The organism is Pseudodesulfovibrio pelocollis (genome assembly GCF_030282845.1).
In the GTDB taxonomy this organism is placed as follows: domain Bacteria; phylum Desulfobacterota; class Desulfovibrionia; order Desulfovibrionales; family Desulfovibrionaceae; genus Pseudodesulfovibrio; species Pseudodesulfovibrio pelocollis.
This window is the reverse complement of the sequence record NZ_JASTWE010000019.1, coordinates 1-57,671: the sequence shown is the minus strand read 5'-3', so window position 1 is coordinate 57,671 and position 57,671 is coordinate 1. Positions and strand designations below refer to the sequence as shown.

The 57,671-nt window shown below is 65.2% G+C and carries 45 protein-coding genes and 1 riboswitch (1 of these 46 running past the window's edge); of the genes, 22 read left to right on the top strand and 23 right to left on the bottom strand.

From position 1 onward, the window contains the following. From QQS14_RS08510 to aprB, 14 genes are all read right to left on the bottom strand, one after another. A protein-coding gene (locus tag QQS14_RS08510; protein ID WP_285906556.1) for an ABC transporter ATP-binding protein crosses the window boundary here: on the bottom strand, positions 1-142 show its start. 587 nt of this gene lie to the left of the window's left edge; the window shows 142 of its 729 coding nt (coding positions 1-142); the start codon lies at positions 140-142; its stop codon lies beyond the left edge, outside the window. 200 nt (positions 143-342) lie between these two features. After that, positions 343-1,533 (bottom strand): ABC transporter permease subunit, encoded by a 1,191-nt coding sequence (locus QQS14_RS08505; RefSeq protein WP_285906555.1) that lies wholly within the window; start codon positions 1,531-1,533, stop codon positions 343-345. Next, a complete protein-coding gene (locus tag QQS14_RS08500; RefSeq protein ID WP_285906554.1) occupies positions 1,514-2,416 on the bottom strand; it encodes a branched-chain amino acid ABC transporter permease in 903 nt (300 codons plus the stop codon). The genes QQS14_RS08505 and QQS14_RS08500 overlap by 20 nt, the downstream gene beginning before the upstream one ends. 85 nt (positions 2,417-2,501) lie before the next feature. Further along, on the bottom strand, positions 2,502-3,659 hold the full coding sequence (locus QQS14_RS08495; protein ID WP_285906553.1) for a branched-chain amino acid ABC transporter substrate-binding protein: 1,158 nt from the start codon (positions 3,657-3,659) through the stop codon (positions 2,502-2,504). Between the two features lie 40 nt (positions 3,660-3,699). Beyond that, positions 3,700-4,455, bottom strand: coding sequence for an ABC transporter ATP-binding protein (locus tag QQS14_RS08490; RefSeq protein ID WP_285906552.1), 756 nt, complete (start codon positions 4,453-4,455; stop codon positions 3,700-3,702). A gap of 387 nt (positions 4,456-4,842) precedes the next feature. Continuing rightward, positions 4,843-5,871 (bottom strand): glycine betaine/L-proline ABC transporter substrate-binding protein ProX, encoded by a 1,029-nt coding sequence (gene proX, locus QQS14_RS08485; protein WP_285906551.1) that lies wholly within the window; start codon positions 5,869-5,871, stop codon positions 4,843-4,845. Positions 5,872-5,919: 48 nt separating this feature from the next. Further along, a complete protein-coding gene (locus tag QQS14_RS08480) occupies positions 5,920-6,747 on the bottom strand; it encodes an ABC transporter permease (protein ID WP_285906550.1) in 828 nt (275 codons plus the stop codon). A 92-nt stretch (positions 6,748-6,839) separates the two neighbouring features. Continuing rightward, positions 6,840-8,054, bottom strand: coding sequence for a glycine betaine/L-proline ABC transporter ATP-binding protein ProV (proV, locus tag QQS14_RS08475; RefSeq protein ID WP_285906549.1), 1,215 nt, complete (start codon positions 8,052-8,054; stop codon positions 6,840-6,842). A gap of 650 nt (positions 8,055-8,704) precedes the next feature. Beyond that, positions 8,705-9,361 (bottom strand): hypothetical protein, encoded by a 657-nt coding sequence (locus QQS14_RS08470; RefSeq protein WP_285906548.1) that lies wholly within the window; start codon positions 9,359-9,361, stop codon positions 8,705-8,707. Between the two features lie 50 nt (positions 9,362-9,411). After that, entirely contained in the window at positions 9,412-10,683 is a 1,272-nt protein-coding gene (gene qmoC, locus QQS14_RS08465; RefSeq protein ID WP_285906547.1) for a quinone-interacting membrane-bound oxidoreductase complex subunit QmoC, read from the bottom strand. Positions 10,684-10,693: 10 nt separating this feature from the next. Further along, positions 10,694-12,976 (bottom strand): hydrogenase iron-sulfur subunit, encoded by a 2,283-nt coding sequence (locus QQS14_RS08460; protein ID WP_285906546.1) that lies wholly within the window; start codon positions 12,974-12,976, stop codon positions 10,694-10,696. A gap of 3 nt (positions 12,977-12,979) precedes the next feature. Then, a complete protein-coding gene (locus QQS14_RS08455; protein WP_345782791.1) occupies positions 12,980-14,215 on the bottom strand; it encodes a CoB--CoM heterodisulfide reductase iron-sulfur subunit A family protein in 1,236 nt (411 codons plus the stop codon). Between the two features lie 168 nt (positions 14,216-14,383). Continuing rightward, the gene (gene aprA / locus QQS14_RS08450; RefSeq protein WP_285906544.1) at positions 14,384-16,381 is read right to left on the bottom strand and encodes an adenylyl-sulfate reductase subunit alpha; all 1,998 of its coding nucleotides are present in this window, start codon (positions 16,379-16,381) and stop codon (positions 14,384-14,386) included. 67 nt (positions 16,382-16,448) lie between these two features. After that, on the bottom strand, positions 16,449-16,949 hold the full coding sequence (gene aprB, locus QQS14_RS08445) for an adenylyl-sulfate reductase subunit beta (protein ID WP_285906543.1): 501 nt from the start codon (positions 16,947-16,949) through the stop codon (positions 16,449-16,451). A 617-nt stretch (positions 16,950-17,566) separates the two neighbouring features. On the opposite strand from aprB, the gene sat reads away from it, so the two are divergent. From sat to QQS14_RS08390, 11 genes are all read left to right on the top strand, one after another. After that, the gene (gene sat / locus QQS14_RS08440; RefSeq protein ID WP_285906542.1) at positions 17,567-18,847 is read left to right on the top strand and encodes a sulfate adenylyltransferase; all 1,281 of its coding nucleotides are present in this window, start codon (positions 17,567-17,569) and stop codon (positions 18,845-18,847) included. Positions 18,848-19,025: 178 nt separating this feature from the next. Continuing rightward, positions 19,026-20,777 (top strand): chorismate mutase, encoded by a 1,752-nt coding sequence (locus tag QQS14_RS08435; RefSeq protein ID WP_285906541.1) that lies wholly within the window; start codon positions 19,026-19,028, stop codon positions 20,775-20,777. Next, positions 20,746-21,048: a hypothetical protein gene (locus QQS14_RS08430; RefSeq protein ID WP_285906540.1), complete on the top strand. Its 303-nt coding sequence runs from the start codon at positions 20,746-20,748 to the stop codon at positions 21,046-21,048. The genes QQS14_RS08435 and QQS14_RS08430 overlap by 32 nt, the downstream gene beginning before the upstream one ends. A gap of 119 nt (positions 21,049-21,167) precedes the next feature. Further along, complete coding sequence (locus tag QQS14_RS08425) at positions 21,168-23,096, top strand: aconitate hydratase (protein WP_285906539.1); 1,929 nt, start codon at positions 21,168-21,170, stop codon at positions 23,094-23,096. A gap of 73 nt (positions 23,097-23,169) precedes the next feature. After that, positions 23,170-25,068, top strand: coding sequence for a SurA N-terminal domain-containing protein (locus QQS14_RS08420; RefSeq protein ID WP_285906538.1), 1,899 nt, complete (start codon positions 23,170-23,172; stop codon positions 25,066-25,068). 166 nt (positions 25,069-25,234) lie between these two features. Next, complete coding sequence (locus QQS14_RS08415; RefSeq protein WP_285906537.1) at positions 25,235-26,449, top strand: CgeB family protein; 1,215 nt, start codon at positions 25,235-25,237, stop codon at positions 26,447-26,449. Positions 26,450-26,462: 13 nt separating this feature from the next. Next, complete coding sequence (locus QQS14_RS08410) at positions 26,463-27,872, top strand: glycosyltransferase family 9 protein (protein WP_285906536.1); 1,410 nt, start codon at positions 26,463-26,465, stop codon at positions 27,870-27,872. Between the two features lie 166 nt (positions 27,873-28,038). Continuing rightward, positions 28,039-29,886 (top strand): flagellar hook-length control protein FliK, encoded by a 1,848-nt coding sequence (locus tag QQS14_RS08405; RefSeq protein ID WP_285906535.1) that lies wholly within the window; start codon positions 28,039-28,041, stop codon positions 29,884-29,886. Between the two features lie 12 nt (positions 29,887-29,898). Next, a complete protein-coding gene (locus QQS14_RS08400) occupies positions 29,899-30,633 on the top strand; it encodes a flagellar hook assembly protein FlgD (RefSeq protein WP_285906534.1) in 735 nt (244 codons plus the stop codon). Between the two features lie 58 nt (positions 30,634-30,691). Beyond that, positions 30,692-32,356, top strand: coding sequence for a flagellar hook protein FlgE (locus QQS14_RS08395; protein WP_285906533.1), 1,665 nt, complete (start codon positions 30,692-30,694; stop codon positions 32,354-32,356). A 581-nt stretch (positions 32,357-32,937) separates the two neighbouring features. Further along, entirely contained in the window at positions 32,938-33,870 is a 933-nt protein-coding gene (locus tag QQS14_RS08390; protein ID WP_285906532.1) for a flagellin N-terminal helical domain-containing protein, read from the top strand. Positions 33,871-33,999: 129 nt separating this feature from the next. Here QQS14_RS08390 and rnc read toward each other — a convergent pair whose 3' ends face one another. Further along, a complete protein-coding gene (gene rnc, locus QQS14_RS08385; RefSeq protein WP_285906531.1) occupies positions 34,000-34,710 on the bottom strand; it encodes a ribonuclease III in 711 nt (236 codons plus the stop codon). Between the two features lie 18 nt (positions 34,711-34,728). On the opposite strand from rnc, the gene QQS14_RS08380 reads away from it, so the two are divergent. The 3 genes from QQS14_RS08380 to QQS14_RS08370 all read left to right on the top strand — a co-directional run bounded on the left by QQS14_RS08380 (position 34,729) and on the right by QQS14_RS08370 (position 38,383). Continuing rightward, complete coding sequence (locus QQS14_RS08380; RefSeq protein ID WP_285906530.1) at positions 34,729-36,831, top strand: acetate--CoA ligase family protein; 2,103 nt, start codon at positions 34,729-34,731, stop codon at positions 36,829-36,831. 76 nt (positions 36,832-36,907) lie between these two features. Then, on the top strand, positions 36,908-37,972 hold the full coding sequence (locus tag QQS14_RS08375) for a phosphotransacetylase family protein (RefSeq protein WP_285906529.1): 1,065 nt from the start codon (positions 36,908-36,910) through the stop codon (positions 37,970-37,972). A 105-nt stretch (positions 37,973-38,077) separates the two neighbouring features. After that, positions 38,078-38,383 (top strand): DUF4911 domain-containing protein, encoded by a 306-nt coding sequence (locus QQS14_RS08370; protein WP_285906528.1) that lies wholly within the window; start codon positions 38,078-38,080, stop codon positions 38,381-38,383. 144 nt (positions 38,384-38,527) lie between these two features. Here QQS14_RS08370 and QQS14_RS08365 read toward each other — a convergent pair whose 3' ends face one another. After that, a complete protein-coding gene (locus QQS14_RS08365; protein WP_285906527.1) occupies positions 38,528-38,782 on the bottom strand; it encodes a flagellar biosynthesis anti-sigma factor FlgM in 255 nt (84 codons plus the stop codon). 386 nt (positions 38,783-39,168) lie between these two features. Here QQS14_RS08365 and QQS14_RS08360 point away from each other — a divergent pair, with 386 nt between their 5' ends. Then, positions 39,169-40,860, top strand: coding sequence for a glycosyltransferase family protein (locus QQS14_RS08360; RefSeq protein WP_285906526.1), 1,692 nt, complete (start codon positions 39,169-39,171; stop codon positions 40,858-40,860). Between the two features lie 17 nt (positions 40,861-40,877). Here QQS14_RS08360 and QQS14_RS08355 read toward each other — a convergent pair whose 3' ends face one another. Beyond that, complete coding sequence (locus tag QQS14_RS08355; protein ID WP_285906525.1) at positions 40,878-41,528, bottom strand: PilZ domain-containing protein; 651 nt, start codon at positions 41,526-41,528, stop codon at positions 40,878-40,880. A 338-nt stretch (positions 41,529-41,866) separates the two neighbouring features. Between QQS14_RS08355 and QQS14_RS08350 the strand changes: the two genes are divergently transcribed. Continuing rightward, positions 41,867-43,057 (top strand): PhoH family protein, encoded by a 1,191-nt coding sequence (locus tag QQS14_RS08350; protein WP_285906524.1) that lies wholly within the window; start codon positions 41,867-41,869, stop codon positions 43,055-43,057. Between the two features lie 10 nt (positions 43,058-43,067). Here QQS14_RS08350 and QQS14_RS08345 read toward each other — a convergent pair whose 3' ends face one another. Next, positions 43,068-43,886 (bottom strand): TatD family hydrolase, encoded by an 819-nt coding sequence (locus QQS14_RS08345; RefSeq protein ID WP_285906523.1) that lies wholly within the window; start codon positions 43,884-43,886, stop codon positions 43,068-43,070. A gap of 230 nt (positions 43,887-44,116) precedes the next feature. Further along, on the bottom strand, positions 44,117-45,121 hold the full coding sequence (locus tag QQS14_RS08340) for a glycosyltransferase family protein (protein WP_285906522.1): 1,005 nt from the start codon (positions 45,119-45,121) through the stop codon (positions 44,117-44,119). A 263-nt stretch (positions 45,122-45,384) separates the two neighbouring features. Between QQS14_RS08340 and QQS14_RS08335 the strand changes: the two genes are divergently transcribed. From QQS14_RS08335 to QQS14_RS08325, 3 genes are all read left to right on the top strand, one after another. Then, positions 45,385-46,278, top strand: coding sequence for a DMT family transporter (locus QQS14_RS08335; RefSeq protein ID WP_285906521.1), 894 nt, complete (start codon positions 45,385-45,387; stop codon positions 46,276-46,278). A gap of 133 nt (positions 46,279-46,411) precedes the next feature. Continuing rightward, entirely contained in the window at positions 46,412-47,773 is a 1,362-nt protein-coding gene (locus tag QQS14_RS08330) for a protoporphyrinogen/coproporphyrinogen oxidase (protein WP_285906520.1), read from the top strand. A gap of 8 nt (positions 47,774-47,781) precedes the next feature. Then, positions 47,782-48,852 carry a M24 family metallopeptidase gene (locus QQS14_RS08325; protein WP_285906519.1) on the top strand — a complete coding sequence of 357 codons (1,071 nt, stop codon included), beginning with the start codon at positions 47,782-47,784 and terminating at the stop codon, positions 48,850-48,852. 69 nt (positions 48,853-48,921) lie between these two features. On the opposite strand, the gene uvrA is transcribed toward QQS14_RS08325, so the two are convergent. Beyond that, positions 48,922-51,708: an excinuclease ABC subunit UvrA gene (gene uvrA, locus QQS14_RS08320; protein WP_285906518.1), complete on the bottom strand. Its 2,787-nt coding sequence runs from the start codon at positions 51,706-51,708 to the stop codon at positions 48,922-48,924. Between the two features lie 194 nt (positions 51,709-51,902). After that, a riboswitch (cyclic di-GMP riboswitch) is annotated at positions 51,903-52,033 on the top strand. A 78-nt stretch (positions 52,034-52,111) separates the two neighbouring features. Between uvrA and QQS14_RS08315 the strand changes: the two genes are divergently transcribed. Next, positions 52,112-53,119: an HD-GYP domain-containing protein gene (locus QQS14_RS08315; RefSeq protein WP_285906517.1), complete on the top strand. Its 1,008-nt coding sequence runs from the start codon at positions 52,112-52,114 to the stop codon at positions 53,117-53,119. A gap of 83 nt (positions 53,120-53,202) precedes the next feature. Here the strand turns inward: QQS14_RS08315 and QQS14_RS08310 are convergent, their stop codons facing one another. From QQS14_RS08310 to QQS14_RS08300, 3 genes are all read right to left on the bottom strand, one after another. Continuing rightward, positions 53,203-54,399 carry a methyltransferase domain-containing protein gene (locus QQS14_RS08310; RefSeq protein ID WP_285906516.1) on the bottom strand — a complete coding sequence of 399 codons (1,197 nt, stop codon included), beginning with the start codon at positions 54,397-54,399 and terminating at the stop codon, positions 53,203-53,205. Between the two features lie 211 nt (positions 54,400-54,610). Further along, positions 54,611-55,321, bottom strand: coding sequence for a M48 family metallopeptidase (locus QQS14_RS08305; RefSeq protein ID WP_285906515.1), 711 nt, complete (start codon positions 55,319-55,321; stop codon positions 54,611-54,613). Next, the gene (locus tag QQS14_RS08300) at positions 55,318-55,776 is read right to left on the bottom strand and encodes a 2-thiouracil desulfurase family protein (protein WP_285906514.1); all 459 of its coding nucleotides are present in this window, start codon (positions 55,774-55,776) and stop codon (positions 55,318-55,320) included. Before QQS14_RS08300 ends, QQS14_RS08305 begins: the two co-directional genes overlap by 4 nt. A 118-nt stretch (positions 55,777-55,894) precedes the next feature. Here QQS14_RS08300 and QQS14_RS08295 point away from each other — a divergent pair, with 118 nt between their 5' ends. Beyond that, entirely contained in the window at positions 55,895-57,052 is a 1,158-nt protein-coding gene (locus QQS14_RS08295) for an MFS transporter (protein WP_285906513.1), read from the top strand. A gap of 79 nt (positions 57,053-57,131) precedes the next feature. After that, the coding region (locus QQS14_RS08290) for a chemotaxis protein CheD (protein WP_285906512.1) at positions 57,132-57,671 on the top strand (540 nt) is incomplete at its 3' end.

The following is a 57,671-nucleotide window of genomic DNA, read 5'->3' as shown; positions in this document are numbered from 1 at the left end:
TGCCCGCGCCGTTGGCACCGATGATGGTCACGATCTCGCCATCAAAGACCTTGAGAGAGATGCCCTTGAGCGCCCTGATCCGGCCATAGGCCGAGACCACGTTCCGCAGTTCGAGGATGGGCTGTCTGCTGTCTTGATTCATAAGGGGGAATGCCTCCGGCGGCTTGGGAAACCTTTTGAAAAAGGTTTCCTAAGAACCTTCCAAAACTTTTTTTGGTAAACGGCGCTGGCAGGCCTGTCGTCATCCACAGGCCGGACGCACCGTTTTCTTCGTTCATTGTCATCTGTCCCAGTCGCACATTGCACTCGTGTGCGCCGTCTTGCGGTCAGCCCATCCTCTCCCTACTCCATCTCCTCGGACCTGCGGCCCACGCGCTTGGCGGGCCACAGCCCGGCCGGGCGCACCAGCATCATGGTACACATGACGCCACCGAAGACGAGCATGCGGTACAGCTCGAAGTCGCGGAACAGCTCTGGCAGGGCCACCAGGACCAGCACGCCGAGGATGACGCCCGGGATGGAGCCCATGCCGCCGAGCACCACCATGGCCAGGACCATGGCCGATTCGAGGAAGGTGAAGGATTCCGGCCCGACAAAGCGCATGCGCGAGGCAAAGAACGCCCCGGCCAGCCCGGCAAAGGTCGCGCCCATGGCATAGGCCAGGAGCTTGAGCAGAAAGGTGTTCACGCCCATGAGCTCGGCCGCTGTCTCGTCCTCGCGGATGGCCTCCCAGGCCCGGCCGATGCGCGAATGGTTGAGCCGGTAAACCGCCAGCACGGTGAACACGGCAATGCCCAGGATGACGTAGTAGAGCGAGGAGAGGGAGGCGAAGTTGTAGCCGAAGAAGTCGGGCCTGGGGATGCCGAGGATGCCGTTGGGGCCGTTGGTCAGGGTCATCCAGTTGTTGAGTATGAGGCGCACTATCTCGCCGAAGCCGAGGGTGACGATGGCCAGATAGTCGCCGCGCATGCGCAGGGTGGGAAACCCGATGATGCAGCCCGAGATGGCGGCCAGCATCGCGGCAATGGGCAGACAGGTCCAGAAGGACAGGCCGAAATGCAGGCTGAGCAGGGCATAGGCATAGGCCCCCACGCCGTAGAAGGCGATGTAGCCGAGGTCGAGCAGCCCGGCCAGCCCGACCACGACATTGAGGCCGAGACCAAGGCAGATGTAGATGAGAACCGAGATGGCCACGTCGTTGCCGTAGCGGCCCGCGAACTGGGGATAGATCAGGGCCGCGGCCAGGACCACGGCCAGCAGCAGCCAGGTGGGGGCCTTCTGGTAGCCCCTGCCCACGGCTTCGCTCGCCTTGACCAGGGGGGTGCCGATGAAGTCGAGGACGCCCGCCTGCCGCAGGTGATAGACGGCCACGATGAGCACGGCGGCCACGGCGATCTTGCTGAAGACGGCCCAGGTCTCGGAAAACTCCAATCCCCCGGGCTTGATGCCCAGAAGCGGCCACAGCAGCATCAGGAACCAGAAGAGCCCGACGCCCAGGCTGACCCACAATCGCTTAGACTCTTGTATCGTCAACGTTCTCTCCCATGATGCCGGTGGGCTTGAAGTAGAGCACACCGATCAAAATGATGAAGGCGAACACATCCTTGTACTGGCTGGAGATGTATCCGGCGGCGAAGATTTCGACCATGCCGATGATTAGCCCGCCGATCATGGCCCCGGTAATGTTGCCGATGCCGCCGAGCACGGCTGCGGCAAAGGCCTTGATGCCCGGCACGAAGCCCATGGAGTAGCTGACCGTGCCGTAGTACAGGCCGACCATGATGCCTGCGGCCGCGGCCAGCCCGGCACCGATGGCAAAGGTGAGGGCGATGATGTGGTTGGCGTTGATGCCGACCAGGGCGGACATGACCTTGTCCTGGGCCGTGGCGCGCATGGCCTTGCCGATGCGCGTCTTGAAGACCAGCAGGTTCAGGACCACCAGCAGGAAGATGGTCAGGGCCACGATCAGGCACTGCATGTAGGAGATGTACAGCCCGCCGAGCTGGAACCCGCCCGCAGTGATCTCGGTGGGATAGGCCTTGTCGTACTGGCCCTGGGTGAGCATCAGCCCGTTTTGCAGAAAGATGGACATGCCAAGGGCGGACAGGAGCACGGCCAGCCGCGACGCCTGCCGCAACGGGCGATATGCCAGCCGCTCCACGGCCATGGCCAGCATGGCGCAGTAGAGCATGGCCAGCACCAGCCCGATGCCCAGACAGACGTAGGGATGCACCCCCTGGGCGGCCAGCCAGGAGATGAAGATGACGCCCATGTATCCGCCTGCTGCAAAGAACTCGCCGTGGGCGAAGTTGATCAGCTGGATGATGCCGTAGACCATGGTGTAGCCCAGGGCGATGAGGGCGTATACCCCGCCCAGGGTCAGGCCATTGATGAGCTGCTGAATGAAGTAATCCATGTGCTTCCGGGAGTGGCGGAGCCCCGCGCACGGGGCTCCGCTCTCGAAGTTGCAGGTGTCGCGGCAGGCCGGGCCTGCCCCTTGGCTAGTACTTCTGGCCGGTCAGGGAGTTCCAGTACGGCACGAACTGGCCGTCCCGCACCTGGTAGACCGTGTAGTTGGAGCCGGAGTCACCCTTCTCGTCGTAGCTGACCGTCTTGGACGCGCCGTCGAAGGAGAGTTTGAGCAGCTCCGCGCGCACTGCGGCCGGGTCGGTGGTGCCGGCGGCCTTGACGGCCAGCAGGTAGGCCATGGCCGAGTCGTAGGAGTAGGCGGAGTACGCGCCCGGGGCGGAGTACTTGGACGAGTAGTTGGCCAGGAAGTCCAGGTAGCCCTGGGTGGTGGTGTCGATGTCGCCGAAGGTGCAGAACATGCCCTCGGCATCGGCCTTGGCGAACTCGATGAGCTTGGGATGGAACACGGCGTCCTGGCCCATGAGGATGGCGTTGATGCCCATGCGGCGGGCCTGGATGACCATGGTGGCACCCGAGGAGGAGTTCTGCAGGGAGATGTAGAACAGATCGGGGTTGCGGTCCTTGACCATGGTCAGGACGGCGGAGAAGTCCTTGTCGCCCTGGTTGACGTGCTCGTGACCCAGCACCTCGATGCCTGCCTCCTTGGCGGCGGCGGCCACGCCGTCGGCCATGCCCTGGGAATAGGTGGTCTTGTCGTCCACGATGAAGACGCTCTTCACGTCCGCCACTTCCTTCATGAACTTGACGGCGGCCGGGGCCTGATGGTCGTCGCGGCCGCAGGTGCGGAACATGTAGGGCAGACCGCGCTCGGTGACCACCGGGCTGGTGGAGGCCGGGGTGATCATGATGATGTCTTCCTCGGCCAGGGTCTCGGAGGCCGGGATGGTGGCGCTGGAGCAGTAGGCGCCGACGACAGCCGGGACCTTGTCGTTGATCAGCTTGTTGGCGGCTGCCACGGCCTGCTTGGGATCGCAGGCGGAGTCAGCGGGGACCACGACGATGTCCGAAAAGCCCGGGATGCCGCCCTGGGCCTTGATGACCGCCACGGCGGCCTCGGCACCTTGCCTGATGTCGTTGCCGTCAGCGGCATAGGGGCCGGTCAGGGGCGACAGGGTTCCGATCTTCAAAACCTGATCGGCCTGCTTCTCTTCAGCGCCATCGCTGCCGCAGCCCGCCAGGACCAGGGCCAGAGCGGCCAGGGCCACTCCCAGTACGATTAACCGTTTCATTGACACTCTCTCCGTTGTTGCGGTTGCGGCCAGCCTCTCGTCACTGGCCCAAATATGCCTCAATCACCTTGGGGTCGCGCTGAATCTGCTCGGGCCGTCCCTCGGCGATCATCACGCCATGGTCAAGAACGACGATGCGGTTGCAGATGCCCATGACCACCTTCATGTCGTGCTCCACCATGAGCACGTTGATGCCAAGATCGGTGATGTGCCCGATGGCCTCCATCAACTCCCGTGATTCCGACGGGTTGAGACCGGCCGCTGGCTCGTCGAGGAGCAGGGTCTGTGGCTCGCTGGCCAGAGCACGGGCGATCTCCAGCCTGCGCTGGTGGCCGTAGGGCAGATTGGATGAGATTTCGTCGGCCATGTCGCCAAGACCCATGAAGTCGAGGGCGCGCTGGGACTTTTCCTGGATTCGCGCCTCTTCGCGCCGCTGGGAGGGGCTGCGCAGCACCGCCCCCACCACCCCCACGGACGATCGCGAATGCTGGGCCACCATGCAGTTTTCCAGGGCGGTCATCCTGGGGAAGAGGCGGATATTCTGAAAGGTGCGCGCGATGCCCATGGCCAGGACCTGATAGGGCCGCAGCCCGGTGATGCGCTTGCCGTCGTAGGTGGCCGCGCCCGACGAGGCCTTGTACACGCCGGTGATGACGTTGAAGACCGTGGTCTTTCCAGCGCCGTTTGGGCCGATGAGCCCCACCACCTCACCCTCGGCAAGGGAGAACGAGACATCGGTCAGGGCTTGTAGTCCGCCGAAGCGGACACAGATGTCGTCAAGAATGAGATTCGCCATAAAAACCCAATCAAGTGGTAAAAAACATCTTTTTCAACTGGAAGATCATTCGCCGCCACGGCCGACACTCAGGCCCGGCGCGGTTTTTCGGACAGGACGCACATCCTTACACTATTTGCGAAAAATTGTCTAATTCCCGCCAACAATGAACATCTTCCGTTCATTGTTTTTAAATTTTCTCGATAGGCAGAAGATAGTTTTGCATAAACAGCCATATGACGACTGTCATTCGCCACATCACCAGATCAAACGTCGATTGCCCCGAAAGGCCTTCCTGCGCACTGGCTGGGGCGCAGGGACACCCCCGGCCAGCAAACAAGCCGGGGCCGGAGCGTGCGCTCCGGCCCCGGTGGTATCGGACTGGGTCAGCGGGTGTTCCGCTCGGGACTATTTGGCAGCGTCGCGGGCGGCCTTGAGCCAGCCGTCCCAGGTGGCCTTGTTGGCGGCGATCCACTCGTCCGCGTGGGTCTCGATGGCCCTTTGCGACTTCTCGCCCTCGTTCATCCGGGCGTTCTGCGCGTTGATGTCGGCAAGGGGAAGCGTGAACACCTCGAAGAAGGCGCGGGCAGCCGGGTTGTCGCCCAGGAACTTCTTGTTGGCCACGATCCGGATGTCCGAGACCACGAAGCCGAGGTCGATGGGATCGGAGACCGCGCCCTGGACGCCGGAGACGGTCATCCTGTCCTCGGCACCCTTCTGGGCGTCGCTCGGATTGATTTCGGGCACGTTGATCCACATGACATCAGTGCCGGGCTTGAAGACAAAGGTGGTCCAGTTGGGCGTCCAGGTATAGAAGAACACGGGCTTGCCGCTGCGGTGCGCGCCCACGGCACCGGCCATGCCCGCCTCGTAGGAGGCCTTGACCGGGTTGATGTAATCCTTCATCCCGTAGACCTCCATGTGGTGGTCGATGACCTTTTCGCAGCCCCATCCGGCAGGGCAGGCGGTCAGGTCGGCCTTGCCGTTGCCGTTTGAGTCAAAGGCCTTGATCACCTCGGGCCGTTTGAAATCTTCCAGGGACTTGATGCCAAGCTCCTCCACCTGCTTCTTGGAAACCAGGTAGCCCTGCAGGCCACCGGCCTTGGCCACGTATCCAATGGCCTCGCCCTTGTCGGCGAATCCGGCGGGCAGCTGGGCCTCGTGCATGGGGAACCAGCCGTTGGTCCAATAGTCCAGATCGCCCAGGGCGATGGACTGGTAGGCCAGGGGGTTGGCCAGGTCCTTGGGTTTCTTGACCGTGTACCCGAGTTCTTCCAGGCCCCTGCGCACCAGCGCCTCCTGGAAGAAGCCGGTGTTCCACGTGGCGCGGGCCGGGCTGACAGTGACGCCCTGGCCGGGCTTGTCGGCCGAGGCGTTGGCAGTGGCCGTCATGACCAGCACGCAGGCTGCTGCAAGCAGGATTTTCTTCAGTTTCATGAGTTCCTCCTCAAATGGTTTGGAGCCCCGCCACACAAGGCGGGAGCATTATTTTCGGGCCATGGACTGGGTGATGCGGTCGAGGATGATGGCCATGAGCACGATGCCCAGGCCGCCGATGACCGCACGCCCGATGTCCAGGGTGTTGAGACCGAGGACCACGGGCGAGCCGAGCCCGCCCGCGCCGATGAGCGCGGCGATGACGACCATGGACAGGGCCATCATGATGGTCTGGTTGAGCCCGGCCAGGATGGTGGGCATGGCCAGGGGAATCTGCACCCGCACCAGCACCTGCATCCGGGTGGCCCCAAAGGCCTGGGCCGCCTCGATCAGCTCGGGGTGGACACCCCGGATGCCGAGGCTGGTCAGCCGAATGATGGGCGGCAGGGCAAAGACGATGGTGGCCAGCACACCGGCCACGTTGCCCACGGAAAAAAGCATGACGATGGGCACGAGATAGACAAAGGCCGGGGTGGTCTGCATGGCATCAAGGACCGGGCGCAGGGCCGACTCGAAACGGTCGCTGCGGCCGGACGCGATGCCCAGGGGGATACCCGCCACGGTACAGAAGACCACCGAGGAAAGAACCATGGCCAGGGTGGTCATGGAGTCCTCCCACAGGCCGAGCATGCCGATGAGGACCATCGAGCACAGCGTGAAGACAGCCATGCGCTTGCCCACGAACCACAGGGCCACAAAGACCACCACCGCGATGACAATGAGCGGATGCAGGGCGTTGAGCCCGGCATCGAGTCCGTTGAGGGTCTGCTCCACGGGCCACTTGAGGGCTTGGAACACCTCGCGATGGTTCACCACCAGCCAATCGACGCCCTTGGAAACCCAGACGTCCATGGGTATGACTTGTTCTTCAAACATGCGTATCTCCTGAGCCGTTGCCTTGTATTCAGTTACGTCTCGGGGGCTGCTCAGAAAGGTTCGAGAAATCTCGGACCTTTGTCAGCAACCGACTAGACGGAATCGGTCATCTCCTGCTCTGTACGGTGCAGGGTTCGCAGGAAGCGGTTCTTGGAGACCACGCCACGGTAGCGCCCCTCCTCGTCCACCACCGGAATCGGGTGATGGCGCGACGCCACCAGGGGCAGAATGACCTGCATGTTGTCCGTGGCGCTGACCGATTGGGCTCCCTCGATGAAAGCCTGATCAATGGGCGCGTCGGGCGCGCCGCGCTCCATGCAGGCACCGATGGAGTCGGCCGAGACCACGCCCAGAAAGCGCCGCTTGGTGTCCAGGATGTAGGCATAGTCGCGGTCGCTGCCGCTGATGATCTCGTGCAGGGCGCGCAGGCTGCCCTGCTTGGACTTGATGACCGTGGGGTAGCTGTCGCGCGCGATGTCCCCTGCCGAGATGACGCCGGTGGGGTCCACCCCCCGGAAGAAGGCGCGCACATAGTCGTCGGCCGGGTTCTGCAATATCTCCTCGGGCGTGCCCACCTGCACCACGCGGCCGCCCTCCATGATGGCGATGCGGTCGCCGATGCGCAACGCCTCGTCCAGATCATGGGAGATGAAGACGATGGTCCGCTTCTGCTCCTCCTGGAGTTTGACCAGCTCGTCCTGCATCTCGGTGCGGATCAAGGGGTCCAGGGCCGAAAAGGCCTCGTCCATGAGCAGGATGTCCGGGTCCACTGCCAGCCCGCGCGCCAGCCCGACACGCTGCTGCATGCCGCCCGACAGTTCGCGGGGGTACGACTCCTCCCATCCGGCCAGCCCCACCTGGGCCAGGGACTCGCGGGCGCGCTCGTAGCGCTGCTCGCGGCCGAGTCCTGCCAGCTCGAGCCCGAAGGCCGCGTTGTCCAGCACGTTCAAGTGAGGCATGAGGGCAAAGGACTGGAAGACCATGCTCATGTTGTGCAGCCGAAAGGTGACCAGTTCGTCGTGGCTCATGGCGGTCACGTCCTGGCCGTCCACGAACACCTTGCCCGCCGTGGGCTCGATGAGCCGGTTGAGCAGACGCACGATGGTGGACTTGCCCGAACCGGAAAGGCCCATGATGACGAAAATCTCCCCGGCCTCTATGGAGAAGGACGCATTGTCCACCCCCACTGTCATGCCGGTCTTTTCGTTCACCGACTCCTTGTCCGCCCCTTCCCGAAGCAGGCCCAGGGCCTTTTGGGGGTTGGGGCCGAAAATCTTGTACAATCCTTCAACTCGTATCTTTTCCATTGAACGCTCCATGAAATGACAGGGACAAGACCGGTCCACGCCGGGACCGACCAGTACACGACTCGTCGCGCGAGGGGGTCAGAGTACCGGGTAGCGATCGCGCAGGCCCCGGAAGGCCGCCACGCCGGGATGTGACGGAGGGCTCTGGCACTGGCCGAGCGCCCATGCCGTGGACCGGGTGATGCGGTCATGCAGTATTTGATGTGACAATGCCATGTGTGTGCAGTGATGGTGGATTATGACTGTATCAATTCAAGATTGTACGATGCACATCGCATTTTTCAACAGTGGCTTACGAAGCATCTTCATGCTCGTCTCGTATCTGTCGGAAATCCACAATCATTGGCCGAGATTCTGTAGAACGCCACTTTGATATGATGAACAATATATAAATTGATGAGCATTGTCAAACGCATGAATTGACGCGAAATTTTGCTTGGCCCATGATCTCCTGAATTCCATTGTATACCAACGGTATTCGCCTGATCCGGGCGCGCGGATTCCGCCCAGTCGGGGGCGGCCAGTGTCCCTTTCGGCGATGCGCTTCGATCCGCCCGCAGGCAGCGCAAGGGGCGTTTCTGATGTCGGCAATGAGAAAGGCCCCTGCGCTCGCGCGCAGGGGCCTTGGAATCAATGGATCAGGGGTCGGCTTACCAGGTGTCGCCACCAAAGGCGTCGCCGCCAAGGCCGAAGTCGGCTTCGGGCTCACCGCCCACCTGGGGACCGGCGGCCACGCCGGCATCAGGAGCCGCCGCGCCCGCGCCACCGGCAACACCGGCGACCACGACGCCCTGGCTCTTGACCTTCTCCACCTCGGCCATCAGGTCGTTGAGCTTCTTGGTCATCTCGTCCAGCTTGCCGGAGGCCACAGTGACCTTCTGCTCGCCAGCCGCGTTCTGGGCGGCCACAGTCTTGGCCTGGGCCTCCAGGGGCGCGATCTTGGCGGCCAGGTCGGCCTTTTCTGCGGTCAGGGCCTCCACCTGGGCCTTGAGGGCCTCGTTCTCGGCCTTGATGGCACCGAGCACTTCCAGCACCTTCTGGGCGCGGGCAGCCTGGGCAGCGGGCAGCGCCTCGATCTTGACCTGGTTGCCGAGCTTGGCGATGTCGCCCTCGGCGTACTTGGTCAGGCCGGGCTCCTGCTCGTAGATCCAGGCCTTGGACAGGGACTGCGCCACCGGGGCGAATTCCGCGTCAAGGGTTTCGGCCTGGGTGATATAAGCCAGCATATCGAGCTGAGTCTGGTCAGCGGCGTCGCCGCGAAGCACAGACACAAAAGCGTTCATGGGGAAAACCTTAGCTTCAGCCATTTGATGCCTCCTTAACTAAGTAAGCTTCTTTAGTATGTTCACCCAGGCGACTATTTGTCGGCGCCCATGGGGATGCGGCCAATCTTCTTGGCGTAGGACAATGCCACGGTACGGTACACGAGGTGGCCCAGCTTGGACCAGGGCAGGTACGCAAGCAGCATGAAGACCGAGATCAGGTGCACGTAGTAGGTCGGGTAGGCCAGCAGGCCGGCTCCCATGACCCGGAAGACCATGGCGCCGATGCCGGTGCCGAACACGACCCAGACCAGGGTGATCAGATACCAGTCGTACCAGCTGGAGGACTGCTTGGCAGCGTCCAGGTTGACCCTGCGCTTGGTCAGGGCCACAAGCCCGTACACGCCGAGACCGGCGCCCACCAGGGCCAGCAGCTTGATCGGGTGGTAGAAGGGCATCGGGGTGTGGCCGATGGCCGAGACGATCTCGCCCAGGCCGGTGATGCCCAGGGTGCGCAGCAGCCAGCCGCCCCAGTGGCCCGTGGCCACCACGCCGGTAACGATCAGCAGGGCGATGAAGGCGAACATGAGCCAGCGATGGCCCTTGGCGCGCTTCACGTCCAGTTCGTCGGCGTCGGCGTCGTTGCAGTCGTTGAACTGGGTGTGCTGCAGGATCTCGTACTTGACGGTGTCGATGAACGCCGCCAGCATGGTCGGCGCGGACTTGCGGCCCACGATGAAGGTCTTGGGCTGCGCGTCGAACGCCTTGATCATGTTGCGCACACCGGCATAGAACGCCCAGAGCATGAAGGCGAACACGGCCATGAAGATGGGGTCGATGGTGTAGTCGCCGGGGAAGAGGCCGCCAAAGACGATCTTGCCGTCAGCGGTGGGAATCCAGGCATGGTTGGCCGCGTCCCACTCGAAGCGGGGCAGGAACGAACCAACCTTGCCCGCCATGAGCACCCAGATGATGCCGTAGATCAGCGCCGGGATGGCGGCCAGGGGCAGCATGCCCGCCGAGCTGCTCATCCACTTGCCGATGATGGGCAGCGGGGCGAGGTTGCGGTAGGCCATGTTGCGCAGCGCGGAGAGCAGGTCGCCCGGCTTGGCCCCGCGGGGGCACAGGTCCGAGCAGGTGCCGCAGTTGTGGCACAGCCAGATGTCTATATCATTGACCAGGCGATCCTTGAGACCCCACTGGGCCCAGACCATCTCCTTGCGGGGATAGGGGTTGTCGTCCGGCGAAAGCGGGCAGACAACCGAGCAGGTGGCGCACTGGTAGCATTTCTTCAAAGAGTCGCCGCCAACGGCCTGCAACTCTTTCACGAACTTAAGGTCCGGTTGTACCTTTACGGTGTTGGACATTCCGTACCTCCTAGTAGCCCTTGAACGGGTTGGGGCCGAAGTTGTTGACAATGTTCGAGACGAAGTCGTCGATCATGTCGGGAACCTTGTCGTACATGTCGATGGAGACCTCGTACTGCTCGACGCGCTCGGGCTCGACGCCCAAACGGCCCAGAGACTCGGCGATGTTCTCCTTGCGGCGGTTGCACAACTCGGAGCCCTTGACGAAGTGGCACTGGTAGTCGTCGCCGTACTTGCAGCCAAGCATCAGCAGGCCGTCAACGCCCTTGCTCATGGCATCGGCCACCCAGATGGCGTTGACCGAGCCGAGGCAGCGCACGGACAGGAAGCGCACATAGGGGCTCCAGCTGCGTCCGCGCATGGCGGCCATGTCCAGCGCCGGGTAGGCGTCGTTCTCGCAGGCCAGGATGATGACGCGCGGGCCGCCGGCGTCCAGGGTGTCGGGCACCTTGACTTCCTTGATGGCCGAGCCGATCTGGTCGATGCCGTAGTTGGCAAAGGAGATGACGCGCTCGGGGCAGGCGCCCATGCAGGTGCCGCAGCGGCGGCAGCGCGTCGGGTTGGGCATCGGCGTTCCCTTCTCGTCGTCGTCCAGCGCGCCGAACGGGCACTCCTCGGTGCACCGCTTGCACTGGGTGCAGCGCATGAAGTTGAACTCCGGGAAGCTCAGGTCGCCCGAGCGCGGATGCACGGAAACGCCCCGGTTGGCCGACTCGATGCACTGGATCGCCTTGAGGGCGGCACCGGCCGCGTCCTCGGCGGCGAGGCCCAGGCCCATGGGCTGGCGCACGCAGCCTGCGGCGTAGACGCCGGTACGGCGGGTCTCGTAGGGGAAGCAGATGTAGTTGGAGTCCGCGAACCCGTCAAACAGATCCAGGTCCGGGAAGGCCGGGCCCTGGCGGTAGACGAAGTTCATGGTCGGGTCGGCCGCGGTGGTGGGCACGATGGCCGTGGGCACCACCACCAGGTCCGCGCTGATGGCGATGTCGTCGCCGATCAGGGTGTTCTTGGCCTTGATCACCACCTCGCTGCCCGCTTCCTCCACCGAGGTGACGGTGCCCTTGGTCAGCATGATGCCCGGATCGTCCTGGGCGGTCTGGTAGTATTTCTCGTTGATGCCCGGGACCATCATGTGGTCGTAGATGACGTAGGCCATGGCGTCGGGAGCCAGCTCGCGAACATAGTTGGCCTGCTTGAGGGCGACCAGGGAGGTCAGCTCAGAGCTGTAGGCCAGGTGCTTGGCGGATTCCTTGTCCTCGTACGTGAAGACCTCGCACTCGTCAGCGGCCTCGGCGGGCTGGTCTTCCTTGCAGGGCATGTCTTCCGGGGCCGCGCAGGCCGCGCCGCAGGCGTCGTAGTTGACGCCCTTCATGAGCAGCGAGGTGTCCACGATGAAGGCCACCGATGTCGGAGCCTTGCCCTCGGCGGTCTTGATGCCGCCGTTCTTGGCCATGGCCTCGAACTCGGCCGAGGTGACCACGTTCTTGACCTTGCCATAGCCCAGCGGGGCCAGGAACTTGGTCTTGCCGGGAACCCAGCCGGTGGCCATGACCACCGCGCCGATCTCGTACACGGTGCCGCCGATGGTGGCCTTGTACTTGGCGGGCGCTCCGGCCAGGGACTCCACTGTGGTCCCGGTGATGACCTTGATCTTGTCGTTGGCCTGGACCTCGGCGATCAGCTCCTTGACGCCGATCTCCTGGGTCTTGTCGCCAAAGGAGCCGGACAGGGGAAAGGACTTGTACATGGTGGCGGCCTTGCCGCCCAGGGTGTCGGCCTTTTCGACCAGCACCACCGGGTAGCCCAGGCTGGCGGCGTTGAGGGCCGCGTTCAGGCCCGCGTAGCCGCCGCCGACCACCAGCACGGTCTTGTAGGACTCGGTGATCTCGGGGGCGGGAATCCGGCTCTTGGTGAGCTTGGACACGCCCATGTTGATGTAATCTTTCGCGATGACTTCCATCTGGCCAGGGAAGGCGGGATCGTCCTGGAACGACCACACGCAGTGTTCGCGCAGGCTGACACGCTCCACCTGGACCTTCTCGCCGAACCTGAACACATCCCACTTGGCGCGGGGGGTGCAGGCGCAGCAGACCACGCCGTCGAGTCCCTGCGCGGCGATGTCGGCCTCGATTTCGGCCTTGCCTTCGGGGCTGCACAGCACGGGGTTGGCCTTGGCCACCGTGACCGCTGCCGAGTGCTTGCCCCCGGCGACGAATTGGGCCAAGGCGTCGACATCGAGGTTGGCCCCGATGTCGCAGCCGCCACAGATATATACTCCAAGCTTTTCAGCCATTGCTTACCTCCCTACCACGGTTTTGATCGCCTTCATCGCGGCGGCGGTGCCGGACTGGGCGGTCTTCATGACGTCAAAGGGCTGCTTGGCGCAACCGGCGGCAATGATGCCATCGCCGTCAATGACAAAACCGTCGGCATCAACGGCCCCGGCCGGGACCTTGAGTCCGGCTATGCTGGGCTCCATGCCGGTGGCCAGCACAACCATGTCGTACTTTTCGTCGCTCTTGATGCCGGTGATGGCATTCTCCACGGTGACCACGGGGTTGCCGAAGCCGTCGTCAACGATGGCAGCCACCTTGCCCTTGACAAGGGTGAGCTTGTCGTCGGCCTCGGTCATGACCTTGAACTTGTCATAGCGGCCCGGGGTGCGCAGGTCGATGTAGTAGACCGTGACGTTCGCGTCGCCGCGCTCGCGGATGTAGCGGACATGCTTCAGGGAGGCCATGCAGCAGATGTACGAACAGTAGTTGAGATGGTTCTGGTCGCGCGACCCGGCGCACTGGACAAAGGCGATGCGCTTGGGCTCGGTGCCGTCGGAGGGACGCAGGATCTTGCCGCCGGTGGGGCCGTTGGGCGCTGCCAGCCGCTCGAACTGCATGTTGGTGACCACGTTGGGCACCTTGCCGCCGCCGAGGTTGGTCAGCTTGGCGATGTCGTAGGGCTTCCAGCCCGTGGCCACGACGATGGTTCCGACCTTGAGGTCGATGCTCCTGGCCTTGTCGTCCAGGTCCACCGCGTCGTACTTGCAGGCGTCCTTGATGGCGGCCAGCTCGGAGTCGGACGCATTGTCCGCGTCCACCACATAGCGCATGGGGAACATGAAGGGATGGGTCTTGTACGCGGTCTTGCGCTTGCCCACGCCGAAGTCGAACTCGGAGTCCACCGTGGTCACGGCGGCTGTTTCGCAGTCGCCGCAGGCGGTGCACCGCTCGTTCACATAGCGGGGGCGCTGGGTGATCTTGACGTCGTAGTCCCCGGCCGAGCCGGAAACCGACGCCACCGAGGCCATGGTCAGCACCTTGACTTTGGGGTTGTTCTTGATGCGCTGAAACTGGATCTCCAGGCCGCAGGAAGGGGGACACAGCTTCGGAAAATACTGATTGAGCTGCGCAACCCGGCCACCAAGGTAGGGATTGGTTTCAACGATGTACACCTCGTAGCCCACTTCGGCTGCTTCGAGGGCGGCGGTGATTCCTGCGAACCCCCCGCCTACCACGAGAATACTGTTATTCGACATTCTCTTCATTCCTCCCGAGTAATGTTGAGGCTTCGCCAAAAAATGGCCTAAACCCGGACCGGGAGCGGCATCCCGGCCCGGATTCAGACCATTTTAGCCCCGGCAGATGGGAATGTGACCGCGGGCCGGGGGCCCGCGGTCACGGGTCGATCACTACCTAATTGCAGCTTAGGCGTCGGGGATGATCTTCACGAAGGGCTTCTTGAAGATGGTGGTCACGCCAGTGGCGGGATCAAACTTCGAGTTGACGAAGCACTTCCACTTGGAATCGTCCAGGCCCATGAAGTCGCCGCGGTAGTAGAAGCCCGGGTAACGGGACTCCTCGCGGAACTCGATGTGCTGCATGTGCAGGCGCACGGTCCACAGGCGGTGGTACTGCTCCCAGCAGCGCATCAGTTCGTGCAGGTCACGAGCGGCGAGCTTCTGGGAATCTTCTTCCATCATGCCGAGCAGCCAGAAGCCGGTGTTCAGCAGGGCCTTGGAGGTCATGTACAGGGTGGCAACGCCGCCGCCGTATTCATCGGTGCACTTGATGAGGCGCATCATGAAGTTGTGCGGGGTGATGTAGGCCGGGTTGACGACCGGGTCGGTGGAACCGCCCTTGTGGGCCTCGTAGGTGTACCACGGCTGGTAGATTTCCTTGGCCAGGTCGGCGGCCTTTTCCTTCAGGGTCGGCTTGAAGCCCTTGTGGTCCACGCACCAGCGCACCATCTGCTTGCCAACGATGCGGCCTTCAGCATGGGCACCGGAGGAGAACTTGTGGCCGGAAGCGCCCACGCCGTCAGCGCAGGTCCACAGGCCGTTGACGGTGGTCATGCGGTTGTAGACCTTGCCGTTGTCGGCCTTGATCTTGTAGGACTCGGGAACCCAGGGCTCGTCCGGACCGGAAACCCAGATGCCGCAGCAGCCGGAGTGGGAGCCCAGGAGGTACGGCTCGGTGGGCATGATCTCGGAACCGCGATCCTCGGGAGCGCAGTTGGTGGCGGCCCACAGGTTGGCCTGGCCGACGCACATGTCGAGGAAGTCTTCCCAGGCCTCGGACTCGAGGTGCTTCCACTCGGGACCGGTCAGGTCGCCGTTGACGGTGGTCAGCAGGGCGGTCTTGGTGTCCATGAAGATCGGGCCGCGGCCTTCACGCATTTCACGGAGCATCATGTGGTTGCGCAGACAGGTGGGGATGATGTGACCCTTGGCGTAGCCGCGATCCTCGTAAGGCTTCAGCATGGCGCGGTTGGTGACGCAGTAGTCCTCACCCTTGTAGTTGGTGGCCTTGGCCTTGAAGAGCAGGAACCAGGCGCCGACCGGGCCGTAACCGTCCTTGAAGCGGGCGGGCACGAAGCGGTTTTCCATCATGGTCATCTCGCCGCCGACCTGGGCGACCATGGTGTAGGTGGAACCGGAGTTCCACACCGGGTACCAGGCGCGACCCATGCCCTCACCGGTGGAACGGGGGCGGTAGACGTTGACCGCGCCGCCGCAGGCGACGACACAGGCGTTGCAGGTGTAGACGTACACCTTGTTCTCGCGGGTGGAGAAGCCGACGGCACCGGCAATTCGGTTGGGCTCGTTGGCGTCCAGGAGCAGCTTCACGATGAAGACGCGCTCGACGTAGCGGTCCTCGCCGATGGCGTTCTTGGCGGCCTCGGCCACGATGCACTTGTAGGACTCACCGTTGATCATGATCTGCCAGCGGCCGGAACGAACCGGGGCATCGCCCTTGCGGATGGCCAGGCCCTCGGCCTTGGCCTTGCCGCCGTCAACGTTCTTGCCGTCCTTCTTGACCCAGATGGGGAGGCCCCACTCTTCGAAGAGGTGGACGGAATCGTCAACGTGGCGGCCCAGGTCGAAGATCAGGTCTTCGCGGACCAGGCCCATGAGGTCGGTGCGGACCATGCGGACGTAGTCGTCCACATCGTTTTCACCAACGTAGGTGTTGATGGCGGAGAGGCCCTGGGCCACGGCGCCGGAGCGCTCGAGGGCGGCCTTGTCAACCAGTTCCAGGCTCAGGCTCGGGTCCACTTTCTGGATCCAGCGCATGGCCTCGAAGGCCACGCCGCAGTTGCCCATACCACCACCGACGAGCAGGAGGTCGACGTGTTTCTCGACGATTACCGGCTCGGCCAGGGCCACACCTTTGGACGCTTCTTTGCTGGGAAGCAGAGGCATAATTTCCTCCTAGGAATATTCTTGTTTCAAGCAGTCACTAACGACAAATCAACGCAAAAACCACGTATTACACGAGGTTCGCGTAGTCTTCCGCCTTCCACTCTTTCTTCAGGTCAGCCTCGGTGATGGTAGCGGTCTCCATGAGGGTGGCCTTGGGGGTCACAAGCGTGGTCTCGGTGAAGAGCAGCTCGTTTTCCAGGTCGGTCGGCTCGGGCTTGCCGTCAAAGGGCTTGATGGAGCCTTCGGGAGTGGTGCGGATGGGGAACTTGAAGCGCTTCACGCTGCCATTGCGGAACTTCACGGTCCACATGATGTCCTCGGCGGAACGCATGGGGATGGAGGTACCACCCATGGGGGCGAAGTCGGCGTACGGACGGGCTTCAATGGCGCCTTGGGGGCAAATCTTCACGCAGGAGTAGCATTCCCAGCACGCAGACGGCTCCTGGTTGTATGCCTTCATCTCGTCGGCATCCAGGATCATCAGATCGTTCGGGCAAATGTACATGCAAGCGGTCTTTTCGCCACCCTTGCAGCCGTCACATTTTTCCGGGTTAACAAAGGTCGGCATAACTTCTCCTCCTAAATAGGGTTTTATTATTCACAATAACCGACGTCCTCTACCTAAACAAAAAATTTGCATCGCATCGGGTTGAAGCCGATGGGAATTTTGGAACTAGCAAGACTGCGCCCAGCTTGTCAACGAGAAAGTGAATTTTTTAACAAGCTCACCGCCGCCCCCTCATGTCTGGAACCGCGCCATGCGGCCGCACAGGCCGATTTCACCCACGCAAGCACCCAAAAAGGCGCTCCCACGGCCAAACAGGGGCCAACGAGACATTACTACCACCAGTTATAGGGCATTTTTCGCGTTGAGTGCAAGCCTTTTTTGATCTTCCAAAGCGACAATCACGTATCAGCCACCTGCCGCTGCCATGGTCGGAAAACCAACGCTTTCCGAAGGTTGTCTCTAGACAATCTCGCGAAAACCTCTAGCCAAAAACCCTTCCCGCCACGGATCGAAACGCCGACCAGCGGCGGGAAAAAGCGCTTGACACGACTTTCACAAACGGCCATTAAAGGGCTTACCCTCGTATGTGGGACACAATCATGGTCACCCAGCGCTCACTCGAACGCGCCATGAACGAAGGCTATGGAATCTTTAGACAAACTATTTAGGAGGCTTACATGTCCAAACTCGTAGCACCGCACGGTGGAAAAGGGCTCGTCTGCTGCCTGCTCGAAGGCGCGGAACTCGCTGCTGAAACCAAGAAGGCCGCTGGCCTCAAGAAAATCGAAATCTCCTCCCAGGAGAAGGGCGACCTCATCATGATGGGCATTGGCGGCTTCTCCCCGCTGAGTGGCTTCATGTCCAAGGCCGACTGGAAGAGCGTCTGCGAGAAGATCACCCTGTCCGACGGCACCTTCTGGCCCATCCCCGTCATGCTCGCCACCGACGACGCCTCCATCAAGGCCGGTGAGGAAATCACCCTTGAGCGCAACGGCGTTGTGATGGCCACCATGAAGGTCTCCGAGGTTTTCGAGCTTTCCGATGCCGAGAAGACCTGGGAATGCGAGATGGTCTACAAGGGCGAAGGCGCTGACAGCCAGGGCGACTTCATGGGCACCGCCACCAAGGATCACCCCGGCGTGCAGATGGTTCTGGCCCGCAAGAAATTCTGCCTGGCCGGCCCGGTGAAGGTCCTCTCCGAGGGCGACTTCCCCGCCAAGTTCCCCGGCGTCTACAAGACCCCTGCCCAGCTGCGCGCCGAAATGGACGCCAAGGGCTGGGGCGACGTGGCCGCCCTGCAGCTGCGCAACCCCATGCACCGCTCCCACGAGTACCTGTGCAAGATCGCCGTGGAAGTGTGTGACGGCGTTGTCATCCACTCCCTGGTTGGCGCCCTCAAGCCCGGCGACATCCCGGCCGAAGTCCGCGTCAAGGCCATCGACACCCTGGTCGAGCACTACTTCGTGAAGGACAACGTGATCCAGGCCGGCTACCCGCTGGACATGCGCTATGCCGGTCCGCGCGAGGCCCTGCTCCACGCCACCTTCCGCCAGAACTACGGCATGAACAAGCTCATCGTCGGCCGTGACCACGCTGGCGTCGGCGACTTCTACGGCATGTTCGAGGCCCAGACCATCTTCGAAAAGATTCCCTACGCCAACGAGGCCTGCACCGATGCCGGCAAGGCCCTGCAGACCAAGCCCCTGAAGATCGACTGGACCTTCTACTGCTACAAGTGCGATGGCATGGCCTCCCTGCGCACCTGCCCGCACGCCAAGGAAGACCGCGTCATCCTGTCCGGCACCGCCCTGCGCAAGGGCCTGTCCGAAGGCGCCCCGATCCCGGATCACTTCGGCCGCGAAGAAGTTCTGGACATCCTGCGCGCATACTACGCCAGCCTGACCGAAAAGGTCGAGGTCAAGATGCAGAAGGCCGCCTCCGGCGCTTCCATGAAGTAAGGGGCTCTCGCCCGTTGCAACTCCGGGGGGAGGCAGCCTGTGCTGCCTCCCCCTTTCCAATCCCCCGGCCCGGCCGGGAACCACGCCCCGGCAGGGCTTGCCACGCCGCGTCTTTCGGGATAGAGAACCGTTTCCCCGTTCGGGGAACCATATCATTAATAAGGAAGACGGAAAGATCATGATCAAGATCCGCAAGGAAGACGGCGGCCGCGCCCCGGCCGACAAAGGCAGGGGCAGGGACACTCGCCCGGCCCGCGGCGGCGCGCCCGTGAAGTTCAACAAACGCCCCTCCCAACCCGAAAGCCGACGCGATGCGGCAGGCGACCACATCGAATCCAGCGAGGATTTCGCTGACAAGTCCGCGGATGTGGCCCAGCACCGCTTCACCGACATATCCGAGATCGACGCGCAAATCCTGCGCCTGCTCGAAAAACGCTCGTTCCTCATCCGCAAGGAAGGCGCGTGGCGCAAGTCGCGCCAGAAATCCCTGGTGGACCCCAAGCTCGAAAAACTCCTGCGCGGCTCCCTGGACCAGACGGCCAGCGATCTGGGCCTGGACGCCAAGCTGGCCCGCTCCCTGTTCACCCTGCTCAACCAGTTCTCCCTGGCCGACGCGCGCAAGAAATTCACCGGCGATGGCTACAAGCTCGCCCCTCGCGTGGAGCCTCTGGAGGCGGCCATCACCGGCCCGCGCTCCTTCCGCCACACCCGCATGCTGCTGGCCATGGCTGCCTGCGCCGGGGCGCGCACCACCCTCGCACCGGTGACCATGAACGCGCCCAACAAGGACCTGGCCAAGGCGCTCAAGCAAGTGGGCGCGCCCATCCACTGGGACGACGACTTTATCCGCAACGACGGCGGCCGCACCCTCGGTTTCGAGGGCACCATGGTCTTTGTGGGCGAGGACTCCTTCAATTTCTATCTGCTCCTGGCCCTGGCCCTGGGCCATGCCGGGCGGTGCAAGTTCACCGGCAAGCCCGGATTGCAGCTCATGGACATCGCGGCCCTGAACAAGGTGCTGCCGAGCCTGGGCGCGCGGCTGGTGCCCATGAATCCCAGCAACCCCGGCCTGCCCGCCCGCCTGGAATGCGGCGGGGTCATGGACAAGACAATCACCCTGCCCGGCTCGCTGGACCCGGACCTTGCCGCAGCCCTGACCCTGGCCGCATGGACGTATCGGGACGGGCTGACCATCAAGGGCCTCGGCCCCGAGGCGCGCGAGCGGGTGGCCGAGGCAGTGGCCGTGCTCACCGCCTGCGGCATCCAGGCCGAGCTTTCCGGCGACACGGTCACGGTCCGCAAGGGCACCCCGGCCATCGAGGACGCGCCTACGCTTCCCCTGTCCGTGTCCCTGTGCGGCCTGCTGCTGGCCCTGCCCATCATGAGCGGCGGCTCCATCAACATCCAGGGCTCCTGGCCCATGAACGACAAGGGCAGGCGCGTGCTGGACGAGCTGACCGGCCTTGGCCTGCGCATCGACACGGCCACCGAGAACCTCATTGCCACCAGGGTGGCCGACATGCCCCGGGGCGCGGTCATCACCATGGGCAGCGACCCGGACCTGCTCCCCCTGGCCCTGGCCCTGGCCCTCAAGGGCGAGGACACCGTGCTCCAGGGCGCGGACGAAACGGTCATGGAACTCCTCGACCGCATGGGCGCTGCCTACGAGCAGACCGAACAGGGCGTGGCCATCAAGCCCGGCGGCCGGACCTGGGAGGGCACGTGGTACAGCCCCTCGCCCGTCTGGTCCATGGGCTGCGCCCTGGCCGCCTACGCCGTGCCCGGCATCATCCTTGAGAACCACGGCGAAGTGACCTCCACCTGGCCCGAATTCTGGAACTTCTACAACTCGCTTCCCACGGGCAAGATGAAGCCCAAGCCGGTCGCGGAGAAAAAAGATGACACACGCAGACGAATCAAGATCCGTTGAGCAGCGGCTCTCCGAGGACATCCCCACCCTGGAGGCCGAGATCGCCGCGCTGACTCTGGAGCGCGAGACGACCATCCGGACCATCCGCGAGCTGATGGCTGCCGAAAGGCCCAGTGAGGGCATATACCACAACGCGGAAATCTTCGAACTCCAGCGCGACAAGCTGCGCCTGGACGTGGACATCCAGTTCCGGGTGAACAAGATCAACCGCATCAACCTCGGCATCGACGGCCTCGGCCCGAGCGAGCCGAAGAACGGCTTCCTGTTTTAGCGGCTGTGCGCATGCCCGGGAGGGCCGGATTATGAGAGGTCCGGCCCCCTTGTCCCGCCGCCGGGCGCGCATGCGGACACGAGAGAACCCGACACCCCAACGACCCGCAGGAGAGGCAGATGGGCAAAAGCATCACCCACAAGATCATCGAGAAGCATCTCGTCTCGGGCGAGATGATCCCCGGCCGCGAGGTCGGGCTGCGCATAGACCAGACCCTGACCCAGGACGCCACCGGCACCATGGCCTGGCTCCAGTTCGAGGCCATCAACATAGGCAAGGTCCGCACCGACCTCTCGGTCAGCTACGTGGACCACAACACCCTGCAGATGGGCTTTCGCAACCCGGACGACCACCGCTACCTGCGCACCGTGGCCGCCAGATCCGGCGCGGTCTTCTCTCCGGCGGGCACGGGCATCTGTCACCAGCTTCACCTGGAGAACTTCGCCAAACCCGGCGCGACCCTGATCGGCTCCGACTCCCACACGCCCACGGCGGGCGGCATCGGCTCCATGGCCATGGGCGCGGGCGGGCTGTCCGTGGCGCTGGCCATGGCGGGCGAGCCGTACTTCATCCCCATGCCCAAGGTGGTCAAGGTCCACCTGACCGGCGCGCTGACCGGCTGGGCCCAGGGCAAGGATGTCATCCTCCACCTGCTCGGCCTGCTCACGGTCAAGGGCGGGGTGGGCAAGGTCTTCGAGTACGGCGGGCCGGGCGTGGCCTCGCTCTCGGTGCCCGACCGGGCCACCATCACCAACATGGGCGCGGAGCTGGGGGCCACCACCTCCATCTTCCCGGCCGATGCACGCACCCGCGAATTTCTGGAAAAGATGGGCCGTGGCTCTGACTTCACTGAACTTTCCGCCGACGCGGACGCCGCCTACGACGAGATCATCGAGATCGACCTCGGCGCGCTGGAGCCCCTGGTGGCCCAGCCCCACATGCCCGACCGGGTCTGCCGGGTCAGCGAACTGGCGGGCAAGGCCATTGACCAGGTGGCCATCGGCTCCTGCACCAACTCGTCCTACTCGGACCTGAAGAACACGGCCCAGATCCTGGCCGGACGAAGGATTCCGCCGAGCACCGACCTGCTCATCTCCCCCGGCTCCAAGCAGGTGATGAAGCTGCTGGCCCGCGAGGGGCTCATCGAGCCGCTCCTCGACGCCGGGGCGCGGGTGCTCGAATGCACCTGCGGCCCGTGCATCGGCATGGGCGGCTCGCCGGTCAGCGCGGGCGTGTCCGTGCGCACCTTCAACCGCAACTTCGAGGGCCGCTCCGGCACCCAGGACGGGCAGGTCTACCTCGCCTCGGCCCAGACCGCGGCCCGGCTGGCCCTGGACGGCAAATTCACCGACCCCGCCACCTGGGGCGACGCGCCCGAGCGGGTGGAGCTGCCCGCCGAGGTGCCCTCCATCCGAGACCTGTTCGTGTTCCCTCCCGCCGGAGATGACGCCGAGTCCGTGGAAATCCTGCGCGGCCCCAACATCGTGGCCCTGGAGGAGTTCGACGCCCTGCCCGCCGCCATCGAGACCACCGTGGCCCTCAAGGTGGGCGACAACATCACCACCGACCACATCCTGCCCGCAGGCGCGGAGATCACGGCCCTGCGCTCCAACATCCCGGCCATCAGCCAGTACATCTTCAGCCGGGTGGACAAGGAGTTCGTGTCCCGCATCAAGGGGCTTGGCGGCGGAATCATCGTGGGCGGCGAGAACTACGGCCAGGGGTCGAGCCGCGAGCACGCAGCGCTGGGCCCGCGCCACCTGGGCGTCCGGGCGGTCATCGTCAAGTCCCTGGCGCGCATCCACCGGGCCAACCTCGTCAACTTCGGCATCCTGCCGCTGCTGCTCGTGGAGCCCGGCGACTACGACCGCCTCGAACAGGACGCGAGCCTGACCATCCCGGCCGCCGGGATCAAACCGGGCAACACCGTGGCCATCCGCCTCGCCAACGGCGAAAGCGTGGCCGTCACAAATGATTTGACCAAAAAGGAACTGGAGATTATCCAGTCAGGTGGCCTGCTCAACGCGGTCCGCAACAACCAGTCCTGACGACTGACACGAACGCTGCCGCCGCCCGGGTCCGCCCCGGCCGTGCGGTCAAACGCGCCCCTGTGGAGTAGCAATGCTAGAAATAATGCGTGAAAACGCCTCGGGATGGATCGTCAAGATCCTGTTTGGTATCATCATCGTGGTCTTTGTCTTCGCCTTTGGCATGAGCGGGCTCGACACCGGACAGGACCCGGTGCTGGCCACGGTCAACAACCAGATCATCACCAGGGCCGAGTTCGAGGACGCCTTTCAGCGCGCGGCCGAGGGGCTGCGCAGCACCAATCCCGAAGTGACCCCGGCCCAGTTGCAGGACCCGCAGTTCAAGCAGATGGTGCTGGGCGAGCTGATCAACAACCGGCTGCTCCTGGACGAAGCCGCCCGGCTGGGCATCACCGCCTCGGACGAAGAAGTCTTTGCGGCCATCACCCGCCAGTCCTACTTCTGGAACCAGGCCGGGGCCTTTGACCGCGACATCTATCTGGCCGCCCTGCGCTCCATCCGCATGACACCCACCCAGTTCGAAACCAGTTTCAAGCGCGAACTCATCGCGGGCAAGGTCACGGACATGATCCGCAGGACCGCCCTGGCCACGCCCGAACAGGCCCGCCAGATCTTCGACTGGGTCGGCGAGGAGGCGCGGGTGGACTACATCCTTTCCGCCCCGGCCGATTTTCTCGCCCGCGCGAGCGTGAACGAGGCCGAGGTGGAGGAATTCTACACGGCCAACGAGGCCCGCTTCATGGTGCCCGAGCAGGTGCGCGTGCGCTATCTGCTCTTCACGCCCAGGGACCTCGCCGCCCGCCAGGAGGTGAGCGACGAGGAGATCGAGGCCTACTTCCGGGCCAACGCCGCCACCATGCGCCAGGAGGAGGCGGTCAAGGCCAGCCACATCCTGATCCAGACTAGCGACTCGGACTCCGAAGAGAAACAGGCCGACGCCCGCAAACGCATCGACGCGGTGCATGCCCTGGCCAAGGCGGGCGGCGATTTCGCGGCACTGGCCCGGCAGCATTCCGAAGGCCCCAGCGCCCCTGGCGGCGGCGACCTCGGCTGGTTCGGCCGGGGCGACATGGTGCCCGAGTTCGAGGCGGCGGCCTTTGCCACCCCCGAGGGACAGGTCACCGAGCCGCTGCGCACCCAGTTCGGCTGGCACATCATATTTGTCGAGGACCGCAAGGAGGCCGGGGAACTGGCCCTTGACGACGTCAGACAGGACATCAGTCGGGCCATTGCCGAGGAAAAGGCGTCGGATCAGGTCTCGGACCTGCTCGACGAGGCCATGGACCTCCTGGCCTCGGGCATGGCCCTCGACGCCGTGGCCGACGAGCTGGGCATGCTCGCCGTGACCTCCAGCCCCATCCCGGCCCAGGGGCTTGTCCAGGGCTTTGGCCTGACTCCCGAGGCGGCGGGCGTGGTCATGCGCATCCCCACGGGCGAATCGCACAAGACCCCGCTCTCCATCGACGGCGGCTACATGCTGGTGGAGAAGGTCGAGGACATCCCGGCCGCGCCCCTGCCGCTGGACGAGGTGCGCGAGTCCATCATGGCCTCCATCTCCCAGCGCAAGGCCTTTGAGCTGGCCATGGCCGACGCCCAGGCGGTCCTTGAGCGTCTGACCGGCCCTGACGCCGAGCGGGCAGCGGCTGAACTGGCGGGACGCATCAAAACCTCCGAGTCCTTTGACCGCCAAGGCTTCGTGCCCGGCCTGGGCCAGAACCGTAATCTGGCCGACGCCGCCTTCGGTGCCACGGGCAGCGAGTGGCTGCCCGAGCCCTTTGCCCTGGAGGCGGGCGTGATCGTGGCCCGGCTCAAGGAGATCATCCCGGCCTCGGATGCCGACTGGGCGGAGCAGAAGGACGCATGGCTCGAACAGGCCAACCGCAACTACCAGTTCGAGGCCCTCAACGCCTACATGACCAACCTGCGCCAGCAGGCGGACGTTGACATCGCCCGGCCCGACCTGCTCAACTGATCCGCGGCACCGACAGACATCCCGCGCCCGCGCCGGTTCACGCCGACGCGGGCGTTTTTGCGTCTTGGGCCGATCCGGGGCATGGCTGCAACACCCCGATGCGCCATGTCAGCCCGGCCATCGCCGGAGTGGACAAAAACCGGGGGTGCCGTTAGTGAGAGTGACTATGCAGTCCTCCCCCAGCCCCTGGCCCAAATTCCACCGCGCCACGCCGCGCATCCTGCTGCTCACCAGCCAGTATTTCCTGACCGGCGAATTGAGGGCCGCGTGCGAACGCCTCGGCGTGGAGCATCAGGTTATGGATTTCGGGACCAGAGAGATGGACCTCGACGCCTTTGTCTCGCGCATGGTCACGGCCCTGACCGCCTTCAGGCCCGATTTCGTGCTCACGGTCAACCACCTGGGCGTGGACCGCGAGGGCGTGCTGGCCGCCCTGCTCCACCGCTTCGACGTACCCCTGGCCTCATGGTTCGTGGACAACCCGCACCTGATCCTGGGCACCTATCAGAACCTGCACGGCATGCGCACGGCCATCTTCACCTGGGATGCCGACAACATCGACTCGCTCAAGACCATGGGCTTCACCAATGTCCACCACCTGCCCCTGGCCGCAGACCCCACCCGCCTCGTGCCGCACCGTACCAAACCTGTGGCCGCGTGGCGCGCGCCCATCTCCTTTGTGGGCAACTCCATGCTGGGCAAGACCCTCAAGCGGCTGGAGGCGTCCAACCCGCCGCCCCGGCTGGTGGAGGCGGGCATCATGGTGGCCCGGGCCTTTGGCGAATCCGACGAGCGCTGCTCGGGCCGCTTCCTGGCGCGCCACTTCCCCGAGCTGCGCGAGGATTTCGAAGGGCTGGGCAGCCCGGAGCGCATCCAGGCCTTCGAGACCTTCCTCACCTGGCAGGCCACCCTGCTCTATCGGCTCGACTGCGTGCTGCGCATCCTGGACCACGCCCCGCTCATCGTGGGCGACCCGGGCTGGAAGCAACTGCTGGCAGGCCGCAAGGGCTGGCGCTACCACCCCGAATTGTCCTATTACGACGACCTGCCCGACTTCTATCCCCAAAGCGACATCAACTTCAACTGCACCAGCCAGCAGATGAAGGGCGCGGTCAACCAGCGCGTTTTCGACGTGCCCTGCTGCGGCGCGTTCCTGCTCACCGACTACCGCAGGCAGATGGAGGAGCTGTTCGAGCCGGGCAGCGAGGTGATCTTCTACAACCACCCCGACGAGATCCCCGGGCTAGTGGACATCTACCGAAACGACCCGGACAAGCGCCGCCGCGTGGCCCAGGCCGCGCGCAGGCGCGTGCTGGCCGAGCACACCTACGACCATCGCATGGCCCGGCTCATGGCCATCATGCGCGACACCTTCGCCTGACCCCGGTCCGCCCATGAGCGCCAAACGCCCCATTCTCATCCTCCAGATGCAGCGCATGGGAGACCTGATCCTCTCCTACCCGCTCATGCTCTGGCTCGCCCGGCAGTATCCGGGCCACCCCCTGTTCGTGGCCGCCGAGGAGATATTCTCCAAGCCGCTGATGCGCATTTCGCCCAAGGCCACCTATGTGCCGTGGACAGGGGTCCACAGCCTGCGCCAGCACCATTTCGAGCTGGTCATCAACCTGAGCATCCGCGAGGAAGCGGCCCGGCTGGCCCACGATCTGCGGGCCGAGGCCCGGCTCGGGCCGACCCAGACCCCGGAGGGCGTGCGCTTTGTCCACGGCCCCTGGCAGCTCTACCGGGCCTCCCTGGTGGGCAACAACCGCTACAATCGCTTTCACTGGGCCGACCTCAACGCCCTGGACGCCATCCCGGCCAAGGCCATGGGAACCACCCGCTTCGACCCGCCGCGCACTCTGCCGCCCGACACGGTCAGGGTGGGCCTGTTCCTGGGCGCGAGCGAGCCGGCCAAGCGCCCCTCGGCCCGGTTCTGGGCCGATCTCGTGCGCGAGCTGCTGGGGCGAGGGCTGCGGCCCGTGCTCTTTGGCGGCCCGGCCGAAAAGGATCTGGGCCGCCGGGTCATATCCCTGGCCAAGGCTCCGGCCCTCAACCTGTGCGGCACCCTGGGTCTGGACGAGTTCGGGGTCGTGGGCCAGACCCTGGCCCTGCTCATCACCCCGGACACCGGCCCCATGCATCTGGCCGCCTGGACCGGACTCAAGTGCCTCAACCTGTCCATGGGCCACGTCAACCCGTGGGAGACCGGCCCCTACGGCCCGGGCCACCTCGTGCTCCGGGCCGACATGGACTGCGCCCGGGGCTGCTGGCAGTGCTCCCTCGACAGGCTCCACTGCCACGACCCCTTCACGCCAGCCCGCATCGCGGTCCTGACCGCGCGCGTGGTCGCTGGCGACGGGCCGGACAAGCTGGCCGGGCTGACCCTTCCCGGCCTGACCCTCTTCAGGACGGCCCGGCGGCGCGGGCTCTACGCCCTGCACCGGCTCGACGCCGCCCCGCCCGACGCGGACCGGCTCGTCTCCCGCTTCTGGCACGCCTTCTTCCTCTGGCGGCTGGGCGGCCGCACCGAGACCCCTGCAGTGGCAGCCTGGGGCGAGGTGGCCCAGGCCGCGCCCGAGGCCGCCCGAGCCCTGCTGGACCACATTCCGGAGATGGGCCGCCAGTTCAAGCACGGCCTGCGCACCGGCACGCTCCTGACCAACTCCTTCTGGGCAGACAGCCCGGCCGTGGCCCGGCCCCTGACCGGTTTTGTCCAGATGGCCCTGGCCAACGGCAGCCACTCCCGCCGCGCCTGGGCAGATGCCCTGGACATGCTCGAAGGGTTCATCGCCGTCAGCGCCTGAATCCGACCCCGCCCCACCCCCCAACCCGGCAAGGAAGGCCACTCGGCTCGGCCCAAAAGCGCTCATCGGCGCTTTCTGCCGCTGTCGGCTCGGATCAATGCCCTGAAATGACTGCATTTCACCTTTGGCACACCTTTTGATTGTAGCCATGCCGAAGGAGTGAACCATGCAGAATATTCCCGGCATCCCCTTGCAAGACACCACGGACAGGCTCAAGGGCCAAAAGTTCTCCGCCTTTGGCAGGAACGATCAACAGTCCATGTTTGCCGAGGTCTTTGCCATGCATTCCGCCTCGGTGGAGAACGAGCTGTCCATGGCCCCGGTCGCCACCAGGGAGAAGATGCTCGACGCCGCGCCGGTGCGCCAGGAAGAAATCCGCACGGTTGCCAGCGACCCCAAGAACCGCTCCCGCGAAGCCGGGAAAGAGGCGATCCGGCCCGCCCGCGAGGCTCGCGACGCCAATAGGGACGAACGTGCCGAGCGCGACGAGCGCGACGAGCGCATGACCAGGGAGGACCTTGAAAAGGTCAGGGACGACCTCAAGGCCTACGGTTTGAGCGACGACGAGATCAAGGCCCTGGAAAAGAAGATTACCAGCGACGAGGGCATGACCTGGAAGGAATTCGTGACCGCCCTGGCCGAGAAGATGGAAATGACGCGCAAGGCCGCCCTTGGCGACGAGGACAAGGACGCGCTGGGCAGCTTCTTCGCCAAGCTCGGCTTCTCGGCCGAGGAGTCCGCCACCCTCGTGGCCAGGCTTGAGAACGGCGAGCAGGACAAGGTCATGAGCGAGTTGCAGTCCAGGCTGGCCGAACTGCCCAAGGCCCGGCAGCTTCTGCTGACCAAGGAGGAGGTTGTCGCCTTCTCGTCAGCCATGGGATTTTCCGGCGAGTTCACTGCCAAGCTCAAGGAGATGTTCGGCTCCACCACCACGGTCAAGGAGATGCGGGAGGCCTTCACCCTCATCCGCCAGGAGATGGCCGACATGGACGCCAAGGACCGCTCCCTGGTCCGCGCCGTGGGCAAGGTCTTTGCCCAGGCCATGGGCGAGCAGGCCCGCGAGAGCAGCGCGGCCCGCAACCTTGAAGCGGCGGTGGACCTCAAGCCCAGGGTGGCCGAGGACGCCCCCAGGGCCGAGGCCAGGAACCAGGCCAGGAGCCAGGTCCAGCCCCAAGTCCAGGCCCAGCCCCAGCCCCAAGTCCAGGCCCAAGTCCAGGAAGACTTCAAGGAGGCGGTGGACACCCGTCGGGACAACGCCGGAGCCGAGGTTGCCCGCAAGAGCGGCCAGCCCCTGCCCGAAAAGTATGGCGAGAGCACGACCGACAACGGTCGGCGCGAGTCCAAATCAGAAGCCAAGGCTGATGCCAAGCCGGAAGCCAGAACCGAATCCGAGTCCGATTCAAACAAGGCGTGGAACAATTTCTTCGGCAGACTGAGGGATGACTCCGGCACCGCCGAGAGCCGCACCCAGGTCAGGACCGAAACCATGGAGCAGGCGCTGAAAACCGACGCGGCCGACACGGCCTCCAGGACCCAGAGCCGGGCCTGGGAAAAAGTGGACGCCCCCAAGGTGATGCGCCAAGTGGAAAACGCCGTGTTCAGGAACCTGACCAACGGCACCAAGCAGCTCACCCTGCAACTGACCCCCGAAAATCTTGGCAAGCTGAGCATCGTGCTCCAGGTCCAGGGCAAGGAAGTCAACGCCGTGATCCGGGCCGACAACGCCGAGGCCGCCAGGGTCATCAATGAAAACATCGAAGTGATCCGCAGCGCTCTGGAAGGCCAGGGACTCAAGGTCGAGAAGCTCGACGTGCAGGCCGGACTGGCTGGCAACCAGGACAACACCTGGGCGGGCAACGACCAGCACAACCTGGCCCGCGAACGCGAGATCATGACCGCCATGCGCAGGCACATGCGTGCCATGCGCGGCGAAACAGGCGGGGAAGCCGCGGCCGGTCTCAGCGAACCGGTCCACGCACCGCGAACCGAAAACGGCATTCACGTCATCGCCTAAGCGAGGTTTGTCATGGGATACTACGACACCACCGGCGTCTATCTTGGCGCACAGGAGCAGCGGCTGGCCGCGTCCAACACCCCCACCAACAAGACGAGTCTTGCCCAGCAGGACTTCCTGACCCTGCTGGTGGCCCAGCTGACGCACCAGGACCCGCTCAACCCCATGCAGGACACGGACATGACCTCGCAGCTGGCCCAGTTCTCAAGCCTTGAGCAGCTGACCGGCATCAACGATGGCGTCAAGTCCCTCAACTCCGCCATGACCCAGACCGACATGCTCTCCGCCGCCGCCTACATCGGCAAGGAGATCAAGGCCGAAGGCTACAAGATCAGCATCAACGAAGGCAACGCCTCGACCATCTACTACGGTTTTGGCGAGCCCGTGACCAACATCTTCATGAACATCTACGACGGCGAGGGCGCCATCATCCGCACCGTGGAGCTGGGCAGCAAGGAGGCCGGGACCTACCAGTACAAGTGGGATGGCCGGAACGAGGCGGGCCAGTTGATGCCCGACGGCATCTACGGCGTGGGCATCCTGGGCCGCGACGTCAGCGGCGGTGCCGTCATGGTCCAGACGGAAATCTCGGGCACGGTCGATGCCGTGGTCAACGAGGGCGGGACCCAGTACCTGCGCCTCAAGGACGGCCGCTTCATCAGCTTCCTCAACGTCAAGGAAATCGTGGACCCGGGCAGCAAGAGCATCACGGACGACACCGACACCTCGGAAGGGGCTGAAGGATAGGCAATAACCGCCGGAGCGGCAACGCCCCGGCTTCTTGGAGAAGATACAGGAGGTAGTTATGGGTTTAGGGTCATCTCTCTACGCGGGCATCACCGGCCTGACCGTGCACTCGGAGCGCATGACGGTCATCGGCAACAACCTCGCCAACGTCAACACCGTGGGCTTCAAAGGCACCACCATGCAGTTCGAGGACCTCATGAGTCAGGACTTCGCCACGGTCAACGGCATCGGCCAGGTGGGTCGCGGCGTGCGCATATCCACCATCTATTCGGACTTCGGCCAGGGCTCTTTCGAGTCCTCCACCGAGGCCACGGACATGGCCATCTCCGGTGACGGCATGTTCATCGTCTCCCCCAAGGGAACCGACGCCAGGCTCTACACCCGGGCAGGCAACTTCCGCTTCGACAACGACGGCTACCTGGTGGACCCGCACGGCTACGTGGTCCAAGGCTGGGAAGTCGAGCAGGCCACCACAACCGTGTCGGCCGCCGGAACCGCGACCCCCACGGGCAGCGGTTCCACCCGCATCGTGGGCACCCCCACGGACATCAGGCTCGACAACTTCCAGTCCGCGCCCAGGGCCACCACGACCATGACCGTGGTGACCAACCTCGACCCCACGGCCACGAGCAAGTCCAACAGCACCGACCACCCCTATTTCGCCATGTTCGAGAACTGGAACGGCGCTGCGGAGAAACCGCTTGACAACAACCGCTTTGCCTACTCCACCACCATGAAGGTGTTCGACGACATCGGCACCGCCCACAACGTGACCGTGTACTTCGACCCGGTCACCCTGAGCAACGCGGGCGGCGACACTGTGTGGGAGTTCATGGTCACGGTCAATCCCCAGGTGGACAAGCGCACACTCAGCGGCGCGGACGGCTCCTTGACCCCCATCGGCAAGGGCCTGACCTCAGCCGCCGGCGTGCTCATGATCGGCACCCTGACCTTCTCCACCGGCCAGCTCACCGGCATGAGCGCCTTCACCCTCAAGTCCAACGGCGGCAGCACTGGCGGGCCCAAGGATCTGCGCAACTGGACCCTGGCCGACTTCTCCACCGGCGGCTACCCCGTGTTCACCGCCAACTTCCTGGGCAAGTCCAACGCCAGCTCGACCGGCGACGACAACGCCACCCTCATTCAAATGGACTTCGGCATGTCCAACAAGGACCTAGGCAGCACCGGATGGACCGTGCCCGTCGGCGGCCTGCCTGACAACGCGGCAGCGGCGTCCCTCTCCTACACCACCAACACCAGCAGGCTGCCCAACTTCAGGGACCCATCCATCAGCGCCCTGGCCACCCAGAGCTACAACACCGGCGGCTCATCCACCCTGTTCCAGAGCCAGAACGGCTACTCGGCGGGCATCCTCCAGAACATCTCGGTCTCCCGCGAGGGCGTGCTCACCGGCCACTACTCCAACGGGCAGGTGCTTGAGCTCTACGCCTTGACCCTGGCCACCTTCACCAACAAGCACGGGCTGCGCCGCGAGGGCGGCAACCTCTTCTCCGAGACACGCGAGTCCGGCCCGGCCCTGACCGGCCAGGCAGGCTCAAGCGGCAAGGGCACCGTGGACGGCAACGCCCTGGAACTGTCCAACGTGGACATGGCCACGGAATTCGTGCGCATGATCACCACCCAGCGCGGCTTCCAGGCCAACACCAAGGTCATCACCACCGTCGACTCCATGCTCGGCGAAGTGATCGCCATGAAGCGCTAGAAACGTACCCAAGACGTCCCGCCCACAGCGCGAGGACGCCTTCTCCAAGACCGCTCCGCGTCTGACCCGCGTGGAGCACCGCACCGACCGGCCCGGCAGGAACATCCTGCCGGGCCGATCCGGTTCTGCCGCCCGCAAGCCCCACCGGCAGGCGCGGCCCAGCCCGGCCCCCCCTTCAGCCGGACTCCGAGCCCGCGACGCCCTGGCCTCCCTGTCCGCCATCAAATCGCCACCCCCTGCACCACCCGATCACGGGGCGATCACGGGGCCGCGATCACCACGCCAGACCAGCCAGCCACCCCCTGCGGCTCGCTCCAGGTCCCTGGCCTCGCCCTCACCCAGACATTGGCCGGGCCGAACCATCGCCCAACGGCCGCGCCAACAGAGCTTTTTTTGCTGCCCCATGGCGGCAATCCCTTGACGAGCCAAGGGCTCCCGGCGATTTCCCCTTAGGCAAAAAATGTCTGTCTAGACATTATTTAGAATGTTAATATATTAATATTCCTTAACAAACTTTATTTGGCACACATAGTGCTTAAGACAGCGCAAATGGATTTGAAGTTTGAACAAGGAGGGTTCTGATGTCTTTAGTTATCAACCACAACCTGATGGCGATGAACGCCCAGAGGAACCTGACGGACCACTACGGCCGCCTTGGTGTCTCGACCCGGCGTTTGTCATCCGGTCTGCGTGTCGGCACGGCTGCCGATGATGCGGCCGGGCTGGCGATTCGCGAACTCATGCGCTCGGAAATCAGCTCTCTGCACCAGGGCATCCGCAACGCTGCCGACGCGATTTCGCTCATCCAGACGGCCGACGGCGCATTGCAGGTCATTGATGAGAAACTCATCCGCATGAAAGAGCTGGCCATGCAGGCGTCCACCGGTACGTACAACTCCGACCAGCGCCTGATCATCGACTCCGAGTACCAGGCCATGTCTTCGGAAATCAGCCGTATCGCCATGGCCACCGACTTCAACGGAATTTACCTGCTCAACGGCAACCTCTCGGGCAACCCGGGTGTTGACCACGACGGCACCGGGCTCTCGCCCACCGGCCCGCTGAAGATCCACTTCGGCACAGGCAACGACAGCTCCGAGGACTACTACTATGTAGCCATCCAGGGGTCCACGGCCTCGGCCCTGGGCCTCGGCCACAATGCCGCCCTGAGGGAAGGCGTAGGACTCACCTGGGAAGAACAGGTCGCGGGCAGGGCCATCTCCACCCAGGCCCTGGCCCAGGCGGCCATGGCAGCCATCAACGACGCGATCATCTCCAAGGACAAGATCCGCGCCAACCTCGGCTCCATGCAGAACCGGCTGGAAAACACCATCACCAACCTGGAAATCCAGGCCGAGAACCTGCAAGCCGCAGAATCCCGCATCTCCGACGTGGATGTCGCCCAGGAGATGACGGAGTTCGTGCGCAACCAGATCATGACCCAGTCCGCTGTCGCCATGCTGGCGCAGGCCAACTCCCTGCCGAGGATGGCCATGCAGCTCATCGGCGGCTAGCCGCACCGGGTCGGCTGACGCGACTGAAGACGATCGGAACCGGCCCGGCGGCCCCTGGCCGCCGGGTTCCGGTCGCCGGTCGTCTGCGCGCGTCCGGCCCAAAGGCAGGACCTGCGCCCGCCGCGTCGGCTACCGCTCTTCAGTGGGGGTGTGGTTCTCGTCGGGTTCGAGGGCGTCGAGGGCGAGCCGGGCCGCCTCCTGCTCCGCCCGCTTGACGCTGGTGCTGATGCCGCGAAATATCTCGCCCGTGGGCAGGGTGGCATCGACCATGAAAATCTTCTCGTGCTCAGGGCCGCTGTTCCCGGCCAGCACGTAGACAGGACGATCGCGAAACCGCTCCTGGGCCACCTCCTGCAACCGGCTCTTGTAGTCCTTGGTCTCGGGCAGCATCTCGGGCCGGGGCCACCGGTGCTCGAAGATGTGCAGGATGGTTTGCCGGGCCGCCTCGAATCCGCCGTCCAGAAACACCGCGCCCATGAGGGCCTCGAAGGCGTCGGCCAGCAGGGCGTCGCGGTCGCGCCCGCCCTGCAGCTCCTCGCCCTTGCCCAGCAGGATGTGCCGATCCAGCCCAAGCTCCCTGGCAATGGCGGCCAGGCTCTTCTCCTTGACCATTTGCGAACGGATGCGGGTCAGCTGCCCCTCGGGGGCGTCGGGAAAGCGGCGATAGCCCTCCTCGGAGACGCACAGCTCAAGCACGGCATCGCCCAGGAACTCCAGCCGCTCGTTGTCGCCGTCCCCCTCCTGCTCGTTGGCATAGGAGCTGTGGGTCAGCGCGGCCCGCACAAGCTTGACTTGCCCAAACCTATGATGGATACATTGCTGCAGGTCGCCGATGTCCATTCAACCTCTCCGTGGTATATGCAGTCACACGCCAGCCTCTCCACCCTGTTCAATCCCGACTCCGTGGCCGTCATCGGTGCCTCGCGCAATCCGGGCAAGCTCGGCCATGTGGTGCTCGCCAATCTGGTGGGCGCAGGGTACAGGGGGAAATTGTTTCCCGTCAATCCCGCCGGGGGTGAAATCCTCGGGCTCCCGGTCTACACCGCCATAGACCAGCTGCCCCATGCGCCGGATCTGGCCGTGGTGCTCCTGCCGCGCAAGCAGGTGCTGGCCACCCTGGCCGAGCTGGCCAAAGCCAACGTCCGCTCCGTGTGCGTCATCACCGCCGGATTCCGCGAGACGGGCCGCGACGGCTTCGAGCTTGAAATGGAGATGGCCGAGCTGGCGCGGCGCCGCAACATGACCCTGCTCGGCCCCAACTCGCTGGGGCTCATCAACACAGCCTGCGGCCTCAACGCCACCATCGCCCAGGCCATGCCCGCCAAGGGCTCGGTCGGCTTCTTCTCCCAGTCCGGGGCGCTGTGCTCGGCAATCCTCGACTGGGCCGACGGCGAGGGCTTCGGCTTCTCCAAATTCGTCAGCCTGGGCAACAAGGCCGCCCTGTCCGAGGCGGATGTGCTCGAAGCCCTGGGCGACGACCCGGACACCAGGGTCATCATCGGCTACCTCGAGAGCGTGGACGACGGCGAAAAATTCCTGCGCAAGGCCCGCGCCGTGACCGGCACCAAGCCGGTGATCATGATCAAGGCGGGTACCACCCCTTCGGGCGCGCGGGCCACATCGAGCCACACCGGCTCCATGGCCGGGTCCCTTGATGCGTCCACCGCCGCATTCAGGCAGGCGGGCATCATCGAGGTGCACGACCTGGAGGCGCTCTTCGATCTGGCCCGGGCCTTTGCCGAGCAGCCCCTGCCCAAGGGGCCGAACCTGACCGTGATCACCAACTCCGGCGGCCCGGGCATCCTGGCCGCCGATGCCTGCGAAGGGGCCGGACTCTCCCTGGCCCGTCCCGGCCAGCAGTGCCTTGAGGCCCTGACCCTGGCGCTGCCGCCCTTTGCCTCCATCTACAACCCCATCGACATCATTGGCGACGCAAAGGCGGACCGCTACCGGGCCACGCTGGATGCCGTGGCTGCCGACGAGACCACCCACGCCATCCTGACGCTGCTCACGCCCACGGCCTCGGCCGAGATCAAGGCCACGGCCCAGGCCATCATCGACACGGCCAAGACCTGCGACAAGCCCGTGTTCGCCTGCTTCATGGGCCACGAGCGCATCGGCCCGGGCCGCGACATGCTCATGGCCGCGGGCGTGCCCTGCTACGCCTATCCCGAGCCGGCCATCCGCGCCATCGCGGCCATACTCGCCCACCACCGTTGGCTCAACCGGCCCCATCCGGTGGAGGTCTGTTTTCGCCGCGACAAGGGCAAGGCCGAACACGTCATCGACAAGGCGCGCAAGCTGGGCTTAAGCGAGCTGCCCTTTACCGACGCCATGACCGTGGCCGCGGCCTATGAGCTGCCCGTGCCCGAGACGCGGCTGGTGCGCACCAGCGAGCAGGCCGTGCGCGCGGCCAAGAAGCTCGGCTATCCCGTGGCGCTCAAGATCGTCTCGCCCCATATCCAGAGCCGGGCCGATGTGGGCGGCGTGGCCATCGACCTGCACACCCCGCGCGACGTGCGCGACGCCTGGCTGGCCATCACCAGCCGCTGCCAGCGCAAGCGCCCCGACGCCTACATCGCTGGCTGCATGGTCCAGACCATGGGGCCGATCAAGGCGCGCGAGGTGGAGGTGCGCTTCACCCAGGACCCGCAGTTCGGGCCGCTGCTCTCGTTCTGTCTGGCCGGGCCGCTCTCCGAGATGCTCGGCGACGTCAGCCACCGGCTGGCCCCCCTCACGCTCCAGGATGCCCAGGACATCGTGCGCGAAATCCGCTCCTTTCCGCTCCTGCGCGGGGCGCGGGGCGAGGAGCCGGTCAACCTGACGGCCATCGAGGACATCCTCTTGTCCATGTCGCAGCTGGCAAACGACTTTCCCTCCATTCAGGAGGCCGTGCTCAGCCCGGTGCTGGTCAACGCCGAAGGCGCCCTTGTTTCAGACCTGCGCTTGACCATCGGCTGATTATTTCGCAATGTCATCAAGACGAGCCGTGAGCCCAGGCCGCGCGCTCGCTTCACAACCAGGGAGGAAATTCGGCATGGCAGGTCTCTACATCGGTTCGACCACCGGGTATTCGGGCAAGAACATGATCATCATGGGCCTGGGCCTCAAGCTCCAGAAGGACGGCTTCAACGTGGGCTACATGAAGCCCGTCGGCGCCATGCCCATGGAGGTGGACGGCAAGCTCGGGGACGAGGACGCCGTCTTTGTCCAGGACGTGCTCGGCATTCACGAGGACCCGGAGCTGGTTTCCCCCGTGGTGGTCACCCAGGATTTCAAGGTCAAGGCGTTCTCCAACAACATGGAAGGGCTGCTGGACAAGATCGTGGAGAGCTACAAGACCCTGTCCGCGTCCAGGGATGTCACCCTGGTGGCGGGCTCGGGCTCCATGTACTCCGGCAGATACTGCAACACCGACGCCCTCTCGGTCATCAGGCAGCTGGGCATCAAGGCGATCATCATCGACCGCTTCCAGAAGGAACTGAAATACGACTACCTCATGGTCATGAAGGAGCACCTGGGCGATCAGCTGGCAGGCGTCATCCTCAACGACATCCCGCCCCACTTCATGGACGAGGTGGACCAATTGCTCGGCCCGGCCCTGGAGGCCAAGGGCATCAAGATTCTCGGGGTCATCCCCCACGACCCGCTCATGGGGGCCATCAAGGTGGCCGATCTGGCCGACCGGCTGGGCGGCAAGATCATCTCGGCCCACAACAAGGCCGAGCGCGTGGTGGAGACCTTCCTCATCGGCACCATGCAGGTGGAGAACTTCATGACCCACTTCCGCAAGAAGAAGAACTCGGCCATCATCGTGGGCGGTGACCGCTCGGATGTCCAGCTGGTGGCGCTCGAAGGCGACTGCCCCTGCCTGGTGCTCACCGGCAACCTCTACCCCAACGACATCATCCTGACCCGCTCCGAGGTGCTGGAGACGCCCATCATCATGGTCCGCGAGGACACCTTCACCGTGGCCAAGAAGATGGACGACATCCTCTCCCGCCACAAGCTGCGCGACGCCATCAAGATCAAGCAGGGAGCCGAACTGGTGGCCAGCCACCTCGACTTCCAGCACATCAAGAAGGAGCTGGGGCTGAAGTAGGCTCGGCCAATCCCATCAAAGCCAAAGGCCCCGTCTTCGGGGCCTTTTTCTTCCACTGTCGGCCCGCCTGTTGCCAACCGACCGGACTCGGGCTAGGACCAAACCATGAAGAACACGTCCAGACGAAAACCACGCAAGCGGGCCTGTCCGCCGCCACCCCTGCACTCGGCGCGGACCTATGTGCGCTTGGAGCCGTCCAAGATCGGGCTGTTCCGCTTCCTGCTCGAAGCCCACGACAACCTCGGGGTATTCACCGTGACCAACCGCTTCACCGGGATTCTGCAACTGCGCTACAGCCCGCACCTGCGCCGCGAGATGCGCGCCTTTCTTGATGCCGCGGCCACTGAGATGGCGGTGGAGATAGTCCTGGACCCGGGCGGGGCCACTGGTCGGCCCGGCCGCAAGGGCTGACGCGACCCCGTTGCCCGAGGCGGCCCCAAGGGGTCAGCCAGAGGAGATCATCCAATATTTCTGGATATTGTGACTGGACAGCCAGGATGGCGAAGGTCGGGATGCGTGATGCCCGGCACCCATGAGTGGCCCCTGCGGGGTTCCTTATGGGGTCGGGTCCATGGCCGAGGTGAGCAGCTTGGCGATGTCCTTGATGTCTGCCCGGTATTGGCCGGAGCGCACCAGGGACTTGAGCCGGGCGATCTTGCGGGCGCGCTCTGCCTCCTCCTCGTGGTCGAAGCGGTCGCGGCCGAGGCGGGCGCGGTCCGGGCGCTCCCCTCTGGCTGCATCGAAATCGCTGAGGACGCGTTCGGTTTCTATTTCGGCCGCACTGTCGCGACCTGATTCCTGCCTCTTCATCAACCCCTCCCTGGGTCGTTGAAGGTGTGGGGGACGGACCTTTCGGCCCATCCCCCCAGTCTCCCCCCCGTCCGTTGCGGCACCCTGGTCCGCGTCCATGCAGACGGCTCTCCTCGCTGCCTTCGGCCCTGTCCCGGGTCGTGTCCCGGATACATTTCCCGGGGCCGGGGCCGGGCCTGAGCGCTCGGGTTACCCCTCTTATCGGCAGTGACGCGCGTTAGGCTTAGGCCTGGGCCGCGCATTTGCGGCCAAAGAAACTCCCTGTCATATCGGAAGGTTGCTTCTGCGGCCATGCGTGTCGCAGCTGAGGCATGGTGTGAAAAAAGGCAGCATGGCGAGGGGGTTACCCCATGACAACCAGGGGGAAATCAGGTTATGTCCGAGGCATGGGTGAAATCAAGAACGTGTGCCTGATCGACGGGCCCCAGTTGCTTGCCACTGCCTTCGATAAACTGGGATGCGATGTGCTGCGCCTCGCCGGTTCCGGCGGAGCGGTGCTGGACCTGGGCGAGGCCCTGGCCCGGGCGCGGGAGGGGCGCGGCTTTGTGCCGGACCTCGTCGTGCAGATCGAGTCCCTGGGGCGGCGATGCCTGCTAGCGGGGCTGGATTCGCTCGCCTGCCCGGCCATGCTCTGGTGCATGGACCCGCACCTCAACGGGTATTGGCATGCGCCCTATGCGCGCCTTTTCGACCTGACCTGCTCCTCGCAGCGGGCGGCCATTCCGGCGCTTGCCGGGCGGGGCGCGGCCGATGTGCGCTGGCTGCCCACCTTCGGATTGTCCTCGCCGAGTCCAGCCCACGGGCAGCGCACGCGCGACGTGGCCTTTGTGGGCCGCCAGAGCGCCGCCCGGCCGGGCAGGACATGGATGGTACGGCTGCTTGAGCGGTCGTGCGCCGGGCATGTACTGACCGTGACCGAGGGGCTCTCCTTCGGGGCCATGCTCGATCTCTACCGCGACGCGCGGATCGTACCCAACGAATCGATTCTGGACGAGGTAAATTTCCGCCTCTTCGAGGGCGCGTCCTGCGGCTGTCTGGTGCTGGGCCAGGACCTGGGCGAGGAGCAGGCATCGCTGTTCGAGCCGGGCCGCGAGTTCGACACCTATGCCGACGGGGTGGAGCTTGTGGAAAAGCTCGGCCTGTACCTGAAGAACCCCAGGCTGACCCAGGCCATGGGCCAGGCAGGTCGTGCGCGGGTGCTGGCCGAGCACACGGTCCGGCATCGGGCGCAACGCATCCTGGAATACGGGCGCGACGCCACGGACCTCCGGGCCAGGGGGCGCGAGGCCGATATCTGGCTGGCCCTGACCGTGGCCACTATGTGGGAAGCGGGCATGTTCGGGGGATCGGCCCGGGAGGTTCTGGCGCGGCTGGCCGGGGGCGCCGGGGCCATTGATCTGACCGTGTCGCCCGAGATGGTCTGCGCGGCCATGCGCGTGCAGGCCATGGCCGGGATGACCGCCCCCCTGGCCACGACGGTGGACAGTCTGCTGGCCGCCGGGCTGTGGGAGGATTCGGCCGAGGCGAACCTGACCGGGTCCATGGCCGCCCTGCGCCTGGGCCGTTTCGACGCGGCCAAGTCCTTCTGGTATCGCCACATCCGCAACACCGGGATCAAAAACCCCGGCCCGCCCGGCTCGCCGGACGATCTGCGCATCCTCTGGGCCAGGAATGCGGCCCGCCGGGGGGCGGTGATCCGGTCCGGGTTCGCCTTTGACCCGGCCACGCACCTGCCCGCCTCGGCCAGCGAGTGCCTGCTGGCCGTACTGAACGACCGGCCCGAGGACCCGCCCATCATGCGTCTGCTCGATACCATGCTCAGGCCCCTGCCCGGATATTCGCAGCTGCGGGTGGGATTGCTTTCTTCGCTGACCCTGCGGGAGCGCGACGACTGGCGGCTGACCCTGGATCTGGCGCTGGCCAACCTGCGCTCATACCGGGTCGAACCCGGCCTGGAGGAATTGGCCATGGCCCAAAGGCTGGCCAAGTCGCAGGGGCAGGAGCGCGCCTTTGCCCGTGCCCTGGCCGCAGCCGACCGCTCAGGCCTGCTGGCCGCCCGTCTGGCCCCGGCGGGCTGATCGCGGCGGACTCTGGTTCAGTCTCCGCTGTCCTTGGCGTCGCGCAGCTGCGCGATTTCTTCCGCCTGATCCTCGGCAATGTCGATGAACATGATACCCACGCCCGGCCGGGTCCCCCCAGCACTGGACCACCGGACGCTCGAAAAGATGGGCCGCCTGTTGGCGAGGCGGGGAATCCTGACGTGGGCGAAGGTCTCGCCCGGGAAGGTCCTGGCGGCCTTGATGAAGCAGCCGCCGGGCGAGATGTCGAGGATGAGGCCCTCCAGGGGATGGACCAGACTCGGGTCGTCCTCGCGCGAGAAGAGACAGGGGAGCAGGGCCGCGACCCTGTCGTGGGCGCGCACCCTCTTGCCCGCAGTCTCGGCCAGACTGGCCAGGAAGCGGTCCCTGGGATCGAGATAGGCCACAAAGCCGACCCGTGGATGCGGCTTGGTACGCAGGACCGGAAAACACCCGGCGTAGCTGAACAGCCGGTCCCGCTCGGCCCGACCGGCCCGCATGACCTTGCCGATCTCAAGGACCAGCCCGGCGAAGTCGGCATCCTTGAGCCGGGCCAGCAGGGTGGCCGCGTCCCTGACGAACACCGGCGGCCGTCCATCAAGCAGCAGATCAGTGCCGTAGAGGGCCGGGGTGTCGGTAAGGACGAATATGGGGGTATCCGGGGCCACGGCAACCTCGCGTCGCTGGGGTGGATGGGAGGCCCCATCCTAGCCGCAATATCCCGGACGTGTAAAGCCGCGCCAGTTTTCTTCGGCGTCTGCCCCCATGACGGGAGTCCTCGTCCGCCCCGAAAAATGTCACAGGGCCGTCATGCAGCAGCCCGCCGGATGGCGCATCTTGCTTCTAGACATTTTCTGGAAAACTGGTCACGATATGGACATGAATCCGAAAAAGACAGCGGAGGTGCCAATGAAGACAATTCGGTGACGCCAGGCCCGGTGAGGCCAATGGTCCAGGTGGGGCGCGACGCCAGTCGATCCAACATCAAATCATCGGACGGGGGATTATGGCCCAGAAGCACTTTGTCCTCGACACCAACGTCCTCATTGAAAATCCCAAATGCATCACTGCCCTGCGCAACGGGCAGGAAAACCAGATATACATCCCCTACACCGTCCTGACCGAGCTGGACGGGCTGAAGAAAGACCCGCGCATCGGGCACATCGTCTCCCAGGCCGTCCAGGCCATTCTCCGGGACGAACTGGTCACCATTTTCCCGCCGGATTTTGCCCTGACCCTCACCGACGATGTGATGGATGACCGCATCCTCAAGGAAATCCTGCACATGGGGCCCATAGAGGCCACCCTGATCACCAACGACCGCATCCTCCAACTCAAGGCCAAGTGCTTTGGCATCCCCAGCGAGGAGTACCGCGATTCCGACCCGTTCCGCTCGGAATCGCAGCGCTACACCGGGTTTGTGGAGGATGACGAGGAACTGGTGCCCAACTGCTTCCGCTGGGAGAGCGGCACCCCGGTGTTCCACGGCCCCGAGGGGCCGAAACCCATCGCCTACACCCACGAGATATGGGGGGTCAAGCCGCGCAGCGTCTATCAGAACCTCGCCCTGGAGCTGATGATCGAGGAAGGCATCGATCTGGTCTCCATCCAGTCCGAGGCCGGGTATGGCAAGACCTTTCTCTCCCTGGCCGCCGCCCTTTACCTGACCCTTGAGCGCAAGGACAACCCCTTCCGCAAGATATATCTGGTCAAGCCCGTGGTGGAGATCGGGGCCAAGATGGGCTATCTGCCCGGCGACATAGAGGAAAAAATGCTCCCATATATCAAGTACATCCAGGATCTGCTCATCAAGCTCCACGACATCCGTCCGGCCAACCGCATCTTTGCCAACCCCGAAGGCGAGTCCTTCAAGCTCAATCCCAAGAAGTTCGAGATCCAGCCCGTGGCCTTCATCCGGGGCATGAACATCGAAAACGCCGTGGTCATCATCGACGAGATGCAGAATCTCTCGCGCGGAGAGACGCGCGCCCTGCTCACACGCATGGGCGAAGGGGTCAAGTGCATCTGCCTTGGCGACACCCGGCAGGTGGACAACCCCTACCTCAACGAGTCCAACAACGGCCTCAACTGGACCGTGAAAAAGCTCAAGGGATACAAGAATTACGCGCACATGGTCCTCAAGGGCGACCGCTCGCGCGGCCCCATCACGGACATCGTGCTCAAGTCCAAGCTGTAGTTGATCGGGGCTACAGGCCGAAGAAGCGCCGGGCGTTGTCCCCGGTGATCCGCCAGATGTCTTCTGCGCTGCGGCCCTTGATCTCCGCCACGCGCTTGGCGGTGAAGGCCATCAGCGCCGGGTGGTTGCGCTTGCCGCGCCATGGCTCGGGCGCGAGGAAGGGGCAGTCTGTTTCGAGCAGGAGCCGCTCCAGGGGGATGCGGGCCACCGCAGCCTGGAGATCGTCGGTCCGCCTGTAGGTGACGACGCCGGGAATGGAGACGTGCCAGCCGTTGTCCACCACGCTACGGGCCAGGTCGAGCCCGGCGCCGAAGCAGTGCCAGAGCACCGGATAATCGCGGAATCCGTTGTCCATGAGCAGGGCCAGGGTGTCGGCATCGGCGTCGCGGGAGTGGATGACCACCGGGCGGCCCAGTTCCCGGGCCAGCTCCAGCTGCCGGACAAAGGCGCGCTGCTGGATGTCGTGGGGAACGCGCTCCCAGTAGTAGTCAAGACCGATTTCGCCCACGCCGCGCAGCCTCGGGTCGGCCGCAAAGTGGGCGCGCATGCGCGCAAGGGACTCGTCCGTGAGCTTGTCCGCATCGTTGGGATGCACACCGAGCAGGAAGGACACCTCGGGATGGCCGTCGAAAAGCGGGCGGCCCCGCTCAAAGGCGTCCGGGCCGAGAAAGACGTTGATCAGGTGGGACACCCCGGCGGCGCGGGCGCGTTCCAGGACGGCCTCGCGGTCCTCGTCGAACTCATCAAGGTCGAGATGGGCGTGGGACTCCACACCCACCAGCGGCAGGTTCAGGGACTCGGGTTCCGGGCGGATTGTCTTTTTTGCCATATCGGGGTGTTGCTCTCGTCTGTTTTCTGACCGTAATACTTCGTGTTGACCTGGGCTGTTCAAAAATGTTCGAGTGCAGCCTTGAGCCGTTGATGAGCCGTCTTCGGCGAATCCTACGGATCAGGACAGCAGCGATAGGCGCGAAAAAAGGTCAAGGCCGAAGCGTACTTCCTGTACGCGAGGATTTGACCTTTTTGAAGCAACGCAGCAATCGGACGTTTTTCAACAGCCTACTTCAACCATGCGTCCCACAGGGCCAGAACCGAATTCCTCTGCTCGTCCGTGGAATACGCGCTGGCCGTTTCCTGCCCTGCCGCGAGCACGGCGTCAAGCCCTGGCCCGCCCTCGCGAAGAAGCGCCGCGGCCTGCTCAAGGCACAGGGCCGCGTCCAGCACATCGCCGTCCGCACACCACAGGCCGTTGCCGGACCACGCCACCTCGCGCAGGGGCCACCAGGGGGTGAAGCGGGGGCTGGCCTGGGCCTGGCGCATGTAGTCCCACCCGCCAAGGCCGGTGAAGCCCACGGGCAGGCAGCCGCAGGCCATGGCCTCCAGCGGCGGCAGCGGGCAGCCCTCGGGAAATCCGGTCATCAAAAAAATGTGTGCCGAGCGCAAGGCCTTGGCCACGCCAAAGGCGTCCAGTCCCTCGATGGGCAGCCAACGCACCGCACCCGGCCCGTTGCGGTGCTCGAAAACCGCCCTGATCTGGGCGGCCAGCCCCTTGTTCTTGCGCGGCATGAAGGCCACGGTCACGGGTTTGTCCGTGGCGACCGTCGGCCGGGATCTTTCGCACCGGAAGATTTCGAGGTCGATGCCGGGGCGCAGGACCGGGGCGGTCTGACCCGTGGATTCATGGATGAAGTGGGCCACCGGATCGGACACGGCCAGAAACGAGACGGGCAGGCCGCCCCAGGCCACACCCGGCGGCAGAGCCGAGAAGAGATAGGCCCAGTTCTGGACATAGGCCACGCAGCGGGCGCGGGCCTCCAACCCCGGAGCCAGGGCGTTGGGCCACCCCTCGGGCACCAGCCAGAAATCGTCCGGGGTCAGGCGCATGTCCTTCCAGGCCAGGACCGGGGCCGCGTCGGTCAGCCCTTGGGGCCGCCAGTTCCCGCCCTCGCGCTCCACCAGATACGTTTCGCGCCCGGCCTGATGCAGGATGTCCGCCATCTGACGCAGGACCGTGATGCCGCCTGTGGGCTTGCTGGCCGGGGGCAGGAAGAGGAATGTTTTCATAAGTCCAGAGTGAAACCACACTCCACGGAATTTGGCAAGAGATGGCCGCCCGGGGCCGCAAGGCCCCCGGGCGCGGGGTGGGGAAGAGAGAGGGGGGAGTCCCCACCCCGCAGGACAGTGGGAAGGAGTGCGGTGTTCCGTATGCCAGTGAACCATAGCCGGACTCGGCTGACGGTTCCTTGCGGACGGGTGGAGATCGGGTGACGGATATGTTGCGGTATTTCCGCTTGTCACGTGTTCTGGACGGGCCTAGTGTGCGGCCCATGCGCGCCATCCTCACCCCGGGCATGCGGCACATGCTCATGGGCACCCTCCTCTTCTCAGTGGGATCACTGCTGATCAAACTGGCGGGGGAGCGGGTGCCGACCCTTGAGATGCTCTTCATCCGGGGTCTGGTGGGCATCGGCTTTGTCTGGTTCATCCTGCGCCGCACCGGGGTGGGCATGCTCGGCACGCGCCGGATGATGCTGCTCCTGCGAGGGGTGATCGGATTCGCGGCCCTGTTCGCCGAGTTCTACGCCATCATCCATCTGCCCCTGGCCGATGCCACGGTCATCCTCTTCACTCACCCGGCCGTGGTGGCCCTGCTGGCCTGGGTGGTACTGGGCGAGCGCATCGGCCCGCGCGGGCTCATGGCCGTGGCCGTGAGCCTCACCGGCGTGGCCGTGGTCTGCCGCCCGGCCTTTCTCTTCGGCGGCGGCCCCTCGAATCTCGACCCCCTGGCCGTGACCGTGGCCCTGTGCGGGGTGGTGGTCACCTCCCTGGCCATCCTGGCGGTGCGCACCCTGGCCAGGACAGAGCACCCGGCCGTGGTCATGCTCTACCCGCCCCTAGTCATCACCGTGCTCTCGCCCATCCTGGCCTCGGGCTGGGTCTGGCCCACCGCGCTGGAGTGGGTGTACCTGCTCGGCATCGCCGCCTTCATGAACGCGGGCCAGTACTTCATGACGCGCGGTTACGCCATCGAGTCGGCGGCACGCATCAGCGCCGTGACCTGCCTTGAGATCGTGTTCGCCGCCTTCTGGGGCGCGTCCATCCTGGGCGAGATTCCCGACGGCTGGACCGTGGCGGGCGGGGCGCTCATCGTGGCCGGAACCATCGCCCTGGGCCGGGGGGACGAGCCGCAACCGACGCCGGACGCGCCCACGAGCGCGTGACCGCTGCATCCGCGCTGATCCCCTCCGATCTTTTCCCACTCCCGTGCCCTCGGCCTGACCCGTTTGGCATCAAACTTGATTGTTCCGGCGGAATTGGAAATATATTCCGCAAGGAAGAGCACAGGGAGCATCCGTGAAAAAGAAATACCTGATCATCGGCGCAGGGCCCACCGGGCTCGGCGCGGCCCACCGACTGCGCGAACTGGGGGTGGACGATTTCATCGTGCTGGAGCGGCACGGCCACGCGGGCGGGCTCTCGGCCAGCTTCAAGGATGACAAGGGCTTCACCTGGGACATCGGCGGGCACGTGGTCTTCTCCCACTACGAGTATTTCGACGCCCTGCTCGATTCGCTGCTGGGCGACGAGCGGCTGGAGCACGAGCGCGAGTCGTGGGTGCGCTCCTGCGCCACCTGGGTGCCCTATCCCTTTCAGAACAACATCCGCCACCTGCCGCCCCAGGCGCGCTGGGAGTGCGTGGAGGGCCTTCTGCCCGGCAACCGGCCCGAGGACGCCCCCGCCGATTTCGGCCAGTGGATCGAGCGCATCTTCGGGGCGGGCATCGCCAAACATTTCATGAATCCCTACAATTTCAAGGTCTGGGCCACGCCGCCGAAGCTGATGCAGTTCGGCTGGATCGGCGAGCGGGTCAGCGTGGTGGACCTGCGCCGCGTGCTCAAGAACATCATCCTTGAGCGCGATGACATCTCCTGGGGGCCGAACAACACCTTCAAGTTCCCGCTGCACGGCGGCACGGGCGAGATATTCCGGCGGCTGGCCGCCCGGCTCGACGGGTTCATCGAGTACGGCCAGGAAGTGGCCTGCATCGACGCCAAGGCCAAGAGCGTGACCACCAAGGCCGGGCTGACCGTGGAATACGAGACCCTGCTCAACACCGCGCCGCTGGACATCCTCGCCTCGCGCTGGCTGGCAGACAGGGACGAGGCCATGGTCGAGGCCGCGGGCCGCCTGACCCACAACTCGGTCCACGTGGCCGGGGTGGGCCTCGACATCAAATCCGAGGCCGAGCGCAACCCGCGCTGCTGGATGTATTTCCCGGAGCCGGACGCCCCCTTCTACCGGGTGACCAACTTCCACAACTACTCGCCAAACAACGTGGCCCGGCCCGGCCAGCAGCTCGCCTTCATGTGCGAGACGTCCTACTCGGCCCACAAGCAGGAGAACCTCGACGAACTGATGGACCGGACCATCGACGGTCTGGTAAACACCTCACTGCTGGACGCGGCCAGGGTGGCCGATGTCCTGACCCGATGGGAGACCACCGTGGACTACGGCTATCCCGTGCCCTGCCTGCAGCGCGACAGCGCGCTCAAGGCCATCCAGCCCCGGCTCGAAGCACGCGACATCTTCTCGCGCGGCCGCTTCGGCGGCTGGAAATACGAGGTGGGCAACATGGACCACTCGGTCATGCAGGGCGTGGAATGGGCGCAGAGGATGGTCACCGGCGCTCCCGAAACCACTTATCGCTGGGAATGAAACACCGCATGAACACAGACATCTTCGCCGCCCGGCGCGAGAGGCTCCGCGAGTCGCTGCGCGCCAGGGGCCTCGACGCGCTCCTCGTCTCCCACGCGGCCAACCGCTTCTACCTGAGCGGCTTCGAGCTGCACGACGCCCAGTGCAACGAATCCTCGGGCTGGCTCCTGGTCACGGCCTCGGGCGACGACCGCCTCTTCACCGATCCCCGCTATGTGGACGCCGCCCGCCGTGTCTGGGACGACAGCGCACTGCACGTCTACAGCCGCGACAAGCACGATCTGGTCCGGGCCACCCTGGAGAGCATGAAGGTCCGAACCATCGGCTTCGAACCCAAGGCGCTGCACCTCTTCGACTACGACAAGCTCAAGGAAAAGACGGACCTGACCGGGGCGGACAACCTGGTGGAGGCCCTGCGCGTGATCAAGGACGAGGACGAGCTTTCGCGCATGGATGCGGCCATCGAGCTGAACCACCGCCTCTTCGAGTACATCGAGACCCGGCTCGAACCGGGCCGCACCGAGACCGAGATCGCCTGGGAGGTGGAAAAATTCTTCCGCGAGAACGGGGCCGAGGAGATGGCCTTTTCCACCATCGTCGGGGTCGGCCCCAACGCGGCCCTGCCCCACGCCATTCCCGGCGAAACCCTGCTGCGCGACAACGAACTGGTGCTCATCGACACCGGCTGCCGCTGCCAAGGCTACAACTCGGACCAGACCCGGACCTTCTGGGTGGGCGACACCCCGTCGGACCGCTTCAGGCGGACCATGGATCTGGTGCGCGCCTCGCAGCAGGCGGCCATCGACATCATCCGGCCCGGCCTGCCCTGCATTGAGGCCTACGAAGCGGCCTGGGCCGTGTTCGACAAGGCCGGGGTGGCCCACCAGTTCACCCACGGCCTGGGCCACGGCATCGGCCTTGAGACCCACGAGCCGCCGAGCCTGAGCAAGGCCGCCAGCTGCGTGCTTGAGCCGGGCATGGTGGTCACCGTGGAGCCGGGCCTGTACGATCCGGCCTGGGGCGGCATCCGCTGGGAATATCAGGTGGTGGTGACCAAGGACGGCTGCCGGGTCATGTAGCCCCCGGCCGATTCGCGAAACGAGACGGGCCGCTCCCCCAACGCAGGGGGAGCGGCCTTTTTCGTGGAGTTACAGCAGGAAGCTGCCGGTGACGGATTCCGGGTTGGCGATGATCTCCTCGGGCGTGCCCGAGGCCACGATGCGCCCGCCGTGCTCGCCGCCGCCCGGGCCGAGGTCGATGACGTGGTCCGAGGCCATGATCACATCGGTGTTATGCTCGATGACGATGACCGTGGCCCCCTTGTCCACCAGGGCGTGGAGCACCCGGATGAGCTTGCCCACCTCGTGCATGTGCAGGCCGGTGGTGGGCTCGTCGAGGATGTAGAGGGCGCCGGGCAGGTTGCGCTTGCCCAGCTCGCGCGAGATCTTGATGCGCTGGGCCTCGCCCCCGGACAGGGTGGTGGCGGGCTGGCCCAGGCGCAGGTATTCCAGCCCCACCTCGGCCAGCACATCGAGCCGCCGGACCAGGGCCGGGTGATTGGCGAAGAACTCGCGGGCCTGGCGCACGGTCATGTCGAGGACATCGGCGATGCTCTTGCCCCGGTATTCCACCTCCAGGGTCTGGGCGGTGTAGCGCTTGCCCTTGCACGCCTCGCAGGTGACATAGACATCGGGCAGGAAATGCATCTCGACCCGGATCTGGCCGTCGCCCTTGCACGCCTCGCAGCGCCCGCCCTTGACGTTGAAGGAGAAGCGGCCAGGCTGGTAGCCCCGGGTGCGCGCCTCCTTGGACCCGGCGAAAATCTTGCGTATCTCGTCGAATATCTTGGTGTAGGTGGCCGGGTTGGAGCGCGGGGTGCGGCCGATGGGCGTCTGGTCGATGGAGATGACCTTCTCCACCAGATCAAGGCCGTCGATGCCGCCGATCATGCCGGGGTTGTTGGCTTTCTGACCCATGTGCAGGAGCAGGTGCCGGTACAGGGAGTCCATGACCAGGGAGCTTTTGCCCGAGCCTGACACGCCGGTGACGCAGGTCATCACCCCCAGGGGGATGCTCACGTCCAGGTTCTTGAGGTTGTTGGTGGTCACCCCGCGCAGGGCGATGGCTCCCCTGGCCTTGCGCCGCGTCTCTGGCGGGGCGATGGAGAGGTCGCCGCGCAGGTACTTGCCGGTCAGGGTGTCCGCCTGGAGCAGCTGGTCCACCGGCCCCTGGAAGACGATTTCGCCGCCGAGCCAGCCCGAGCTGGGCCCGATCTCGATGACGTGGTCGGCGTGGAGGATGGTGGGCTCGTCGTGCTCCACCACCAGCACGGTGTTGCCCCGGCTCTGGAGCGAGCGCAGGGTTTTGAGCAGCCGCTCGTTGTCGCGCGGGTGCAGGCCGATGGACGGCTCGTCCAGCACGTAGGTGACGCCCACCAGCCCGGAACCGAGCTGGGAGGCGAGCCGGATGCGCTGGGCCTCGCCGCCGGAAAGGGTGCTCATGTTGCGCCCGAGCGAGAGGTATTCCAGACCCACGTTGACCATGAAGCCGAGGCGGTGGGTCAGCTCCTTGAGCAGCGGCTCGGAGATGCGCGTCTCGTGGCCGGCGAATTCCAGGCCTTCGAGCCACTCCAGGGCGCGCTGGATGGACATGGAGGTGAATGCGTCCATGTTCCTGTCAGCCACGCGCACGGCCAGGGCCTCGGGCCGCAGCCGCGCGCCCTGGCAGGCCGGACAGGGGCGGCTCTGGCGAAAGCGGGCCGTCCAGTGGTCCCACACCCCGGCCTGCTGCTGGCTCAGGTCGAGCAGGGGCACCACGCCGGGCCAGCCCGTGGCCGGGTCGCCGTGAAAGAGCGCGTGCCACGCCTCGGGCGAATACTCGGCCAGGGAGGTGTCCAGGCTGAAGCCGTGGGCCTTGCCGAGCTTCTTGAGCTGCGGGCCGTACTGGCTCTGGCGATAGGCGGATTTCCAGGGGATGACGCCCCCTTGGTTGAGGGAGAGCCCCCGGTTGGGCGCGATGAGGTCCGGCTCGAAATAGTCCACGCTGCCGATGCCGTTGCAGGTGGGGCAAGCGCCCTGGGGCGAGTTGAAGGAGAAGAGCTGCGGGCTCAAGCGCGGCATGGAAATCTTGCACGACGGGCAGGTGGACAGGGTGGACATGAAGATGTCGCGGCCCGGTCCGTCGCCGTCCAGGACCGAGACGAGCATGCGCTCGTCACCCCGGGTCAGGGCCAGTTCCACGGAATCTGTCAGCCGCTTGGCCATGCCTTCGCGGATGACGAGGCGATCCACCACCAGATCGATGGTGTGCTTCTTGTTCTTCTCAAGCTCGGGCGCGTCGTCCAGGGCGTGGAGCGCGCCGTTGACCCGCACCCGGGCGAACCCCTCCTTCCTGAGCTTGGCAAAGAGGTCCTTGTGGGTGCCCTTCTGGTGTTCCACCAGCGGGGCCATGACCATGAACTTGGTGCCCTCAGGCATGGCCAGCACGGTGTTGACGATCTCGTCCGTGGTCTGGGCCGCGATGGGCTTGCCGCACTCGGGGCAGTAAAACTTGCCCAGCCGGGCGAAGAACACACGCAAAAAATCATAGACCTCGGTGACCGTGCCCACGGTGGAGCGCGGGTTGCGCGTGGCGGTCTGCTGCTCCAGGCTGATGGCCGGGGAAAGGCCCTCCACCTTGTCCACGTCCGGCTTGTCCATCTGGGGCAGGAACTGCCGGGCGTAGGCCGAGAGCGACTCCACGTAGCGGCGCTGGCCCTCGGCATAGACGATGTCAAAGGCCAGGGTGGATTTGCCCGAGCCCGAAGGCCCGCAGACCACCACCAGCTGATCGCGGGGGATATCCAGGGTCAGGTTCTTGAGGTTGTGGTGGCGGGCGCCTTCTATACGGATGACTTTCCGGGGACGGATGTCATTTTTGGGGTCGGTGTTGTGCATCGGGGGATGATAAACATTCCCAGATCGAAGGCAAGGGGCATGATGCTGTGGAGGCGCGACAGGCTTGGCCAGCATATCCATCTCGAATAACTATCAATCCCACCAATGCCGGACCTGACCGCCAATCCGTGCGGTTTCAGGACAAGCGTGTCGGCCGAGGTTTACAGGCATGGCCGGGGCGCGTATGGTCTTATCTGAAGACAAGCCAAACCCGTCGCGAGGCGGGGACGGAAAGCCACGGGTCTTTGCCCCTTCCGGGCGGTATGCGGCGATTGTGCCCCAGACCGGACAACGCAAGGGGAGCGAAGACAGCCGGGTTGCCAGAGCATCCTTTGACCGGGCCGCATTGCGCGGGCTCGGCGTTCAGGAGCATCCCGGCGGCCCGACCATGCAGGAGGGAGCCATGGGAACCACCGCACCGGCCGACAATGACGGCCACACCCCCACGCAGCCGACCGGAACGCTGTTCAAGGTTTCGCCCTTCATGGTCATCCCGTCCCGGGTGGGCGGCTTTTCCCTGTTTCTCAAGCAGGATCACGGCTATGTGCTCTACGCCGAGAAGGGCGAGCTGTTCACGGACGAGCACAAGGAGCGGCTCTCCCGGCTGGACGTGGACCACCTCTATGTGCGCGCCGAGGACTACCGCCGCTACGCGGAATACCTCCACGACAACCTGCTCGAACTGCTGGACGACGAGAGCATTCCGGTGCGCGAGCGGGCCAGGGCCTGGAACGACGCCACGGTCTCCCTGGCCCGGCAGGCCTTTGAGACCAGCCTGCCCAAGGACATGGACAAGCGCAGCTTTGCCCGCATCCGGGCGCTCATCGCCAACAGCCTGAAGTTTCTGGCCCGCGACGACGCCCTCAGGGAGCTTTCGCGCTTCATCGCCGAGGGCAGCGAGCTGTACCGGCACGGCATCGGGGTCATGGTCCTGTCCGTGAGCGTGCTCGCCACCTATGTCAAGGACGACGCGGACCTGCTGGTGGCCGTGGGCATGGGGGCCATGCTCCACGACATCGGCAAGCTGGAGCTGCCAGCCGAACTCTTTGCCCGGCGGCGCGACACCCTGAGCCAGGCCGAGCTGGACATGGTCCGCTCCCATCCGGCCCTGGGGGTGGGGGTGTGCTCGTCCCTGCCCCTGCCCCAGGAAACGTTGCAGTGCATCCTCTTCCACCACGAGCGCGAAAACGGCACGGGCTATCCCTCGGGCGCGTCCGGGGCCATGCTGCCCTCCTATGTCAAGGTCGTGGCCCTGTGCAACGAGTACGACGGGCTGGTGCGCGGTGCCACGGGCCGCAAGCCCCTGACCCCCTTCGAGGCCCTGACCCGGATCAAGTCCCAGCGCGGGGCCTACGACCTGGAACTGCTCAAGCGGCTCATCGCCACCCTGTCGCGCGCCCAGCTGGCCTGACGGCCCGACGACGAAACGAAAGGCCGATCCGGCGGGGCGCTCCCCTGCCGGATCGGCTTTTCGCTCATGCACTCCCGCCCGAATCAATTATCCAGGCGCGCCCACACGGCATAGATTGGATCGCTCAGGGCGGTCTGATCGGCGGCCGTGTCCTTGTCGTCAGCCGGGCGCGGCCAGCCGCGCTCGCTGATGGTGCGCACGTCACCGAACCCCTCGGTGTGGGCGAAGTAGCTGCTGACCAGCCCCATGCGCTCGAATTCCAGCAGCTCGGCCCAGACGCGAATGACCCCGGGCTCGTACCAGCGGTTGGAAAAGGTCAGGACAAACACCCCGCCCGGGCGCAGCACGCGGGCCGCTTCCGCAAAGACCTCAAAGGGTCGGGTCAGGTACTCCACGGCCAGGGCGCAGACCACGGCGTCGAAGCTGGCGTCGGCAAAGGGCAGCGTGGGTTCCTGGTTGGGATTGTGGACCACGGACGCAGTCAGGGCCGGATTGGCGACCAGCTCCCGCGCGTTCACGCCCAGGCCGGTGACCGAGGCCGGGGCCAGGCCTTGGGGCAGGCGGGAGTCCCGCCCGGCCATGAGGTCGAGGATGTCCATGCCGTTGCCCAGCAGTCCGGCGTGGATGTCGGTCACGCCCGCCAACGCCCGGCTGTCCAGGCAGGGCCACTGGCCGGGAGTGGCCCGGGACAGGGCGTCGCCCGATTCGTCGTCTCGGGCAAAGGACTCGTCGTCCCGGGCAAAGGGCTCGTCGCCAAAAAAGTCGGTGGCCGCGTCGGACAGCTGGGCCTGCATGCCCGGGCCATGGAAGAGGATGTCGGACCAGCGGCGCAGCACCCCGCTCTCCCCCGAGGGGGGCCGGATGCCGAGCACTCTGGCCCGGATGCGCACGTCGCGCCCGGCCATGGGGTGGTTGAGGTCCGCCTTGAAGCCGATCTTGTCCGTCTCCACCACGCGGAAGGGGGCGTCAGAGTCGGGCCGGGTGCCGGGCACGTTCTCGATGAGGTGCTGCGGGTAGAATCGGCCCAGGCGCGGCCAGAGCTTGCGGTTGTGGATGAAGGGGGCCTTGAACCGGGCCAGGGGCATGTCCAGCACCTTGCCCGGCTTGAACTCGGGAATTTCGGACGGATCAATGGCCATCTCCACCGAATCGCCCACCCCGAGGCCGCGCATGCGGCTCTTGAGGCCCAGGGGCAGGATGTCGCGGACAAAGCTGACCCCGGCGGCGTAATATCGCTCCACATGGGCCGCATGGGCGCTCTCCCATGACAGCTCAAACACCACTGTGACTACGGAATCATTCGTTATATAAGACAATCTCCCTCCCAGCGGCTGCTTCGCGGATGCGTCGGGGCCATCCCGCGCCAAGGCCGCACTCCCGATTGTGGAAGATCATTGTAGCCGAAGAAAGGGAAAAGGCAACCGGAACGACCCGGGCGTTGTCCGAGGTGGCGGCACGGCGCGGGGAGGCGCTCACGACGGGTGCCGAAGGTCAGCGAAGCCAGGGCGGGACCAGGGTCACGGCCCGGGTCAGGGCGCGCTCAAGGCGCTCGTAGTCGGGCTGGTGGCTGGCCACCAGGGCCCAGTAGGCGTCGGAGTGGTTGAGGTGGCGGGTGTGGCACAGCTCATGGAGCAGCAGATGGTCCACCAACTCGGGCGGCAGGAAGAGGAGCTTGGCGTTGAGACTGATGACACCCCGGGACGAGCAGCTGCCCCAGCGCGTCCGCTGGCGGCGCACCCGCATGGCCGAGTAGGGCATGGCGAGCCTGCGGCTGGCCGCGTCCAGGCGCGGCAGCAGGAACTCGCGCGCCTTGCGCGCCGTGAACAGGGCCAGGGCCTCAATGAGGGCGGCCGGGTCGTCCTGGGGGCCGCGCACCATCAGGCGCGGGCCGTTCTCGACCACTTCGGCCCGGCCCGGCCGGTGCAGGGCGTCCACCCGGCAGCAGCGGCCCAGGGCCCGGTACTCCACGGTCTCGGGCAGGGCCGGGGCCTGCCCGGTCAAATCCGTGCCCCTGGCCTCCATGGCCGCCCGGGTGCGCTCGATCCACGGCCGCCGGGCATCGAGAATATCCTCCACCAGGGCCTGATCAAAACCGCGCGGCACCACCACCTCCAGCCCCCGGCCCGGCACCAGCTTGACCAGCACCCGCCGGGCGCTCGGGTGGGCGCGCACGGTCAGGGGCAGGCCGCAGTAGCGCGTCATCCTGCCTCCCGGTCTTCCTCGGTGGCCACATGGACGCCCGCGTCAAGGAGCATGGCCGCGAAGAGCCCGTGGCCCGGCACCAGGATGCCGGAGAAGGAGCCGTCGTAAACATGACCCAGCCCGCAGGAGGGCGATCGCGCCTTGAGCACCGCCCGATCACAACGGGCCAGCCGGGCCAGATCCAGCCCCTGCTCGGCCCCGCGCAGGAAGGCGTCGGTACGGTCAGCGCCGTCCCGGTCCACCACCCGGCCATGGCGCAGCTCGCAGGCCGGGCGCGGCGTGGGCAGCCCGCCCGCGATCTCCGGGCAAAAGGGAATGGCCCGGCCCCGGGCCACCAGGTCCATGACCCGGGGGTCGGGCGAGGCCGTGCCGTCGTAGCGGCAGCGCTGCCCGGCCAGACAGGCGCTGACCAGGACAGGACCAGGGCAGGGACGGGTGTCGGGGGAATGGCTCATGGGCGAAGGTCTCCGGGGATTTGGGGGCGTGCCGATACGCAATCGGCACCAGACCGATTCTATCCTTGATTTCCGGCATGTCAAAGTCCTATTGTGCATGCCTCGCAGCGAGGTGGCCGTGGACGACGCATACCGGCGGCGGCACATGTATCTCTTCCTGCTCGTGCTCGTGGTAGGCACGCAGGTGGGGTTCCAGGGGTGGCGCACGCTCTTCAACAATTTCGCCGTGGAAGTGGGCGGCCTGTCCGGGTTCGATGTGGGCCTGATCCAGTCCGTGCGCGAGGTGCCCGGCTTTCTGGCCCTCACCGCCCTGTATCTGCTTCTCATCATCCGCGAGCACCGGCTGGCCGCCCTCTCGGTCTGCGTCCTGGGCCTGGGCGTGGCCCTGGCCGGGCTGCTGCCCACCACGGCCGGGCTGGTCTTCACCACCCTGCTCATGAGCTTCGGCTTCCACTACTTCGAGACCATGAACCAGTCGCTGACGCTCCAGTATTTCAGCCGCGCCGAGGCCCCGCTGGTCATGGGCCGCCTGCGCGGCGCGGCGGCCCTGACCAACATCCCGGTGGGCGCGGCCATCTTTTTCCTGGCCCGGGCAGTGGGCTACACCGGGATGTTCGCCCTGCTCGGGGGCGTGGCCGTGGCCGCCGGGCTGTGGGCCATGACCCGCGACCCCTCCAGCGTCGACATACCCCTCCAGAGCAAGCGGATGACCCTCAAGGCCCGCTACTGGCTCTACTATGTCCTGACCTTCCTCGGCGGAGCCAGACGGCAGATCTTCGTGGCCTTCGCCGTCTTTTTGCTGGTGCAGCGGTTCGGCTATTCCATTGAGCAGGTGACCGCGCTCTTCGTGCTCAACAACGTGGTCAACTTTTTTGCGGCCCCGATGGTGGGCCGGGCCGTGAACCGATTTGGCGAGCGGGCCGTGCTCAGCGTGGAGTACGCGGGCCTGACCCTGGTCTTCGCGGGCTACGCCCTGACCGACAGCGGCCTTGTGGCGGGCGCGCTCTATGTGGTCAACAATGTCCTCTACAACGCGGCCATGGCCATCAAGACCTTCTACCACAAGATCGCGGACCCGGCAGACATCGCCTCGGGCATGGCCGTGGGCTTCACCATCAACCACATCGCGGCCGTGATCATCCCCCTGCTGGGCGGGCTGCTCTGGCTGGCCGACCACCGGATCGTGTTTCTTGGCGCGGCGGGCCTGAGCCTCGCCTCGCTGCTTTTCAGCCAGCTTGTTTCCTCGGAGCTGGCCAAAGGGCCCGCCAGGGCTTGACTTGGAACGCTCCACGGGACAAATTGACAATGGTTCCTCCCCGGAAACGAACGCAACCGGCAGTAGCGGGCAACACCATATGAGCACCCACGGGCAGGAGCTGCCCCGTGTCTTCCTCCAGACGGGAGACTGTTTTTTCGGCGTTGCGCCGACACTGGTCACCACGGTACTGGGATCGTGCGTGGCCGTGACCATGCATGTGCCCAAGATGAGCATCGGCGCCATCTGTCACGCCTTCCTGCCGGACAGTTCGGCAGGCAAGCGCGGGGGAAACGAGCCGCAGATATGCCGGTTCGTGGACACCGCACTACAGAACATGCTCGAATCCATGGACAAGGTCGGGGTGCCCCGGCGCGATCTGGTGCTCAAACTCTTCGGAGGTTCGACCGGCTTGGCGGTGCGCGGCATGGAGTATTCGTCCTACGACATCGGGCGGCGCAATGTGGAGATGGCGCGCAAGCTGCTGCGCTTCGCCCGGCTGGAGCTGACCGCGCAGGACGTGGGGGGCAACCAGGGGCGCAAGCTCATGTTCAACACCCGCACCGGCGAGGTCTGGATCAAGCGGCTGCGTCAGACGGTCTTCGAGAAACAGGACAACGACGGCCCGACGGGAACCAAG

Excerpts from the sequence above, each read along its gene's own strand:
- QQS14_RS08500 (WP_285906554.1), bottom strand. The coding sequence starts at position 2,416 with ATGGATTACTTCATTCAGCAGCTCATCAATGGCCTGACCCTGGGCGGG.
- QQS14_RS08495 (WP_285906553.1), bottom strand. The coding sequence starts at position 3,659 with ATGAAACGGTTAATCGTACTGGGAGTGGCCCTGGCCGCTCTGGCCCTG.
- QQS14_RS08490 (WP_285906552.1), bottom strand. The coding sequence starts at position 4,455 with ATGGCGAATCTCATTCTTGACGACATCTGTGTCCGCTTCGGCGGACTA.
- proX (WP_285906551.1), bottom strand. The coding sequence starts at position 5,871 with ATGAAACTGAAGAAAATCCTGCTTGCAGCAGCCTGCGTGCTGGTCATG.
- QQS14_RS08480 (WP_285906550.1), bottom strand. The coding sequence starts at position 6,747 with ATGTTTGAAGAACAAGTCATACCCATGGACGTCTGGGTTTCCAAGGGC.
- proV (WP_285906549.1), bottom strand. The coding sequence starts at position 8,054 with ATGGAAAAGATACGAGTTGAAGGATTGTACAAGATTTTCGGCCCCAAC.
- QQS14_RS08470 (WP_285906548.1), bottom strand. The coding sequence starts at position 9,361 with ATGGCTGAAGCTAAGGTTTTCCCCATGAACGCTTTTGTGTCTGTGCTT.
- qmoC (WP_285906547.1), bottom strand. The coding sequence starts at position 10,683 with ATGTCCAACACCGTAAAGGTACAACCGGACCTTAAGTTCGTGAAAGAG.
- QQS14_RS08460 (WP_285906546.1), bottom strand. The coding sequence starts at position 12,976 with ATGGCTGAAAAGCTTGGAGTATATATCTGTGGCGGCTGCGACATCGGG.
- QQS14_RS08455 (WP_345782791.1), bottom strand. The coding sequence starts at position 14,215 with ATGTCGAATAACAGTATTCTCGTGGTAGGCGGGGGGTTCGCAGGAATC.
- aprA (WP_285906544.1), bottom strand. The coding sequence starts at position 16,381 with ATGCCTCTGCTTCCCAGCAAAGAAGCGTCCAAAGGTGTGGCCCTGGCC.
- aprB (WP_285906543.1), bottom strand. The coding sequence starts at position 16,949 with ATGCCGACCTTTGTTAACCCGGAAAAATGTGACGGCTGCAAGGGTGGC.
- sat (WP_285906542.1), top strand. The coding sequence starts at position 17,567 with ATGTCCAAACTCGTAGCACCGCACGGTGGAAAAGGGCTCGTCTGCTGC.
- QQS14_RS08435 (WP_285906541.1), top strand. The coding sequence starts at position 19,026 with ATGATCAAGATCCGCAAGGAAGACGGCGGCCGCGCCCCGGCCGACAAA.
- QQS14_RS08430 (WP_285906540.1), top strand. The coding sequence starts at position 20,746 with ATGACACACGCAGACGAATCAAGATCCGTTGAGCAGCGGCTCTCCGAG.
- QQS14_RS08425 (WP_285906539.1), top strand. The coding sequence starts at position 21,168 with ATGGGCAAAAGCATCACCCACAAGATCATCGAGAAGCATCTCGTCTCG.
- QQS14_RS08420 (WP_285906538.1), top strand. The coding sequence starts at position 23,170 with ATGCTAGAAATAATGCGTGAAAACGCCTCGGGATGGATCGTCAAGATC.
- QQS14_RS08415 (WP_285906537.1), top strand. The coding sequence starts at position 25,235 with ATGCAGTCCTCCCCCAGCCCCTGGCCCAAATTCCACCGCGCCACGCCG.
- QQS14_RS08410 (WP_285906536.1), top strand. The coding sequence starts at position 26,463 with ATGAGCGCCAAACGCCCCATTCTCATCCTCCAGATGCAGCGCATGGGA.
- QQS14_RS08405 (WP_285906535.1), top strand. The coding sequence starts at position 28,039 with ATGCAGAATATTCCCGGCATCCCCTTGCAAGACACCACGGACAGGCTC.
- QQS14_RS08400 (WP_285906534.1), top strand. The coding sequence starts at position 29,899 with ATGGGATACTACGACACCACCGGCGTCTATCTTGGCGCACAGGAGCAG.
- QQS14_RS08395 (WP_285906533.1), top strand. The coding sequence starts at position 30,692 with ATGGGTTTAGGGTCATCTCTCTACGCGGGCATCACCGGCCTGACCGTG.
- QQS14_RS08390 (WP_285906532.1), top strand. The coding sequence starts at position 32,938 with ATGTCTTTAGTTATCAACCACAACCTGATGGCGATGAACGCCCAGAGG.
- rnc (WP_285906531.1), bottom strand. The coding sequence starts at position 34,710 with ATGGACATCGGCGACCTGCAGCAATGTATCCATCATAGGTTTGGGCAA.
- QQS14_RS08380 (WP_285906530.1), top strand. The coding sequence starts at position 34,729 with ATGCAGTCACACGCCAGCCTCTCCACCCTGTTCAATCCCGACTCCGTG.
- QQS14_RS08375 (WP_285906529.1), top strand. The coding sequence starts at position 36,908 with ATGGCAGGTCTCTACATCGGTTCGACCACCGGGTATTCGGGCAAGAAC.
- QQS14_RS08370 (WP_285906528.1), top strand. The coding sequence starts at position 38,078 with ATGAAGAACACGTCCAGACGAAAACCACGCAAGCGGGCCTGTCCGCCG.
- QQS14_RS08365 (WP_285906527.1), bottom strand. The coding sequence starts at position 38,782 with ATGAAGAGGCAGGAATCAGGTCGCGACAGTGCGGCCGAAATAGAAACC.
- QQS14_RS08360 (WP_285906526.1), top strand. The coding sequence starts at position 39,169 with ATGGGTGAAATCAAGAACGTGTGCCTGATCGACGGGCCCCAGTTGCTT.
- QQS14_RS08350 (WP_285906524.1), top strand. The coding sequence starts at position 41,867 with ATGGCCCAGAAGCACTTTGTCCTCGACACCAACGTCCTCATTGAAAAT.
- QQS14_RS08345 (WP_285906523.1), bottom strand. The coding sequence starts at position 43,886 with ATGGCAAAAAAGACAATCCGCCCGGAACCCGAGTCCCTGAACCTGCCG.
- QQS14_RS08340 (WP_285906522.1), bottom strand. The coding sequence starts at position 45,121 with ATGAAAACATTCCTCTTCCTGCCCCCGGCCAGCAAGCCCACAGGCGGC.
- QQS14_RS08335 (WP_285906521.1), top strand. The coding sequence starts at position 45,385 with ATGCGCGCCATCCTCACCCCGGGCATGCGGCACATGCTCATGGGCACC.
- QQS14_RS08325 (WP_285906519.1), top strand. The coding sequence starts at position 47,782 with ATGAACACAGACATCTTCGCCGCCCGGCGCGAGAGGCTCCGCGAGTCG.
- uvrA (WP_285906518.1), bottom strand. The coding sequence starts at position 51,708 with ATGCACAACACCGACCCCAAAAATGACATCCGTCCCCGGAAAGTCATC.
- QQS14_RS08315 (WP_285906517.1), top strand. The coding sequence starts at position 52,112 with ATGGGAACCACCGCACCGGCCGACAATGACGGCCACACCCCCACGCAG.
- QQS14_RS08305 (WP_285906515.1), bottom strand. The coding sequence starts at position 55,321 with ATGACGCGCTACTGCGGCCTGCCCCTGACCGTGCGCGCCCACCCGAGC.
- QQS14_RS08300 (WP_285906514.1), bottom strand. The coding sequence starts at position 55,776 with ATGAGCCATTCCCCCGACACCCGTCCCTGCCCTGGTCCTGTCCTGGTC.